Raw genomic sequence first — 57,671 nt, 5'->3', positions numbered from 1 at the left:
AGCGCACGCGCGGTCGCGGACCTGTTGAGCCACGCCGGTTTCCAGCAGGTCGAGATCGTCGAAGAGGGCGGTGCGCCCGCGGTGATCGCGCATCATCCCGCCCCGCCTGGGGCGCCGACGGTACTGCTGTACGCCCATCATGACGTTCAGCCGGAAGGCGATCCGGCGCAATGGGATTCGGACCCGTTCGAGCCGACCGAACGCGACGGCCGGCTCTACGGCCGGGGCAGTGCCGACGACAAGGCCGGCATCGCGACGCACCTGGCCGCGTTCCGTGCTCATGAGGGCAACCCGCCAGTGGGGGTGACGGTGTTCGTCGAGGGGGAGGAGGAGTCCGGTTCGCCGTCGCTGGGCCGGCTGCTGGCGGCACACAAGGACAAGCTGGCCGCCGACGTCATCGTGATCGCCGATTCGGACAACTGGACCCCGGAGATCCCGGCGCTGACGGTGTCGCTGCGCGGCCTGGCCGACTGTGTGGTCGAGGTCGCCACTCTGGACCACGGCCTGCACTCGGGGCTGTGGGGCGGGGTGGTGCCCGATGCCCTCAGTGTTCTGGTGCGCCTGCTGGCCAGCCTGCACGACGACGACGGCAACGTCGCGGTACAAGGTCTGTACGAGACGAGCGCCGCCGACGTGGACCGCGGCCCGCAATGGGTGCGCGAGGAATCCGGCTTGCTCGACGGGGTGCAGGAGATCGGTTCCGGCCCTGTGGCCCAACGGATGTGGGCCAAACCTGCGATCACCGTCATCGGCATCGACACCACACCGATCGCCAAAGCGTCGAACACGCTCATCCCGCGAGCCAGCGCCAAAGTCAGCATGAGGGTGGCGCCGGGCGGGGACGCGTCGGCTCACCTCGACGCGCTACGCGCACACCTGGAGAAGCACGCACCCTGGGGCGCGCACGTCACTGTCACTCCCGGCGACATCGGCCAGCCCTATGCGATTGACGCCAGCGGGCCGGTCTACGACGCCGCCCGTGCGGCGTTCCGGCAGGCGTGGGGCACCAACGTCGTCGATATGGGCATGGGCGGCTCGATCCCGTTCATCGCCGAGTTCGCCGCCGCCTTCCCGGATGCCACCATCCTGGTCACCGGCGTTGAGGACCCCGGTACTCAGGCGCACAGCGTCAACGAGAGCCTGCATCTCGGCGTGCTGGAGCGTGCCGCCACCACCGAGGCGCTCTTCCTGGGAATGCTCTGGGAACCGCATGCCGAGTAGCCGACTACGAGGCGGCAGACGCCAATCCCCAATATTGTCAAACTGGTCAATTGCGGGCGGCCTTCGAGGCCTGTGGCGGGGGAGTTCACATGCGGAAAGCCAATCTGGTTGCAGCACTGCCACTCTGCGCCCTCATGGCCGGAGCGGCGATCGGTGGAGCGCCCCTGGCTGCAGCCAGTTGCTCTTCGTTCTTCGGACTCGGTAACACTGCCCAGTGCAAGAGCGGCCCCACCAGCATCGCGATCGCTGTCGGTCCCAACGCGACTGCGACGGCAGGCGGCCTGTTCGGTGTCGCCTTCGCGGACGGCATCGTTCCCCTTGTCGGGACGACAGATACCGGTGTGGCGACGGCCACGAGCACTGGCGCCTTCACGTTCGCGTGGGCGTGGGGTGACAACGTGACGGCGCAGGCCGGGGATTTGTTCGGGATCGCCATGCAATTGGGCACCAATGGCACGACCACCACCAAAGGCCTCTTCAATGTCGCTCAGGCCATTACCAATCCGTTCGGTTCGACCACCGCAGACATCGGACTGACGCTGGCCGACGGCATCGGCAACGTGATCACCAATGGCGCCTTCGTGACGGGGCCGGGTGACAGCGTCGAAGCGGTGGGACTCGGAAATTACGCCTTCAACGGATGGGGCTCGGACAACGTCGTCAAAGCAGGTGGCACGCCGACCAGCCTCTGGAACTTCGCGTTGGACGTCTTCAACAGCGGCAATGTGACGGCAGGGCCGGGTCCCTTCGCGATCGCGATCGCGTTCGGGCAGCAGCCCGGCGATACCACCGTCCAGACCGGTCCCGGCATCAAGATCGGCTACCCCACGACGTCGACCGCGGGTTCCGCGGCAGCTCTACATCCGATCAAGAAGACCGTGACCAAACCGGTGGTCAGTGCGGCTGGTGGCACCAAGACCTCGGTCGGCTCGGCAGCGCCCAGGGTGCACAAGGCGCAGGCCTAGACCGAGAGGTCTCGGCGCAATTTGGCGACGTGGCCGGTGGCCTTGACGTTGTACTGTGCGACCTCGATCTTGCCCTTCTCGTCGACCACGAACGTCGACCGGATGACGCCCACCACGGTCTTGCCGTAGAGCTTCTTCTCGCCGTAGGCGCCCCACTCGGTGAGCACCTTTTTGTCCGGATCGGACAGCAGCGGGAACGTCAGTTCGTCGCGGTCGGTGAACTTGGCCAGCTTCTCGGGCTTGTCGGGGGAAATTCCGACGACGTCGATGCCGGCGCCGTTCAACTCGGCCAGGCTGTCCCGGAAATCGCAGGCCTGCTTGGTGCAGCCCGGGGTCATCGCGGCGGGGTAGAAGTAGACGATCACCTTGCGGCCTTTGAAATCGGACAGCTTCACGGTCTTGCCGTTGGCGTCAGTCAGGCTGAACGCCGGCGCCTGGTCACCGACCTCGAGGCGTGCTGTGTCGCTCACTTACTGATCCCTTCATCCACCGGAGCATCGGGGTTGGCCCGGGTTGCTCTAGGGTAGTTCGGCAGGGCGGCAGTTTGGAGGACTGAAGTGGCGGACCGGGATCCCGAGGTCATCAAGGCGGAGATCGACCAGGCGCGTGACCGGCTGGCGGTGACGGTTGACTCGCTCGCCGTGCGGGCCAACCCGCAACGGATCGCCGATGACGTCAAAGCCGCGCTGCTGAGCTTTGTGAAGAGACCCCCGGTCGCTGCGGCGCTGGCTGGCGTCAGCGTGGTGACGGTCGTGTTGGTGATCCGCCGCATCCGCAACGGCTAGGCCCGCCCAGCCCTTTATTCCCGACGCACGGGCTCACGCCCGTGGCATATTCCACAGCGCAAATTTACATAGTTACCGAATGTTTTGGTTATCCCACCTCCGTAGCCGAAGAGATGCGGACCGTGATGACCACAGACGTGACGATGACCGATGCCCCGGTCGTGGAGAACACCCAAGAAGCAGCCGCCGAGACCGCCCGCCGGCGTCGGCGGATGGATCATGACCACCCCAGATACAAGTGGGTGGCGCTGTCCAACACCACGCTCGGCGCGCTGCTGGCGTCGATCAACTCCTCGATCGTCCTGATCTCGCTGCCCGCGATTTTCCGCGGCATCGGGCTCAACCCGCTGGCGCCGGGCAACGTGAGCTATCTGTTGTGGATGCTCATGGGCTATCTGGTGGCCACCGCCGTTCTGGTGGTGCCGTTGGGCCGGCTCGGCGACATCTTCGGCCGGGTGCGTATCTACACGCTCGGATTCGTCGTGTTCACCGTCGCGGCGATTGCCTTGTCGTTCGACCCGTTTGACCTCAGTGCTGGTGCGATTTGGTTGATCAGCTGGCGGGTGGTGCAAGGCGTCGGCGGTGCGATGTTGATGGCCTGCTCGGCGGCAATCTTGACCGATGCGTTCCCCAGTCGGCAGCGGGGCATGGCCCTGGGTGTCAACCAGGTCGCCGCGATCGCCGGGCAGTTTCTCGGCCTGCTGATCGGCGGCCTGCTGTCGCAGTGGGATTGGCGTGCGGTCTTCTGGGTCGGCGTCCCGCTCGGGCTGGCCGGAACGATCTGGAGCTTCCGGTCTCTGGTGGAGGTCGGGGTGCGTACCCCGGCGCGTCTGGACTGGGCAGGCACCGTGCTGTTCGCGCTCGGGTTCACCGTGGTGCTGGCCGCGATCACCTACGGAATCCAGCCCTACGGTGGGCATCCCACCGGCTGGACCAACCCCTGGGTACTCGGCGCCATCGGGCTGGGCGTGCTGATGCTGGCCGTGTTGTGCGTCATCGAGCTTCGGGTCCGAGCCCCCATGCTCGACATCCGGCTCTTCAAATCCAAGCCCTTCGCGCTCGGCAACCTCGCGGGCCTGATGGCCTCCATGGGGCGTGGTGGTTTGCAGTTCATGCTGATCATCTGGCTGCAGGGCATCTGGTTGCCGTTGCACGGCTACAGCTTCGAATCGACGCCGCTGTGGTCGGGTATCTACCTGCTGCCGATGACGCTCGGCTTCCTGCTGGCGGGCCCACTGTCCGGGACACTGTCGGACCGGTTCGGCTCGCGGCCGTTCGCCATCGGTGGCATGTTGCTGATGGCGGTGACTTTCCTTGCGCTGATGGTCATTCCAGTGGACTTCAGCTTCTGGGTCTTTGCAGTGCTGATCTTCCTCAACGGATTAGGCGGCGGGATTTTCACCTCGCCGAACACCGCGGCCATCATGTCGAGCGTTCCCGCGGCCGAGCGCGGCGCCGCGTCGGGCATTCGGGCCACGTTCACCAACGCCGGAATGTCGCTGTCCATCGGCATCTTCTTCTCGCTGATGATCGCCGGGCTGGCCAAGACAATGCCGGCCACTATGAGTACCGGGCTGCAGCAGCAGGGCGTGTCGATTGCCGATGCGCACCGGATCGCTGAGCTGCCCCCGGTGGGCAGCCTGTTCGCCGCGTTCCTGGGGTACAACCCGATCGCCGAACTCATGGGCGACACGGTGAACCAGCCTGGCGTGAATTCTGCGGTGCTCACGGGCAAGGAATTCTTCCCGCATTTGATTTCGGGACCGTTCCACGCCGGCTTGTCGGTGGTGTTCATTGCCGCCGCGGTGATGATGGTGATCGGAGCGGCTGCGTCCTGGGTCAATCCGGGCCGCGTCGCCGAGCAGGATTAGCGGCGGCGAAACCAGTCGCCCAGTGAGCGCCGGAACCCCGGCGGGTTTGCGGTCAGGCCGATGCGGCTGCAGCTGTGAATCTGCATCGGGGTCACCGATGCGGAGGGTTTCGGAGCTACCTCGCCTTTGGGGTGGGGAACGAGGTCTTCCGGCACCATGCGGCTAAGTCCTCACTTCATCACTGAACATCTTGCCCGGGGGCTGCTGCTGGTCATTGCAGCTAACCGTGACTATAACACCGTCTGTCACATTAGTGCAGCACAATGAGCTGAATCCGCTGTCTGAGGTACCGTCCGGTTATCTAATGACGAGCAAATCTGCTGGTCAGTCAGCTGTCTTAACGAGTTGCCCAGGGTTATTCACAGCGATGCATCTCACAGAGTCCGGGCTGCTGCGTTTCCACGAACCCGGGCAACGTCGCGTCCCGATCAAGGCGGCACCAGGGGAGCCGTTCCCAGCCTCGCACCGTGGACGTAGGCGCGGGCCGGTCAGAGCTGGCGGCTAGACGAATACCACGCCGGGGTTGAGGATGTCGGCCGGGTCGAAACTCGCCTTGATTCGCCGCATCAACGCCAGTTTGGCGGGGTCTTCGAGCTCGCAAAAGTAGTCGGCCTTGGCTCGCCCGACACCATGCTCCCCGGAGATCGCCCCGCCCAACGACATGCCCATGGCGAAGATCTCGGTCAGTATCTTCCTGCGGGTCTGTGGATCCTTGCAGAACAGGACGCCGTGCACGTTGCCGTCGCCGGCATGCCCGCACCCGCTCATGCTGATGCCCTCGGCGAGTGCGATGTCACGGGCGCGGCGCAGGAACTCTGGCATCGACGCCCGGGGGACAACGACGTCGATGATGTCGTCCGCACCGATGGCCTTGGCTGTCCAGAACACATTCTCCCGCGCCACGATAAGTCTGCGGGCTGAATTTCCTTGCAGCACATACGCATCTAGTGCACCCCATTCGCTGAGCAGTGTGCCCAGTGTCGCGGCGTCCTCATCGAGGCGATCGGCGTGGTTGTTCTCCAGCGCGACCACGAGGTAGGCGTCGCACGATTCCCGAATCGCCTCGGGGATACCCAGTTCGAGGTTCTCGGCGTTGACGATCGCCGCCATCACGACGGTGTCGATGTACTCGACGATCGTCGGGTTCAGTCCGCTCGAGATGAGCTTGGGCACAGCGGCCATCACCTGGTCGAAATCGCCGAACGGAGCCAGCACGGTGGCGCCGTGCGCCAATCGCGGAACCAGCTTGACGGTGACTTCGGTGACCAGAGCCAGGGTGCCCTCAGAGCCGATGATCAGCTGGGTGAGGTCGTAACCGGTGGAAATCTTTGACATCTTGCCGCCGGAGCGGATGATCTCACCCGTGGGTAGCACGGCTTGCAGGCCGAGCACGTTGTGCCGGGTGACGCCGTATTTCACTGCGCGCATACCGCCGGCATTGGTCCCGACGTTGCCGCCGACGCTCGAGGACAGCTCGCCGGGATACACGGTGTAACTCAGCCCCGCCTTCGCGGTCTGGGCATCCAGTTCGGTCAGCGTCACGCCCGGTTGCACCACCGCGACGTGGTTGTCGGCGTCGACCTGCAGCACAGCGTTCATCCGCTCGAAGGAGATCAGCAGACCGTCGGCGACCGGTTGCGCTGCTCCGGACAGTCCGCATCCCGATCCGCGAGCGGTTACCGGCACACGGTGTTCGGTCGCAGCCTTCAGGAGCGCGGAGACCTCCTCGGCGGTGGCCGGTTTGGCGAGGTAGGCGGGCCGCTGCGGCGGGATGGTCAGCGCCTCGTCGTGGCTGTAGTCCTCGGAGATGTCGTCACCGGTCAGCAGGTGAGTGCGGCCCACAATGTGGGCGAAGAGTGCCGCGAGATCGGCCATGTGGTCAGACTGTAGTCGTCTCGGGGTGCAGCGAACCTTGGGCTGGGCGGATGCGGACGGCGAGTCGTCGGTTGTCTTCTTCTTGTCGGACGTCTGAGCGGTCGCGGGCGCCGAGGGCTTTACCCTCGGCGCGGCCTGCGCGCCGCCCTCCCGATTCGTTTGCACGGCAGCGACTTTCGCCGCGGACGCCGTGGCTGCCGCTACTGGAGATCCAGCTGCCGTTGCGATACCCAGCGCCGAACCGATGGCATGTGTGACGGCGGTGACCGCCGAAACCGCGATCTGGTACAGGGCTTTCGGCACGATCGCGACCAAGCTGACGAACTGCCGGATGACGATCCCCGCCGCACCGAGGAAGTCGATCTTGTTGGCATAAGGCGTGACGTCGAACGGTTGCAGGGTCCCGCTGGCGAGTTCCTGAATCAGCTCCCCGACTGTCGCGACCGCAAGCTTGGGGGTCCAGTTGGTTTTGAACAGGCCGAAGTTCTGATCGTCGTCGAAGCCGCCGGTGTAGGAGTCCCGCGTGGTGTAGATGAACATGGGTCCGGCGCCCTCGACGTCCTGCCAGGCGACCACGAAGTGCCGGTGGTGGCGGTGCAAACCAGGAGTGCGCTCAACGTTGCAGCTAAAGTCCGACGCTTCATCGCGAGCCCCCCGGCCGTCTGACGTGATAGTAAGGCACGCCCTATCGTCGCGAGGATTAGCTGGCTGCCCCAATGGCGAACTTGCACCGGGTTTCTCGCGTTCCGGCGCTTCGCTGATCGTATGATCAGTCGTCCTGGAGAGCTTCGAAACAGAAAAGAGCCCCGGCGATAACCGGGGCTCTTCTACTGTGCGCCGTCAGGGTTTCGAACCCCGGACCCGCTGATTAAGAGTCAGCTGCTCTACCAACTGAGCTAACGGCGCGTGAACCGCGTCAGCGACAATAACAAACACCACTGCCGAACATGAAATTGCGCTGGTGGCCGCCCCCGAGTCGCTGAACTGTGCGGTCGCCAGCGTCGCCGAGATTCCCTTAGACTATTGCCAATCATCAACAGCGTTTACACAGCTAGCGAAGTAGAGAGCGATATGAGTAAGGCCAGCTCGGCAAACCGTCCGCGGTCGCGGACCCGGCTGGCTGCCCTCGCGATCGTGCCGGCGCTGCTGATCGCGCTCAGCGCGTGCGGCAGCAGTGCCCCGGCGCCCACCCCGCCCAAGGTCATTGCCGACAAGGGGACGCCCTACGGAGACCTGCTGGTTCCGCAGCTGACGGCCTCGGTCAAGGACGGTGCCGTCGACGTTCGGCTCGACCGGCCGGTGACCGTCAGTGCCACCAGCGGGGTGCTGGGATCGGTGACGATGGTCAATGAGGCCGGCAGCAAGGTGGACGGCAAACTCAGCCCGGACGGCGTCACGTGGTCGACCAGCGAACCGCTGGGGTACAACAAGAGCTACACGCTGACCGCCCAGTCGCTGGGCCTGGGCGGTGTGACGGCCGAGAAGATCACCTTCGAAACGCAGTCGCCCGAGAACCTGACCATGCCCTACCTACTGCCCGGTGACGGTGCGGTTGTCGGAGTCGGGCAGCCCATCGCGGTGCGCTTCGACGAGAACATCCCCAACCGGCTCGCCGCCGAGCGTGCGATCAAGGTGACCACCAACCCGCCCGTCGAGGGCGCGTTCTACTGGCTCAACAGCCGTGAGGTGCGCTGGCGCCCGCAGAACTACTGGAAGCCGGGCACCGCCGTCGACGTCGCGGTCAACACCTACGGCGTCGATCTCGGAGACGGTCTTTTCGGTCAGCAGAATCTGACGTCGCGCTTCACCATCGGAGACGAGGTGATCGCGACTGCCGACGACGACACCAAGACTCTGACCGTGCGGCGCAACGGGGTGGTGGAGAGGACCATTCCGATCTCGATGGGCAAAAACAGCACGCCCACCAACAACGGGGTCTACATCGTCGGCGACCGGCTCTCCCACATGATCATGGATTCGTCGACGTACGGCGTTCCGTCCAACTCGCCCAACGGATATCGCACCGAGGTGGATTGGGCCACCCAGATGTCGTACAGCGGTATCTACGTCCATTCGGCGCCGTGGTCGGTCGGCGCGCAGGGCTACTCCAACACCAGTCACGGTTGTTTGAACGTCAGCCCGAGCAACGCGCGGTGGTTCTACGACAACACCAGGCGCGGCGACATCGTCGAAGTCCGCAACACCGTCGGCTCAACGCTTCCGGGAACGGAAGGCCTCGGCGACTGGAACATTCCGTGGCCGCAGTGGAAAGCGGGCAACGCCAGCGCCTAGAGTCGCAACTGTGTTGATCGCACTCGAAGAGCACTACGCCTGGAACCCGGTCAGCAGTGACAACGTCGTCGGCACCTGGCTCGAGACCCACAATGTCACCGCGCATCAGCGGCTCTACGACCGCGGTCCGCTGAGACTGGAGCAGATGGACGCCGCCGGAATCGATTTCCAGATCCTGTCGCTATTCGACCCCGGAGTTCAGGAGGACGACGACACCGCGCGGGCAGTCGACAATGCGCGTCGCGCCAACGATGACCTCGCCGAGACGGTGCGTGGTACCCCCGACCGGTTCGGCGGTTTCGCCACCCTGGCCACCCAGGATCCCGATGCCGCCGCCGCCGAGCTCGAGCGGGCAGTGCGCGAGCTCGGCCTTGTCGGTGCGTTGATCAACGGGCACACCCATGGCCGGTACCTCGATGATCCCGCCTATCTCGATCTGTTCGACTGCGCTCAGCGGTTGGGCGTTCCGGTCTATTTGCATCCGACCACGCCGCATCCGGACGTCATGGCGGCCTGGTTCGCTCCATACGTGAAAGATGGCCTGCACCTTGCCTCTTGGGGCTTCGCGGCGGAGACCGGCACGCACGTGCTGCGCTTGATCTACTCGGGTCTGTTCGACAAGTTCCCGCGGTTGCAGATGATCCTGGGCCACTTGGGTGAGATGCTGCCGTACGCGGCTTACCGCATCGACCGCTACTACGGGCTCGGCGGTGGTGAGGGCGGCGGCGGGTTGGCGCGGCTGCCATCGGAGTACCTTCGCGACAATTTCCACATCACGACGAGCGGTAACTTCAACCCGACGGCATTCGCGTGTGCTCTGGACGTGATGGGGCCCGACCGCTTGATGTTCTCGGTGGACTACCCGATGGACGACAACATCGCGGGTGCTGAGTTTCTGAGGGACCTTCAGGTGGAAGACGACGTCCGGCACAAGATCGCCGGCGAGAATGCACTGCGCCTCTTCGGGGACAAGATCCCGCGACGTTGAGTCGGGGCTAGGCCGAACGTCGCTTGACGTTGTGCAGACCGGTCATCGCGACGGCGCTGCGCGCCCTGACCTCGGCGGCCGTCGGGAGCCCCTCATGCTGCCAGCGCTCGCACTCGGCGCGGACGCCGCTCAGCTCTTCGCTCAACGATGAATGCACAGTTGCGAGCGTCACCCGGCTTTTGTCCTCCGCAGAGCCGCGGTAGGTCGACGCCATCACGCTGGCCAGTGCCTGCCGCACCCCGAGGACGATGAGCATCGCAGGGTGGGACTCCGGCAGGGGATCGGAGAACACCGCGCCCTCCCAAATGTCCCAGGCCTGCTCGCAGTAGGCCAGCGGGGTGTCGGCGTCGATTGCGTCGAGGGCGGAGATGAAGGCGTCGAGTCGATCGACCCAGATGCCCGGGGGAAGTGATCCGTCGATGTCTGCCAGTAGCCGAATTCTCATGTCCACACGTCCCTTCGCAATCGCGTCCCCCCGGGACGCCAGACCCTCTTGCTGCGGGAATCCGCGGCATACGGTTATGTACCCGTCGCTGCCGGCTTTGAATCAAAATGGTTGCTGAACCGGAAGTGACGTCAACTACAGCAACGAACCGGCCATATCGAAGCTCCGCACGAAAGACAGCACGCGGGGTGACAGGTGCGGCGGCATCCAGGGTTTGTGCTTGCCGCCCGGCGCGTAATGCAACGCGTCCAACCCCTTCTGACCGCCAAACCGCTCGATCAATTCTTTGACGGCTGCCACATCCTCGGCCACCGTCGGGTACAGGATCTTGTCCACCTGTGCCTGCAGCGAATTCACCTTGGGCTGAATGGCTTTGATCATGTCCAGCACGCTGCGGTCGCGGGTCATGGTCGCCAGTTCGTCGCCCCGGAGCCACGTCGTCTTGGTCTTCGCGAACCGCGCCATGTAGTCGCGATTCATGTGGACGTCGACATCGGGCTCGCCGTGCCGCCGGGCGGTGAACTGGTACCGCACCGCCGGATTGCCACCGCATTGCAGCGGCTCGTGCAGCTCGTCCAGCCAGCGATAGTCGAACGAGGACTCCTTCAGATGGCTGAACAGCGCTTCCACCGCCCTGGCCTGCGCGCTGTAGTGACCGAAGGTTCTCGTCGCGGCATTCACCGATTGTTCGCGGTAGTCGTGGAGCGCGGCGGTGACGGCGATCAGGGCCGACCGCATCTTGCTGGTGCGTTGTTCCATGACGGCCGCATCGAACGTGGATTCCCGGCTGGCTTGCAGATCCAGGACAATTTCGGTTACGACGTCGGAGAGGGCGTCGCTCTCATCGGTGATGTGCTGCAACAACTCTCGGTTCAGCATTCGCCGTAGCCGACCGTAGGCCTCCCGGTACCGTCTGTTCTCGTTATCGGTGAGAGCACACACTTTGTCGAAGACAATTCCGCTGTCCGAAATCGGCGCGGCGCCAGTCGCATTGGTAGCCTGCAGACTGGCCACAATAGTTGCACTGCGTGCCTTTATCTCCTCGGCGGCCGGCAAACCCTCCGACAACCACCACGCCGACTCGTGCCTGAGGCTGCCCAGACAAGTCTTGAGCGACGCGTGAACGGCCGTCAATCTGCTGCGTTCCGGGGCGTCGGGGGCGCGGTAGTACTCGAGCGTCGATGCCGTCAGTGCGTGCGACACCGCCTGAAGGCCGCCGAGGGCGACGAGCACGGCAGCGCTGGTTTCCGGTGGCGGATCTGCGACAACAGTGCTCTGCCAGATCTCCCACCCCGCCGCGCAGAAGTCGAACGCGTCGTCGGCGTCGATTGCATCGAGCGCCAGCAGGAAGGCGTCGAGCCGGTCGACCCAGACGGCTAGGCGTTGTCCATCCTCAGCGAACCCCCCGGGTCCGTCCCTAAGCCGTTCGGCGTCCATGTATCAGCCCTCCCCAGCTAAGCCATGCAAGCTATTACCGGACAGTAACTCAGCGCGGTTTAATTATCGTGCTTAGTTCGGTAACGATCGCAACAATAAATGGCCCTTTACCGGCGGAAATCGGCGTCCGAGGCCAAAAAAAGTCAGGGAACCGAATGGTTCCCTGACTTGTTCGGACTTGGTTACAGGATCTGACCGGCGGTTACACCGGAACCCAGACACCGCCGTTCCAGAATCCCCAGCCGTTGGCGTCGGCATTCCACGACACCTGCGCCCACGGGGCCCAGAACGGCGGCGGAGGCGGCGGCGGTGCCCACGGCGGGGGCCCTCCCCAGGGCGGCGGCGGACCATAGCCAGCCGGGGCGTTGGGGCCGTCCCAGTCATGGCATTCGTGCCAGCCGGGGTTGTTGCCCCAATGGTTATCCCAGTTGTCGCCCGGGCACCAGTGGTAGGCAGGAAGGGGAGCGGCAGGTGCCGCTTGCGCCGTCGCGGCCAGTCCGAGACCGCCCATGGCCAGGCTGCCGGCCGCCAGCACGCCGACACCGAGTCGAGACAACGAGCTTGTGCGCTTGTGTTTATTCACGGGCCCAGTAATTCCCCGAGGGGGTCTTAAACAAGCTCGGAAAATGCTGCCAAATTGGCGTGGTTTGGCTGGTGATGACTACCGCAAGAAAGCCGAAGGGCGGCTAAACGCCGATGACATAGAGCCCGTCGCCCGTGGTGACGTAGAGCTTTGCTCCGTCGGGACTGACCGCAATCCCGCTCGGTTCCCGGCCGACGGTGATGGTGTCGATGACCTTGTTGGTGGCGGTGCTGATCACCGACACCGTGGTACCCAGCGTATTACCCTCCCCCGCGTTCGCGACGTACACGACGCTGCCGTCGGGGCTCACCGCCACCGCTAGCGGGTTGTTGCCGACGGGGATTTTGGCGGTCACTTTGCCGGTGGTGGCATTGATGACGTCCAACGAACTTTTGAACGGGTCGGCCTCGTAGAGCTCTTTTCCGTTGGGGCTGACGGCCAGCCCTGCTCCTAAGTTGCCGGTGATACCGGTTTGGATGGTCTTGGAGACTTGGTTTGTCGCAGTGTTGATCACCGACACTGTCCCGCTATTGGTGACGTAGGCGAACTTGCCGTTCGTGCTCACCGCTACCTCGGACGCGAACCCGCCGACGGTGATGGTGGCGGTGACTTTGTTGGTGGCGGTGTTGATCACCGACACCGTGTCGTTGCCCCCGGTGCAGGGCAATGCACCGCTCGGGCACGAATTAACGACATAGAGTTTTTCCGCCGCCGGGGTGCCGGCCGGCCCGACCGCCAACCCCATTGGTTCGTAGCCGACTTGGGTTGAGCCGAAGACGGTGTTGTTGAACAAATTCACCTCCACCACCGTGCCCTGGCCCCCTTGCAGGGTCGTGCCGCCGGGCACGGTCACGTAGGCCCCTTCGCCGTCAGGGGTGATCGCGACCGTGTCCGGGGCGTAGTAGGAGCTGACGGGGACAGTGGCGGTGACCGAGTCGGTGGCGGTGTCGATCACCGACACCCCTGCGGTCGTGGTGAGGACCAGTTCGGCGCCGGTGTTGGGGCTGACCGCCACATCGTCTGTTCCGATGCCGAAAACCTTGATGGTGGACAGGACGGTCGGTGTGGACACCGAGAGTGGCACGTGGATGGTTTTGATGGTGCTCTGCACCCCGTTGTAGGCGACCATGGTGACGGTGGCCTCGCTCGCCCCGGTGGCGCTGAGTCTCGCGGCGGTGTTGGGGATGAAGGTGTAGACGCCGTCCTCGTTGACGGTGACGGTGCCCTGGTTGCTGGTGGCCTGGTAGGTCAGGGGTGCCCCGGCGGCGTCGGTGAACACCGGGTGGAAGGTCACTGCGCCGGTGGTCGGGTCGGCGGCGCCGATGGTGGGGGTGCCGGCGATCGGGATGCCGGCGGGGTTGAAGGTGTCCTCCAGCCAGCGCGCCGCCGAATAAAACACCAACTGCACCAGGTTGCCCGCAGCGGGGCTGGGGGTGGTCGTGTTCAAACCCCCCAACGTCAGTAGGGCATTGGTCACCTCGGTCAGCAGAGACGGTGGCGCCGACACATCGGCCGCCGGCGACACCGTCGACGTGGTCATCACCGTCGAGCGGACCGGGGCGCTCACCGTCGAGCGGACCGCCCCCGTCGCCGGTCCGCCCAGCACGGGTGCGGGGCTGGGATGCTCGGTCGTGATCACCGCCGTCTCGTGGTCGGTCGCGGTTACCGCGGCCGAGGACGGGGCAGACACGTTGACCGTCTTGTAATGTGTTGGGCCGCTGGTAATCACGGCCCTGGGCGCGTCTACCGAACCCGCGCTTCGAGAAGTCGCCAACTTGGGTCCGGGGGTGCTGGCGGTGCTCGACGGCGCCGGACGATCGGCATGGGCGATCCCCGACCCACCGGCTACTGCCGCACCCAGTCCCACACCCAGCGCCCCGATACCGAGCCAGGCACTCACCGGCAGAGCACGCCGCCGAGCACACCGGTGCCGACCCGTACCGACGTGAGCCGATGTTGCCTTGGCACAGTGGGTGATTCGACTAGTCGCGCCTCGATTGGTGCTCATCAGCACACCTCGATCCCAGGGCCTGGCGGTGGACTCTGCACCGACAACCACCGCGGGTCTGATCGGGACGCTACGCTCGCACATTCAAACGAGGGTTAGAACGACACAACATTTACGCTCTAGTCGGTCGCGATCGACGTGAGGGCGGCCTCAAGGGCATTGAAACCGGCGTCATCGGTCTCGGCCACCTTGGCGTAGTGCACCAGAAACGCACGAGATCGCTGCGCCGGTGAAGCCTGTCCTCGATGCTGTTGACACGACCAGTTTTGCTGCCTGGGTTGAATGCCGGCGGCTGAGCCCGGCGCCGCTGTTGCATGGCCCCGTAAACAACACCGCCTCACCCGCGTCTTCGCGGATGAGGCGGTGTTTTACCTCGGGGTGGCTGACGGGACTCGAACCCGCGACAGCCAGGATCACAACCTGGTAGTAAAAAATCACTATCTATGCAGCTGAAGTGGCATTTAGTGCCAGCTAACTTCGTAGACTTTGGTGGACATTACCCCTGATAACCTGGCATATTCTGGAATGCTAACGTCACGCTAACGTCATGCTTGCTAAGCTGCCTGGTATGGCTAAGAAGAGTCAACGCCGCGCATGGGGCACCCTGCGCCCCTTGCCTAGCGGAAATATCCGCGCCTCCTATACCGCCGATGACGGTTGCGTCTACCCCGCCACCCGCACTTTCAGCACGAAAATGGACGCCGAAGCATGGCTAGCGGACGAACGGAAGCTGCTGGATCGCGGGGAGTGGACGCCGCCCGCGGATCGCGCCAAAGGCAAGGTCTTGGCGGGGGTGACACTGGGCGAGTTTGCTGAGGGATGGCTAGCTCAGCGCGACCTGACGCCGAAGACGCGCGCGTTGTACCGGGACCTGCTCAAGAGCCGGATTCTGCCAACGCTAGGGGTTCAGCCAGTGCGTGTTCTCACACCTGCCCACGTGCGTGTTTGGTGGGTGGAATTAGGTAAAAAGACCCCTACCCCCACAAGGAACACACACGCCTACCAGCTTCTCAAGGCGATTTACAACACAGCCGTAGAGGACAAGCTGGTGACAGAGAATCCCTGCCAGATCAAGGCAGCGGGGAAGCCGCCGAAGCCGCGTGATGTGAAGCCGTTGACACCGGCAGAGTTGAACAAGGTGGCCGAGTCGGCACCGCAGCACTACAGGGTCGCGGTGCCCGTCGCAGCATGGTGTGGCTTGAGGTTCGGGGAATTGGTGGAGCTACGTCGGAAGGATGTTCACGACGACGGCAAGCGTGTCACCCTCAAGATCCGCAGGGCCGCGACGCGGGTCGAAAACAAAGTGGTGGTTGGACCGCCGAAGACTGACGCCGGTGTCCGTGATGTGACAGTGCCGCCGCACGTCGCGACACAGTTGCGGGAGCACATGACGAACCACACGGGCAAGGGGCCTGAGGCTTTCGTGTTCACCACGACGCGGGGCCAGCGGCTTTCCACTACCGCGTTCACCAAAGCGGTTAAGGCCGGGTTCGCTGCTGTCGGCAAGGGGGACATGAGAATCCACGATCTTCGCCACGTGGGAGCAACGTTGGCAGCCCAGGCCGGTGCGACCACCAAAGAACTCATGAGCCGCATTGGGCACACAACGCCCGCGATGGCGATGCGGTACCAGATTGCCGCCCAGGAGCGGGATGCTGCCATTGCCGACAAGCTGTCGGAGTTGGCGGGCGCGGGCTAGCCGTACAGCTGTTACACGGCAACGGTTTTCGGGTAGCCTAGGCAGCGGAATAGGGACTATCGCGGTCATTGAGTCGGTAGCCGTCCCCTTTCAGGGCGATCACTTCGGCGTGGTGTACCAGGGAGATTGATCACATTCCCTTCTGGTCCTCCTGGCTCGACTAGCGCCAGGAGGACCAGAGGTCAATTTTGGGTTGCCGCGCCGGTCAGATTTCGGATGCTGCCGAAAGGGCACCGCGGCAGAGTGCTAGCTGGAGGAACGCGCATCCTTGGACGTCTGGATCGCGTGAGCCAACTTGCTGGCTGAGAATCTCACACGCGGAAGGTCGCTGGTTCGATACCAGCCGGGACCACCATATAAAGGCCCAGCGCAGAGGGCATGCCTGAGGCCACTCGGCATCGCGAGCTGCCGCCTCGATTGAGAAGGCCGCGTTCACCCGTGCTGACCTCGTCGAGGTCATCGGTGCTCAACTTCCCGTCGACACCGCACGCTCGCCCCGCGAGCTGGTCGAGGAAGCCGTCGACGAAATCGCCGTGCGGCTGACTGCCCCGCGACAGGCTCATCAACGGGAAGGCCACGAGCGATTCACCCTCGACCTGATCCTGGCCGAAGAAGCCGCCGTGCTCGATCTCGTCGACGCCCAAGATCCCCGTTCAATACTGTGGGGCCTGCCTAGTGACATCGACGGCTTGTCGCCGGATCAACAACGCGCAGTGGGAAACATCGCCGTCTCACCGTGGTTGGTGCAACCGCTTAGCGCACCTGCCGGAGCCGGTAAGACCACCTCGATGCGCGCGTTGGCGGCGATGGCCCGTCGCCGCCGTGACAGCCGGGTCATCGTGTTGGCGCCGACGGGCAACGCGGTTGATGTCGCGGTCCGCGAAGGTGCCGGTGACACCGGCTCCACGATCGCCAAAGCTCTGCGCGATCTCGACAACCACACCCTAGCCCTGAGCAATGGCGATCTCGTGATCGTCGACGAGGCCGGCATGGTCGGCACCGACGATCTGCGCCGACTACTCACCGCCACCACTGCCGCTGGCGCCAAGACCGTTCTCGTCGGAGATGCCCACCAGCTCGCCCCGGTCAAGGCGCGCGGGGGCATGTTCGCCCAACCCTGCACCGACCTGCCCTGGACCCAAAAGCTCTCCGAAGTGTGGCGCATGCGCGACCCCGAGGAGCGCAGCGCATCGCTCGCGCTCCGCGACGGCGGACCAGCCCCGGTGCGCCGTGCGATCGAGTGGTATCGCAAGAACGACCGGCTTCATGCGGGCGATGAAATCGCCATGGCTAGTGACGCTTTGGCGGCATACCGACGCGACATCCAAGCGGGGAAAGATGGTCTGCTTGTCTGCGATACCAAGGAGATGGCCGACGCCCTGAATCAACGCATTCACACCGACACCATCGACCCGCAGACACCAACGCTCACCGTGGCCCGTGGCCCGTGGCCAGCGCGTCGCAGTCGGGGATCTGATTCTCAGCCGCCGCAACGACCCCACCATCGGCGTTCTTCACGCCACCGAAAGGACGACGTATGCCGACCCAGTGCGCAACGGAAACCGCTGGCGCGTCTACGCCATCGACCCTGACAACCAGCGCATGGCAGCTCGCCGCCTCACCGATGGTGCGCGCACAGTTTTCTCCGGCGACTACCTACGGGAGCACGTCGCCCACGGCTACGCGATCACCGTCCACTCCGCACAAGGAACCACCACGGACACCACCCACGCCGTCCTGGGCGAAAACACCAGCCGCGCCTTGTTCTACGTGGCGATGAGCCGTGGACGCCAGACCAACACCGCATATCTCACTCAGCAGCCCGGCCGCGACGGCTACGCCAGCCACGGCTCGCGCCCAGATGTCGATGGCGAGTCTCGTCACACGAGTCAACACGCCGCCCAACTCGTCCGCGGCGTCATCGCCAACGACAGAGATCAAACCCGCACCGCCCACGACGTCGCAGAGGAGGCGCCCGGCAACTCGGCGGCTCCTGGCCGAGTATCGTCGCTGCGATCTCGACGGCAGCGGCAAATCACTTATAGAAGCGCCACAGATCGGGAATGGCAACACACCCGTTTAGGAGCCGGGAACGAAGTCCACCGCGGGGAAAGCCAGAGCCGGCAAGCTGGACTCAGCGACGAAATCGGACTTTAGAACCTGCATTCGATCACGACCACGATCACGCAGGACACGCCCTCCTCAACACATGGCGGGGCGGCTTCCGTCCGCTGTCGCTCCCGGCCGACACCTTCTGGCCTTGGCGATATTTCGCTCCTCACCGTTGAACGATGCAACTCCAGACCGCGCCAATGCTGAACGATGCCATCGCCGGAACTCGCGTTCTACAGGATGGCTGGTCAAAGACCTGAGCATCGGTCAAATGCTGCTGCGGCGCCAATCGTCTTCGTCGAAGAATCGGGCAGCTTTGTCGCGAATCTGTTTAACCGCTTGGAGATCGGGCTGTGGTTGCGGTAGCCCATGATGTCGGCGGCCTCGCTCAGTCTGGTGAGTCCGCTTCGAAGAAGGACGACGACTTCGCGCCTCCGAGCGTCAAGCAGAAGCGATGGGCACTCAACTGGCAGTCATGAGCCCGTTGGCTGTCCCCGGTAGGCAGCAGCGTGATCAGGAACAGCATCAAGCTGTCGCGGCGAACATCAGTCTTGTGTCGCCGGAGATCGCGACTCTGCGGCGGGTATCGCGGTGCCATGCGTCGAGTTCCGTGGCAAGGGTGGACTCGTGAAGAGCGTGATAGCCAGCGCTAGAACCGCCGCCAGCAAGACGACGGTGACGATAGTGTGGGCCAGCAATTGGTTACCCATGCTGGATGGTTCCGACGGCGAGATTGTTTGCAGCTTAGAGAAATTGGTGGTGTGGCCCCCCAGATCGCCATGAGATCGAGACACGGGAAACCTCCCTGACCTGGCCTTTGCGCCGTGCGTCGTGCTGGTCGGCGCGCTAGCGGCATTGGCGATGGGTGATCGACCATCAGGCATGCGAAGGCCTCCATTTAATCGGTGAGGCTTTGCCGCGACTCCTCCATTGCCGGCGGCAGCTGCGTTCAGTCGTCTCGCGCATTTGGTCGCTCACTCTTCGATGATCGTCACGCTTTGTCGGGTGATGATCGGGGTGGGTGATTAGGTTGAGGATCGCGGTCAGGACCAGTGCGGTGGTCCATCGCGTGCCAAGTCCGAAGCCGCCGCAGTCGCTGGGTTGGCACAGTAGGCCGCACAGAGGTACGGCGAGCGGTCGGTTGGGCATGTGGGCGATCGAGAACGCGACGAATGCACTCACGCGCAACTGCAGCTGGTCAACAGCGGCCACCACGAGGGTTGCGGCGACCAGCACCGTCGACACTGGGGATGCGGCGAGCACCCGGTGTCGGGTGGATTCGGTGTGGTTTGTCACGAACTGCCTCCTTGACGGGATCGACAGGTCCGAGGCTAGGAACCCGATGGTTAACGTCGGCAGAGCCTGAGTTAAGGGGCCGGTTCTTCTTTTCGAGCGCCGCCTCGCCGACCGGACGAACTGCAGCTCGCGGGATCCTCGTCTTGTTGGGTCGGCGATGACGCTTGCGGCGAACTGGGCACGAAGAGGGTGAAGGTGGTGGGGGTCCGGCTGCGGAGATACAGTCGGCCGCCCTCGGATTCGGCGATGTTGCGCGCCAGGGGAAGCCCAATTCCGTGACCGCTGGCGGGGCCGCGGCAGAACGGGTCGGTCTGGTCGCTGCGGAGGGCTCCTTCATCGGATACGTCGATCGCGAGCGCGGCGCTGGCGTCGCGCGCATATACGGTGACCGTGCCGGTCCCGTGCCGGGTGGCGTTGTCGATGAGCACAGCGAGTATCTGGCGGACGGCCGCCGCTGATGCCGGTGAGCGGGGGAGGTCGGGGTCGGTGCGGATTCGAACGTCTCTCCCGCTCTCGGCGAGCAGGTGGCGCCAGGTCTCGGTGATCTCGCCGAGCAGCGTGTCGAGGTCCAGCGGCGCGCTGGCGTGGGTGGTGCCGCGTGCGAGCGCGATCAGATCGTCGATGGTGTGGTCGAGGCGTTCGGTGGTAGCGATCGCGTCGGTGATGGCTTGGCGGTGATCAGGGCTAGGCGAGTCCAAGGCCGCCTCCAAGCCAAGACGCAGCCCTGTCAGGGGGGTGCGCAGTTGATGGGAGGCGCTGGCGGTGATGGTGCGTTCCCGGTCGATGAGGTCGCCGATGCGGACGGCGGTCCGATTGAGCGCCGTGCTGACTGCGTCGATCTCGGGAATACCACTGGGCGGAGCGCGAACGCGAAAGTCGCTGTCTCCCAGAGTGCCAGCGGCGGCGAAGAGGTGTTCTAGCGGGCGGGCCACGCGCCGCGCCTGCCAGCGGGCCAGCTGCCAGGTCACCAGAAGGACGAGCGCTCCCAGGGCGATCATGAGTACCCAAGTGAGGTCGATCCTGCGATAGACCTCGGCAGCGGAGGTCGTCGCGCGGATCGCATACGCGGCGTGGGCTCCCTCGGCGACGGGTACCGCGGCAAGGAGCTGGTCGCGGTCCCTGTCGTAGTGGACGGTGTTGTCCGCCAGGGTCGCGGTGACGACGGGATCGGCGGTGTCCGGCCCCTGGCCGCCTCGGAGGCGACCGCCGGCGCCGTAGATCGCAAGCTGGGTGCCCAGGGGGCCCCTGGGAAGGTCACCGGCGAAGCGCCCGTGGAACAGGTCGGCGGCCACGTTGACCGCAGCGGCGTCGGCGACACGTTCGAGTTCGGCGGATTGCTGGGAGCGGTAGTAGTGCGCCGCGAAGAGCGCCAGGGGAACGGCGAACATACTGGTCGCCAGGGTCGCGGCCAGCATCGCGAGGGTTACAATTCGGTTCCGCATTCGTGGCCCTGTTCGCCGGGCTCAAATTTCTCGGGCGAGTTCATGGGCGTTGATCGGGGGAGTCGAGGCGGTAGCCGTAGCCGCGCAGGGTGGTGATTCGGGGTGCCGCAGCCGGGTCGGTGCGGTGGTCGGTAATCGCAGTGGCGAGTTTTCTGCGGAGTATCGCAATATGCACGTCGAGAGTTTTCGTGGAGCCGTACCAGTTGATGTCCCACACGTCGGCGATAAGGGTTTCGCGAGTGAGCGCGAAGTCGACGTCGACGGCCAGCCGTGCGAGCAGGTCGAATTCGCGTGCCCGCAGGCTAATGGGGTGTTCGGCAAGCGTGCACATCCGCGCTGCGGGTTCAACCACCAGGTCACCCATGACGTGGGATTCGGCTGGCGCGGCGGGAACGGGGCCGCGGCGCAGGTGGGCGCGGATGCGGGCGAGCAACTCGGCGTAGCGGAACGGTTTGGTCAGGTAGTCGTCGGCGCCGGCATCCAGACCGACCACGGCGTCGATCTCGGCGTCGCGGGCGGTGAGGATCACCAGGACACAGCCGGGCTGGGTGACTCGCAGCTGGCGGCACACCTCGACGCCGTCGAGGTCGGGAAGGCCGAGATCCAGCAGCCCCAGGTCGAAATCCTGTCGTTCGGCTTCACGCAACGCGGTCATTCCCGTGCGGCTCCACGTCACGTGGTGGCCGTTGGTGTGCAGGCCGTCGGCGAGCAACTTGCCGATCGTGTTGTCGTCCTCGACGAGCAGCAGCTGCGCCATCGTGGACCTCCTTTCGATTACTGGTCGCTGGCACCTCGCCGGCGGCGGTGGCGTCTCACAGGTCGTGCCGCTCAATCACCGCCGCCCTCGGAATTCACCGGTTCCATGCTCCTGCAGTGGATTTGATGTCAAATCGGAGCGCGCCCACCGTGTTAACCGAATAGCTGTGAGGGCCATCGAGCGGTAGTCGTAATTGCGTCCGCGCTCGGCGCGCTCGGGCAGGTTCATGGTGGCCGCGGCGACCATTCCGCCACCGGCGCTGATTAATCCCTGCAAGACCGCGTCGTCCAAGCGCAGTGCTGCACAACCACGCCACGTCGCCGCGTGGTCCGATGAGGGCGCCGCGCTCGCCGCCGGCCAGCAACGCGTACTCGCGCAGCACACGCGGGCGAGGTGGCACTCCGGCGTTGCCTCAGCGGCCGCCGCTGCGATCTCAGCGGCACGTCGGCCCTCGAGCGAGGTCTTGCTTGCGGAGGGCCTCGGTCCAAGAGTGTGGCTGGGTGATTCGGTCGTCACAGGCGTACCTTTCAGCAGCGCAGGAGATCTGGGTGCATTTCGTTTAGTGGCCGCTTCCGGCGACGCATCCACGCGGTACCCGCGCCACTCACCTTATCCACAATCGATGCTATTCGCATGTTATGCGTTACACAGGCCATGTGATGCGCATGAAATCTGATTGAGCGGGTAAACGGAGGCCACAGCATCCACGACCGGCAGTCCGCTTTGGGCCGGCTGTTTGGTCTTCGATCGGATATTGGAGTGTGCGCATGTCAGATACCGTCGCTGACGTCCTGCTGGCCCGCTTGCGGGATTGGGAAGTCGGGCAGGTCTTCGGGTATCCCGGGGACGGCATCAATGGGTTGCTCGCCGCGTGGCACCGAGCGGGGGACAAGCCGCAGTTCGTACAGGCCCGCCACGAGGAGATGGCCGCGTTCGAGGCGGTCGGATTCGCTAAGTTCTCCGGGCGGTGCGGGGTGTGTGTCGCGACGAGTGGGCCCGGGGCGGTACATCTGCTTAACGGGCTGTATGACGCCAAGCTCGATCACGTACCCGTGGTCGCGATCGTCGGGCAGACGGAACGGTCGGCGATGGGCGGCTCTTATCAACAGGAGATCGATCTTCTCAGCTTGTTCAAGGATGTCTGCAGTGAGTACGTGCAGATGTGTACCGTGCCGCAGCAACTGCCCAACCTGATCGACCGGGCAATTCGGATCGCGGTCAGCGAGGGCTGCCCGACGTGCATCATCGTCCCGTCCGATGTCTTCGAGCTGAAGTACGAGCCGCCCGGGCACGCGTTCAAGCACGTGCCCTCCAGCCTGGGACTCAGTCCGGCGCGGGTCGCCGCCGACGACGATGCGGTGCGGCAGACCGCTGATCTGCTCAACGCCGGGCAGAAGGTCGCGATACTGGTTGGTCAAGGGGCGCGCGACTGCGTTGCGGAACTGAGCCAGATCGCTGATCTGCTCGGCGCTGGCGCGGCCAAGGCCCTGCTGGGCAAAGACGTGCTGCCCGACGACCTGCCCTGGGTGACGGGCTCGATCGGGCTGTTGGGCACGACCGCGAGCTGGCACCTCATGATGGACTGCGACACCCTGTTAACCGTCGGCTCAAACTTCCCCTACACCCAATTCCTGCCCCCGCTCGGGCAGGCCCGCGCGGTGCAGATCGACCGATCGGGCAAGTGGATCGGTATGCGCTACCCGTACGAGCTCAATGTCGTCGGCGACGCCAAGGCGACACTGCAGGCATTGATTCCACTGTTGGTACGCAAACCTGACCGGTCCTGGCGCGAGACCATCGAACGGCATGTGTCCAAGTGGTGGAACACCGTGCAGCGGCAGGCGATGACCGACGCCGACCCGGTCAACCCGATGCGCATCTTCTACGAGCTGTCGCAGCGCCTGCCCGCCAACGCCATCGTCGCCGCCGACTCGGGATCGTCGGCCAACTGGTATGCCCGCCACCTGAAATTCACTGCCGGCGTTCGCGGTTCGCTGTCGGGCACGCTGGCCACCATGGGCCCCGCCGTGCCGTATGTGATCGGCGCCAAGTGGGCCCACCCCGACCGACCCGCCATCGCATTCGTCGGCGATGGGGCGATGCAGATGAATGGTATGGCCGAGCTGATCACCATCGCGAAATACTGGCGCCAATGGTCCGACGCCCGCCTCGTCGTCGCGGTCCTGCACAACGACGACCTCAACCAGGTCACCTGGGAGATGCGGGCCATGGAGAATTCTCCGAAGTTCGAGGCGTCACAGTCGCTGCCCGATGTCGACTACGCAGGGTTCGCCCGCAGCCTCGGCTTACACGGCGAAAACATCGACGACGCAAGGGAGTTGGGCACCGCCTGGGAACGCGCACTGTCAGCGCAGCGTCCCACCGTGCTGGACGTGCGCTGCGACCCCGACGTCCCGCCCATACCGCCGCACGCCACCTTCGCGCAAGCCAAATCGCTGGTCAACGCCGTGCTCGGTGGCGACCAGGACGCCCGCGGTTTCATCAAACAGGGCGTCAAACAGAAGGCGCAACAATACCTGCCGGGCGAGAAGACGAACCGGCGATGAAGATCCTGAACACTGCGCTGCATGATGTGCGCACCGGCCGCTTCGAACGCACCCTGTCTGCCCTGACCGCCGCGGGGGCGGCGGTGACCGCGGGCGAGATCTACTTGTCCCATGACGCCGCCAGTTTCGGCAACAAGATGATGTACTGGCCACTCGTCGTGGTGCCCACGGCAATCCCGGCCGGCGCCGCCGGCTTCTTCTCCCGGCGGGCGGCCCGGACCGTGCTGCCGGTGGCGAGTGCGGCGATTGTGATCAATGGACTGCAGGGCTGCTATTTACACATCCGCGGCATCAAGCAGCGCCCAGGTGGTTTCACGAAGTACAACATGGAGTCCGGCCCCCCGGCCTTCGCGCCGCTGCTGGCCTCGCTCGTCGGCGGGATGGGCCTTCTGGCCGCACTATTGCGCCGCGAGGATCTGCAATTGCCCGGTGACGGGGAGGACCACTGATGCCCTACCGCCCCCCGAGCAAGCACGCGATCACCCCGCAAGGGCAAGGTCGTTTTCCCGGCTTCGACGTCCTCGATCAGGCGCACATGTGGGACGACGTGACCGCAGGCGTCGTACTGGCACGGTTGCGGCTGCCAAACATGTTGTCGTTCTTCACCCCCCGCGAAGTAGGCATCGCCGCACCGATGCTTGATCTCTTACTCGGCCAGGACGTCGATCCGCGGGTGCCCGTGCTGGCGCTCATCGATGCGCGCCTGTCCACCGGTGAGACCGATGGATGGCACTACGACGACCTACCCGAAGACGGACAGGCCTGGCGCGACAGCCTGGCCCACCTCGATGAGGACGCGCAGGCTGGCCACGACGCCGGGTACGCCGAGCTGCCGGTCGGTGATCAGGCCCGCCTGCTCCAGGAGGTACAGGAGCTCGCGACCGGCAACGGGTACTGGGGCGAGATGGCGGTCAAACACGTGTGGAGCCTGTGGACGCGGTATGCCTGCACCGCGTTTTACTCCCATCCGTGGGCGTGGAACGAGATCGGGTTCGCCGGCCCGGCCTACCCACGCGGCTATCTCAATCCCGGCATCAATGCGCGCGAGAAATGGGAGGTTGCCGACCACCACGACATCGACCCGGTCCCGTTCGCGGAGCGCATCGAGCGGGCCCGTAAAGCCGATGCCGATCTGCCGGGGGACCCGTCCGGTGAGTGAGATCGGCGCCGTCCGGGCCCGTAACGAATCCGCTTGGCTCATCCCCAATAACGGTTCGCGGGTCAACCACCGGCTGCGCGCCGATATGCGCCGCTACGACCAGGGTGAGGAGGTCGACGTCGTCATCGTCGGCGCCGGTGCCGGTGGCGGCACGCTTGCCCAGCGGCTGGCGCGTGCCGGGTGGCGCACCGTGGTGCTCGACGCCGGCCCATTCTGGAACCCCGACACCGACTGGGTCAGCGACGAACGCGGGGCGCACGCGTTGTTCTGGACCGACCCACGCCAGATCGGCGGCACCGACCCGGTCCCGTTGGGCTCCAACAACTCCGGGCGCGGTGTCGGCGGATCGATGGTGCACTACGCGGGTTACGTACCCCGATTTCACCCATCGGACTTCCGTACCCGCAGCACCGACGGGGTCGGCGCCGACTGGCCGATCAGCTACCGCATGCTGCAGCCCTACTACGAGCAGATCGAAGCCGAGCTGCCGGTCGCCGGCCAGGACTGGCCGTGGGGTGATCCGCACACTTACCCGCACCGCCCGCACCCGATCGGCGGCAACGGGATGATCGCGCTCAAGGGCGCGGCCGAACTCGGCATACAGATGCGGGTCGGGCCGGTAGCCATCCCCAACGGCCGCTTCGGCAACCGACCACACTGCATCTACCGCGGCTTCTGCCTGCAGGGCTGCAAGGTCAACGCCAAGGCCAGCCCATTGGTCACCCACATTCCCGACGCGCTCGCGCACGGGGCCGAGATCCGCGCGGATTCGCACGTGTCCCGGGTGCTCGTCGATGACCGCACTGCACGCGCGACCGGCGTCGAGTACTACCACGCCGGCGTCGTGCGCCGCCAACGCGCCAAAGCCGTTGTAGTGGCCGGATATTCGATCGAAACGCCCCGGCTGCTGCTGCTCTCGGCCACCAAGCGCTACGAACGCGGACTGGGCAACGACCACGACCAGCTCGGCCGTTACCTGATGGTGCAGGGCGCACCCCAGGTCGCTGGACGATTCGACGACGAAATCCGGATGTACAAATCCCCGCCGCCCGAGGTCAGCTCCGAGCAGTTCTACGAGACAGACGCAGCCAAACCCTACAAACGCGGCTGGTCTATCCAGACCGTCAGCCCGCTGCCCATCACGTGGGCCGAACATGTCAGCGCGCAGGGTCATTGGGGCAAAACACTGCGCGAATACATGCGCGATTACGTGCACTGGGCCACTCTCGGCGCGCTGTGCGAGCTGCTGCCGCAACCCGACAATCGGGTCACGCTGGCCGACGAGACCGACCGCCACGGCTTACCGGTGGCCCACTTCGCCTATAGCCAGTGTGACAATGACCGGCAACTCATTGACGCCGCGACGGCGGTCATGCAGGACATCTTGCGTGCGGCCGGCGCGGAGGAAGTCATCACCATTGAGCGCTACGCGCATCTGGTCGGCGGGGCCCGGATGGCCGCGTGCGCCCAGGACGGGGTGGTCGACGCCGAGCATCGGGTGTTCGGGATCGACCGTCTCTACGTCATCGACGGCAGCACGCTGCCTACCCAGGGTTCAGCCAACCCGGCCCTCACCATCATGGCGCTGGCCGCGCGCGCCGCGGACATGATGGCCCGCCACGCCGCCGGACGCACCAGCCACGATGACGACCAGCAACGATGAGCGTCATATCGGCGAAGATCGAGCGGGTCGATGTCGACATCTACACTGTCGAAACCCCCGAACCCGAAGCTGACGGCACCCTGGCCTGGGACGCCACCACCGCCGTCGTCGTTCACATCCATACCGGCGGGACCACCGGCCTGGGATGGACCTACAGTTCACCAGCCGCGGCGGCGGTGATCATCGATCACCTCGCCGGAGTCGTTGGCGGCCGCAACCCCTTCGACGTTGCGGGCGCGTGGCAGGCGATGCAACGCAGCTGCCGCAACTTCGGCACCCGCGGGCTGATCATGCAGGCCCTCAGCGCCGTGGACATCGCCCTGTGGGACCTCAAGGCGCGGTTGTGCGACGAACCGCTGACGACGCTGCTGGGACAGGTCCGCCCCGCAGTGCCGATCTACGGCTCGGGTGGATTCACGACGCTGGACGACACCCAACTCGCGGAACAGGTCGCGACCTGGCGCGCCACCGGTTGCTCCGCGATGAAGATCAAAATCGGGCAGGACTGGGGCGCCGACATCGCCTGCGATGTGCGGCGGGTCCGTCAGCTGCGGGAGTGCGCCGGAGATGACGTCGCGCTGATGGTGGACGCCAACGGCGGCTACACGCCCGGGCAGGCATGTCGAGTCGGCGTCGCCCTCGACGATCTGGGCGTTGTCTGGTTCGAGGAGCCGGTCAGCAGCGACGACATCGAGGGCATGAACACCGTCCGGGGAAGCGTTCGATGCGACGTCGCCGCCGGGGAATACGTGTCCGACCTCTACGACGCACGCCGCATCGCGCCCGTCGTGGACTGCCTGCAACTCGACGCGACCCGCTGTGGCGGCTACACCGGCTGGCTCGCGGCGGCATCCGTCGCCGCCGCCCACAACCTGGAGGTCTCCGCGCATTGCGCACCGGCACTCCACGCCCCTGTGGCCGCCAGTATCACCAATCTGCGGCACCTCGAGTACTTCATCGACCACACCCGCCTCGAACCCGAACTATTCGACGGGCTGCCTCGGGCGGTGGACGGCGTGCTGATCCCGGAGACGGCCCGCCCCGGTCACGGGATGTCGATCGCCGCGACCGCTGCGCACTACCGCCGATGGCCATGACAGGCCCGTCCCCGGGCTGTCGGACATGACCACGGTGGAAGCTGACGGGATTGATCCTGGCCGAATTACACGGCTTGCCCACTCGGCGGCTGCCGAAAGACCCTCGGGCACTTAATGAGCACGACAAATGATGTGCACAAGGGAGGCGCCATGTCGTATCTGATCGGTCACTACGCAGAGCTGGGCTGGGTCGCGCTGAAGGCCCTGCTCCTATTCGCCGTCGCCGTGGTCGGGCTGCGCCTTTCACAACGTCGAATGCTCGCCGAGCTCAACGTGTTCGATCTTGTCGTGACCGTCGCAGTCGGCGCGATTGTCGGCCGCACCGCGACATCGTCGACGACGTCGTTGGCCACTGGAGCGGTCGCCCTGATCACACTGTTGGTTGCCCATCGCATCGTTACCGGACTACACCGCCGTGGCTGGCTCGGCGGGCTGCTGGACCGCCGTCCGCTGATCCTGATAGTAGATGGGCGTCTGCAGCCCGAAGGCCTGGGGTCGGCTGGTTTGACCCGTCGCGACGTCTACCGGATGCTGCGCCAGTCGGGGGAGGGAGACCTGGCGGCGCTGCAATATGTCCTCTACGAGGACGGCGGCCGCCTCACGATGGTGCGGACCGACCAGCAGTGTGGCGAAGCGGTACGCGCTGGTCTCGCCGAAGCTGGGATCGACACCGGCAGGTGATCTGGGCACCGCCCATCCCGTGTCAGCAGGTGGCGAGCCGTGCGCCCGAAGATCAATGGGGCGAGAGGTTGTCGCGTCATCCGGATACCGATCTTCCTCCGCGGCGGAGGGTCATTTGCGGAGCGCGCGTGCGACAGTGGCAGCGACGGCGGCCACGCCGGCTGCCGCGAGCGAGGCTGATCGCGCGTGCCGGGAAAACCACAGCTCCGGGGCGCGGTGTTGGGTTTGGTCGCCGAGCACCCCTTGCGGGCTGAAGTGCCCGCCCGTGTCGCCGGTGGAGGACTTCGCCTTGTTGTCCGTCTGATCGTTGGCTGACGGCTTGGGTGATCTGCTGTGCTCGGCGAACGCGCCGGTTGCCATCTCAGAACCCGCGGAAGCCATCCGGACGAGCTGCGGCAACGGTGTATCAAGTGAGTGCGCCGTTTGAGACCCCGGGCGGCGGATCCAGTCCGGCCCTTCCAACACGTCCGGGATAAGCCAGTACAACACAGCCAAATTCGCGGCGGCTAGCACCCCGTGCAGCACTATGTCGCGCGGTTCCAACCCCAATGGCCCGGGCGCGTGATGCGCAGCGGCCACCGCTCCGACGATCACCAAACCCGCGAATACCACTGCGCCGACGGCGGTGATGGTGATCGCGGCACGGCGCCGCAGGCTGCTCAGCATCGCTAGCACTCCAAAGCTGAGCAGTATCGCGCTGTGCCAGTGCGTCATCGCCAACACCGACACCAGGGCGCTCCCCACGGGTGTGGCGTCGGGATGCATTGCGTCGGAGGCGAACCCGGCGATGCCGAGGGCGATCAGCAGCACGCCCTCGGCCAGCAAGAACCATCGACCCATTCGGAAGTGGCTCGGGTTGCGGCTGACCTGACGTAGTCCCGAGGTTAGGCGTCCGAAGGAGCTCTGCGTGACCGGTGACATCACTCGAACGTTCCGGCGCAACGGATATCAACGTTGGAGGCGGTGCTAGACATTATCGATCATCCCGAATCGGTCATGTAGGTGTGCACGCCGGCCGCAGATCACCGCCGACGTTTGCTCTGTGCTGTCGGATTACCCGCTGCGTAGCCGATCACGCGCTGATAGCGAAACTCTCAGTGTCATCTAATGTGGTGCGACGCCGCCGGGCCGAGGCCCTGACCGGGGTGTCGCAACGCCCAGAGATGAACCGGCCCGGGGAATCCGGGACCGCGCGCCGAGTCGCCAAGGCGCGGTCGACTCCGACGCCGCGCCGAATCCGGACACGATGACATAGGGCAGCTTCCCGGATAGTCCGGCAATCTTCGGGATGATCATAGGCCGTTGGCGCCGTTTTGCTTTCGGCCGTGCAGCGCCGCTAGCCGGGCGTTGTAGGCGGCCAATGCGGCGTCGTCGTCATCGACATCGACCGACGGGTCGAAGTCATCGCCGAGGGTCGTTTGCCTGCGGATCTGGTCCAGCCACGGACCGAAGCTGCTACCCGAACCGTCCCGGCTCGCGATCCAACGACCCCCGATGACGACCATCAGGATCATCATCAGGCCGTCTCCGGCGAACCACATGATGGCCCCGGCGGCGGATTGGTCCACCAGAGCCGACGGTCCCCAGCTCCTGGATGCGGCGTAGGCGGGTGCGAGTGCGGTGTCGGTCATCATCAACTCGACACCGACCAAAGTGTCCGGACCCATGCAGAGCACCACGACGATGAAGCACAGGAACGGGGCCAACGGCGGGTCGGTGGTCAGTTCGCTTCCCGCCAAAGGGAGCAGCAATAGGTAGCCGGCGACCAGATAGAGGACGAGTTCGCTGGTGTGGATCCACATGTGCTGGCTCATGGCTTGCTGAAACCCGGTGAGGTGGGTCAGCACCAGCACCGCCGCGTACAACGGAACGGTCAGGCGCGGGTTGATCAGCCAACGGAATGCCCAACCGGACCGAAGACTGTCGATCCTGACCTGGGTATCGGGGCCACCGGCGTTGTGCAGCAGTCGAATTGGCTGCGCCCACACCAAGAGAGCGGGCACTACGCTAATGAGCAGCAGGTGCACGATCATGTGCACCCAGAACAGATGATGGCTGTAGGTCGACAGTGGGCTGTTGACGACGAGCACCAGGACTGCCGCCGCAGCCACCGCGGACACGGTTCGCCTCGATGGCCATGGCTGTGCGGTGCGACGGAGCCGGATCAACAGGACGAGATAGCCGATGACGGCCACAGCGATAAGCACGTCGGCCACCGGCGAAGCAGTCCACCCAGTCGACAGCGGCCGGGCGTCCATTGTCATCGCGCCTCCTTCTCACCAGAGTCAGCAACGGGGCGGAGTCGCGTGAGCACTGCCTCGTAGGTAATCCACCCGACGAGTCTGGAGTGATCTCGACTGAGCACGGGTAGCCCGGTGTCCCCGCGGCCCCGGAGCTTGGCCAGGATCTTGCTGGCGTCTGTGTCGGTTGCGACGGCGGTGGGAAGCCCGATCAGCGTCTTGATAGTCGGCGGGGGATTGGGATCGTCGAGGGCTTCGGCAACGTCTTGGGCCGACACGCACCCTGTGTAGTGGCCGTCGGCGCCGACCACCGCCAGCATCCCGAGCGGCGCCGTCGCCAGTGCGGCCGTGGCGTCGTCCAGTGACGCGTGTTCGGGCAACGGATCCGGCGCTGCGACCGCGATCTCGCCGGCGGTGAAGTCTGTGTGCGCTGCTGCGGCGGTGTCGAAGTTGACCCCGCGCCGCCACAGCTTCGCCGTGTAAATTGTGCTCTTGGACAACAGGTGTCCGGTTCCTGCGGCCATCACGACCGCGGCCATCAGCGGCAAAATGATCGAATATTCACCAGTGAGCTCGAACAGAATGATCACCGCGGTGATGGGGGCGCCGGTGGCGCCACCCAACGCTGCGCCCATGCCGATCAACCCGTAAGCCCCGGCGGACTCGGTCACGCCAGGAAAAAGGCCGTGGACGATCGTGCCGAAAGCGGTGCCGGCCATGGCGCCGATGAACAACGTCGGTGCGAACACCCCGCCCGATCCACCGATGCCGATGGTCAGGCTGGTCGCGATCATCTTGCCGACCATCAGCACCAATAGCATGCCGATCGCATACCGGCCCTCGACGGCATTCTCCAGGACCGGGTAGCCGACGCCGTACATCTGCGGCAGCGCGATCAGCAGGGCACCAATTACCAGGCCGCCTGCCGCTGGGCGCGCCCATTCCGGTCCTCGCCATACCCAGTCGCAGGCATCTTCGATCAGATAGAGGATTTTTGAAAACGCGACCCCGACGACTCCGGCCGCGACCCCGAGCGCGACATAGAACACGTATTCGACCGGGGTGTGGACCGTGAAGCCGGGCAGTGACAGGAATGGGTGGTCGCCGAGCATCGCTCGCCCGACGACATCGGCGGTGACACTGGCTAGGACCACAGCGCCGAAGGACTCCGCGGTGAAATCTCGCAGGATTAGCTCCATCGCGAAGAACGGTCCGGCCAGTGGTGCGTTGAAGGTCGCCGAGATACCGGCAGCCGCACCACACGCGACGAGCAGCCGCATCCGCGGTGTGTCGAGGCGTAGCAATTGCGCGACCGTCGAACCGGTGGCCGAGCCAATCTGCACGATCGGCCCTTCCCGTCCGACCGAGCCGCCACCGCCGATGCACAGCGCCGATGCCACCGCCTTGACCAGGCTCACCTGTGGGGCAATACGGCCGCCCCGATGACTGACCGCGTACATCACCTCTGGCACGCCGTGACCCCGGGCCTCGGGAGCGAACCAGTGCACCAGTGGCCCGTACACTGCGCCGGCGATCACCGGCGTCAGCAGCAGAAACCAGAAACCGAGCTGTGGCCAATGCGTACTGGGGACGCGCCCGAGGCCGGAGTAGTCGTCGTAGCCGGTGAACACGCGAGTGAACGCCGTGATCAGCCAACGAAACCCCACCGCACCGAGCCCGGTCACCGCGCCGACTGTCACCGCCAACGGCAACAGTGCCGCTGGCGCTTCGCGCAACCACCGCCCCAGGGCCGCCCGCTGCGCACCCGGGATACGGAGCGCTTCCGGGGAGCCGATGCGACCAGGCATCATTGCAGTATGCAATAGTTGCAGTGGGCTTCGGTCAGCGGGGCGCCGTTCGCGAAGGGGAAACGATGCCTGGCCAGAACGATCCGGTGGGCAACGAATCGGTAGACGCGATCACCGACGCCCTGCTGACGGCGTCTCGACTGCTGGTCGCGATCTCGGCCCAGTCCATCGCCAATGTCGATGACACGCTGACGATTCCGCAATTCCGCACCCTGGTGATCCTGTCCACCCGCGGTCGGCTCAACCAGGCAACCCTGGCCGCGCTGCTCGATGTCGCCCCGTCCACGACGGGCCGGATGGCGGACCGTCTGGTGGCCGCCGGGCTGGTCGATCGCCAGCCCCATCCCGACTCGCGGCGCGAACTCGTTCTCGGACTGACCGAACGGGGACTGGATGTCGTTGCCGCGGTCACCGGCCATCGCCGCCAACGAATCGCCGAGGTTGTGCACAACATGGCGCCCCGCGAACGTCAAGGGCTGGTCCGAGCGCTGACGGCGTTCACCACCGCCGGAAAGGAACCCGCAGCCCTACAGACCGATGGATTCCTTGCCTGAACAGGGGATTCGATCCCGCGAATCACGTAATAGAAAGAGAAGAGCCGATGGCTGGTGTCCTGGCGTTCGATGTGAACGAGACCTTGCTGGATCTTCGGGCACTGGACCCGCTGTTCACCGACCTGTTCGGCGACGCAGGGCTGCGCCCGCAGTGGTTTGCCACCATGCTGCAGCTGTCCTTCGTCGGTGGATTGACCGGCCAGTACGTGGATTTCAGCACCGCCCAACGCGCCGCCTTGAGAATGGTTGCCGCCCGGTCAGGACGGGACATCACCACCGGTTCAATCGAGACTGTCCTCGACGCGATGCGCCGACTGCCGGCCCATCCTGACGTCAAGCCCGCCCTGACGCGTCTGCGTGACGCCGGCGAGCGACCGATCGCGTTGACCAACTCTGTGCTCGACGTGGCGCGGGCTCAATTGTCGAACGCGGGACTTACGGACCTATTCGAGGATATTTTCTCGGCGGACGAAGTACGTGCCCTCAAGCCCTTTGCCGCGCCGTATCTCATGGTCGCCGAGCGCTGCGGGGTCGACATCGACGAATTGTGGATGGTCGCTGCCCACGATTGGGACGTCTCCGGTGCGATGGGCGCCGGAGCGCAAGCCGCCTTCGTGGCGCGCGGCGGTGGCGTGCCCAGCCCGTTGGGCTCCCAACCCGCCGTGGTCGGCGCCGATCTGACCGAGGTGGTCGACGCGCTGCTCACCGACAGACAAAGTTCGGAATGAATTCTGTTGTTCTCGAACATGATTGGCGGCCTCGTGTCTCTTGCCACCCAGCAACGTTGATCGCGGCAATGCTGGCCGCGGCAGACGGGCGGTCAGGCACTGCTGCTGCGGACGACCGGGCGCAGCACCTTCGCTCCGGCGCGTTCGTCGGAGGAAGGTGAGGTTATCCACGCATCGTGACCGCGCGAGTGTTACGACCGCGGTCCGGCACCACCGCGTCGATATCGGGGACGTCGCGGGTGCCTTTGCGGCGCTTTGCACCACAGCAACGCGGCGTAGAACATGACGACGTACCCAAGGACGGACACCGCCAAGATTCCACCAGTGATGGACGGCGGCACGAAAATTGCACATGCCTGCATGGCCATACCGGTCACGAACATCGCCGCGGCTGCCATTCGTTGCCACTTCCTACGTGGGATCCACCCGTCGCGGGCGAGGGAAAGGGCCAACTGCGGGTCCTGCTCGGACATTTCGACGGCGATGAGCTCCAATGCCCGCCGCTCGTGGTGGGAAAGCGCCATCGTGGTACTCCTCAACCGGTTCCGTCGCACCCCGCGACCCTGCCTCGATCGCGGCATTCAATTGACCGCCAGCCCGCGCCGGCCGTCTCTTGGACCTTTGGTCGCAGCTCCGTGACTCGCGCAAGGTGAGGGCGCTGCCGCGCCACCTGCCAATACTAACACTATGCAATAGTTCGCTTTATGCAATAGTTGCGCTGTGCGACATATGGCGAAGCTGTTCGGCGCCTTCACTAATCGCTTGCGGCTCGAGTCCGCGTTTTGCTGCCCTGGCCAAGCTCTGACGGGGCCGCCGCGGACGACATTATTCGGCCGCGTCGCTGGCGCTGCCATGGTTGCGCTTGTGCTGACTGGCTGCGCGTCCACGCCCCCTGATCGCCGGGCAGACGTCGAACGGTTGACGCGACAGATCGCCGCCATGCCGGGAGTGCACGCGGCCCGGGAGGATTTTCATGACAGCCCCGCGCAGGGCATGGTTGATTTCCGCATCGACGTCGACGTGTCTGATCAACTAACTGGCGAGCAGGCCGCGGCGATGGTCGCCCGGTATCTGGTCGGCCTCGACAGCGGCACGTTCCGCGGATACCGCGCAGAGCTCGACCTACGACGGGGCTGGAATGTCTTCGCCGTAGACAGCGGCGATCGGCGCATCGCCAATATCGATCAGCTTGTCCAGCAGGCCAGGGACTGGGTGGCTCTGCGGCACGAGTTTCCCTCTAGCACTGTGACGTTGCGCGCGACAATTGTTCATCCCTCGGGTCCCTTGGCTGTCCAGGAGCAAGGGCGCTCCAATACAGCCAGCATCGAATTGCCCGACAACGCCGACTACGCGGCCGTCGCCGCAGTCGTATCCACGTTGTCCGCGAGGTTCGCCCACCTCGCCGCAATGGAATGGAAGGTCACGGCCGGCAAGCTTCACCCAGGCCAAATCACCACCACACGCAGGTTTCCGACGGCGGCAGAACTCGACGTCTGGAACAAACTCAATGCCGATCAGTCGATCGCCCACATCGATGCATTGCAGATCAACGGGCCAGTGACGCCGCCGGTGTGGTTCTCCGAGAAGACCATCGAATCGCGCGCCGTTGCATTGGCAATGCAGCTTGCGGAGCGCCACCTGCCCTTCGTGGCCACGCTACCGGCACCGGTCCTCTACAGCGCCAGCGACCAATTGTCCGGACACATCGGTGGCGGTGGCTACGCCAGGGGTCCGGTCTCCGTGACGGTCGGCGGCTGCACTCCCCGCGACCCCCGGGTGTACCTGCCGATTCCTGCCGAGCAAGCGCTCATCGATCGATACGCCAAGTGTCACAGATAGAACTTGCGCGGGTCAGAAAAAATGGGACGCCATGGGCCCACCACGGGTCGCGGTGTGCGCGGGGAAGGGTTGTTGAGTCATTCGGGTCGTGATGTGCAGACGCGCATCGATCGGGCCGCAAGAGCTGTAAATAACTTCGCGAGTGCGGGATTCGCTCCGGCGGTGTGTAGCCCGGGCGTTTGGCGTAGCTATGCTGAAGCCGGCGGCCAAAGCAAGGTGATCATCCTGGCGTCGTTGGACGGTTCCCCTGCCGCATCGGCGAAGGCTTCCAAGGCCGTCGCAACCACATCACGCTGATCGGCGGCCATCGAGCGCAGTACACGTTCGATCGCTGCGCGCCGATGTGCCGTCACCTTCTCCACCAGGCGCCGCCCCGCGGCAGTGACGGTCAAGGTGATATTGCGGCGATCGTCCTCAGCTTCACGACGATTCAGCAGACGAGCTGTGATCAACCGGTCACACGTTCGACTAGCGCTCGATGGGTTCACCCCTAAGGCTGCAGCCACCGACGCCAGGTTCAGCGGACCGCGGGTGGAGAGAATTACCAGCACGCGAAATTGCGGAACGGTGACCACATCATCGACCTCGGCGATGGATTCTGCGGCGACGCCGACCAGTGCTCGCGATGCCCGCAACACGGCATCCACCTGCATCGCCAGAGGCGCCCTCCCTGCAGTGCGCGCTCGGCGAGGCGATGTCACGCGTGAAGTGTCCTCTACCGCAGGTCTCGACTGCAACCATGCACGCCGAGAGCCCCCACGAACGAAGCCCGCGCCGTCACGGGCATCACAGCAGGGTCTCCCATTCGACGCTACCGAGGTAATCCTCACTGGAGGCGCCGGAGATGAGACGAGCAGACTGCTGGGCGAGGTTGACGCGAAGCGCCCAACGACTTCGGTCCAGTCACCCTCGTCGGTGTCCACCGCGGCAGTGCGACACTGCCTAGCGAGGGCCGCCCCGGCGTTCACCGGGCGAGCTTCCATCTCATTTGGCAAGACGGCATCCCCGCCTCGGTCGGCGTGCGGACTCGATTGCGATCCGGGCCAACGGTATTCACGCCAGATGGGTGAATGATGCTGCGGCACAGCATCCTCCCGACAATAAGGGTCGGGATGGCCTCGTCGGTCCACTCGGACATGCGATCACGGATCTCGCCCTCACGTGCGTCAATAGGCTTGCGCTGAAGCGGACCTCAGCGTCCCGTCCCCGTTGAGCTCATCGGGTGCTTTTTCCTAGCAAGCGGTTTCGTGGCGCTGTCCAACAGCCAGCTGTCCGGTGTCTTGTTTGCTCGCGGACGGCGGCGAGGGGTCGAGGGACAGTTTTGCGCGCCGCCTGTGTGTTGGTATTGAGGAAGGTGCGGGACACGGCGACACCGTTGACGCCGGGTCCGGTTTCCCGATTCCGCCTGGCGTCGCAGCGGTTCAGGTGCTCGACGATCGGCACGACCGATTGCGGGAAGGGTCACCGGCACGAGGGCGTCGAATTTGGCCAACAAGAGAATCCTTCAGATCGGCGGCTGTTCGTCGAGGGGCTGGGACTGGTCGGTGCCGAGTCGGTCATAGAGCTGCCACCAGGCGGCTTCGTGGTCGGTCGTCGTCATTTGTTTTTGAGCGCGCATCGCATCCGCGTTGGCGAGCGCGGCGACCAGGGCTTTGATCTCGGCGTAGATCGGCGCGGAACGCCGATCGGGGTAACCGGCGATCAGCTCAACCGAAAGCGTGCGCACCTGCGGACGTAGGACTCCGACTTTACTGATCAGCGAAGCCTCTATTCCCAGATAGACCATCGTCGAGATGCCGAACGCCGCCCAAGGCCGTAGCGCACTGCTCAGACAGGCCTCCGACATCAGCCACAGGACTGCACCCCATGCTGGCCAGGCCCGCGACAGCCGCAGCAGGCGACGCTCAGTCCCCGTGATGCCCGGCGGAAAAACCACCAACCTGTACCGCGCGGTGCCACATTCACCGGGCTGGACGTCGATCGAGCCCCATGAGCGCTCACCGTCCAGTACCCAAGTGCACCACCGCACGGGTGCCCTGGTTAACCGGCTCGAAGGTCGCGTCCGGTCAGCAGCCGGTGCGATGGTCATATCTTGAGCGGTCTGCGGCGATCCGGCCCTCGGCTGCTCCTCGGGCACTGGCTCGCTACCGGACCGGCCGCGGGCGTCGTTCATGTGTCGAGGTCTACGCCGAAAGGTTGGCTTCACTGTTTGTCCACACGCGATCTATACGGAATTCTTGCCGTTCTTTACGGTTCACTCTGATGGGGTGAATCCAGCTATGACATTTGAGCGGCCGTGCAGGGCAGAGGGCCGACCGATCCGGCATCGACTGCAGCCGGGCCGCCGCGCCGGCTTACGAGCGGACGAATAAGGCGGTAAGTGTGTCGCGGAGTTCGGGATCGGCGAGTATGACGACCTCGTCGCCGGCGTGCAGTTCGGTGTCCGCGCGCACGGGCACCAGGCCGCTGGTGCGGACCACCATGCTTACCCAGATGTCGCCGGCGTGGTCGCCGAGGTCTTCGATGGTCCAGCCGTCGGCTGCCGATCCGGAGGCGACGGTGAGCCGGTGGACCCCGTGCGGTTCGTCGCGCAGACGCACGCCGATCGCCCAGGGCTCAGGAGCGACGGTGCGCATGGGCAGGCGCAGCAGTCGTGCGATGCCGGGTACGGAGCTGCCCTGTACCAGGACCGAGAAGGCGACGACGATGACCACGATGCCGTAGAGGCGTTCGGCGTCGGGGACGTGGGCGGCTCGCAGGAACTCGCCGAGCAGGATGGGCACCGCGCCTTTGAGGCCGGCGAGCAGGATGAAGACGCGTTCGTTGCGCTGCAGCCGGACCGGAATCAAGCAGGCGCCCACCGCTAATGGCCGGATGACCACGGTGAGGGCGATGGCGAGGGCGACCCCGGGGATCCATACATCGGGGTGGGCGAGCACGTGCAGGTCCACGGTTAATCCGAGGATGGCGAAGGCCACGATTTCGGCGAGCCCGGCCAGGGCGGCATGGAACCTTTTGACTTCAGGCTGGAAGGGGGCGCGGGCGTCGCCGATCACGATGCCGGCGACGAACACGGCGAGGAATCCTGATCCGTGCGCCAGGGTGGCGACGCCGTAGAGCATCAGGATGCAGGCCAGCGTACGCAGCGGGTAGAGGCCCTCGCTGGGCAGCGGCACACGGCGGATGAACAGGAGCAGGGCGCGCCCACCGATGACGCCGACGATTGCGCCGATCACCATCTGCAGCGCGAACTCGGTTCCCACGCTGGCGAAGCCGGCGACGCTGAGGCCACCCGCAGCGAGCAGGCTGATCATCAGGGAGATACCGACCGGATCGTTGGCGCCCGACTCGCCCTCCAGGATGGTGCCACTGCGCCCCGCGATCTGGCGCTTACCCAGCACGGAGAACACCACGGCCGGATCCGTGGGGGCGACAGCGGTGGCCACCAGCACCGCGAGGTACCAGCTGATCCCGCACGCGTAGTGCAGCGCCAGCGCACCGCCGGCGGCGGTGAGGAAGGTCCCGACGACGCCGATTGACAGGATCGGGACGATCGCCGAGCGGAAGCGCGACCGGCCGATGTGCATGCCGCCGTCGAACAACACCAACACCAGTGCGAGGGTGATCACCCGCTGCACGGTCTGTGTCGACGGTGCGTGCAGCGCGGGTTGCGCGTTCACGGCCACAGCGGCGCCGACCAGCACCAGCAAGGCCACCGGGATCTTCACCCGCTCGGTGAGGCGGTTCGCTAGGACCGCAACCAATCCGACGGCACTGGCGAACAGAATGAACAGCGCGTAATGGGCAGTGTCGTTCACGATGAGGGCCACCGATCATCCAGCACGCCAAGCCTTTCCACCGGTTGGCAACGACACGCCGACCAGACTTCCCGGCACACCCACGACGGAGTCTAATCTCTCGTGCGGACTTTCGAACACGAGGCTCATTGACCGCGTGCAGCCCTTCGCGGCAGACTTACGCGCTGGCGGTGGGCGTCGTCGCGCAATCAGTGCGAGATCTGACCGCACACAGGTTTTCTCTTCGTGGATTCCGGCCGGGCTACTTGGCCGCCGGTGGGTCGGCGAGTGATGACACCGCAGTGAGCGGAACTGGTAGGCCTGGCGGCGCGCCCGGTATCGGGATGGCTGGCACAGTGGGGGTTCTCAGCTGGCCTGCGAGCCACGGCAGCGCAGCGTTGAACGCCTGGGCAGCGAAGGGCCAGTCGTGGTGACCGGGCAGCGTTAGCACCGAGCAGGCGATGCCCTGTGCAGAGCCCATCCTGCACAACGTTTGGGCGGCCTGGTCTTGGCCTTCGGGGTTCGCGAGATCGGGACTGCCGCCACCGCGCGGCTCGTCTTTGGCGGCGACGGCGAACAGTCCCGATATGGCGTTGTAGTGGCCGTGACGGGTGATCACCGTGGTCGGGTCGAATGCGGCCCAGGCGTCGGAGTTACCGCCGAACAATCGCTCGATGGTCTGCGCTTTGGTGCCGGAGTTCGGGCTCAGGTCCCCGGCGATGTCGATGAAGGTGCTGAACAGTTCCGGACGGCGTACGGCCAGTTCGACGGCGCACGTGCCACCCATCGACCAGCCAACGACACCCCAGTGGCGCCGGTCAGCGCTGACACCGAAGTTGGAGATCATATAGGGCACAACATCTTTGGTGAGGTGGAAGGAGGCGTTCCCGCGGATTCCGTTGACGCATTCCGTGTCGTTGTCGAACGCCCCGGTGGCGTCGACGAAAACGAACACCGGCGCGTTGCCGCCGTGCGCGGCCGCGAAGTCGTCGATCGCGTGCACCGCACTTCCGGCACGCAGCCAGTCGGCCGGGGTGTTGAACTGCGCGCCGATCATCATCACCACCGGCAGCCGCGGTGGCGGGTTGGCGGCGAACCACGCCGGCGGCAGGTAGACCAGCTCGTCGCGATGCGGGAAACGCGATGCCGCGGCACTGATTGTTACGGGTACGACCACGCCGCGGCTTGGGCGGGTGCCGGCGAGCTGCATCGCGGTGACAGTCATCCGGTCGGTCTGATCGGGAAGAGGGCTCACCGTTAACTGGCTCCACGCGGAGTGCACAGTCGGGAAGTAGCCAACCCACTGGTTGACCACCAATGCCGAACACAGGGCGCAGGCCGGCACGCAGGCCAGCCCCAGGGCGCGTCGCCACCACCGAGCGCCGCGCCATCCGACCGCGGCGGTGACGAGTGCGAGGCCGGTCAGCCCGACCCACCACCACAGCCGACACGGCGCGGGGTCGCCCGCCACGCCGATCGAACCGAGATAGACGTTGACCGCAACCGCGAGTGCGCCGCCAAGGGCCGCTGCCGCCGGCAGCCACCACGTGCGCCATCGCCGCGACCGCCATCCCACTGCCATCACGACAGCGGTGAGGGTGATGAGTTGGACGAGCGCGGGTAGCCAGCCAGACGTCAGTGACTGCTGCCCGATGAGGTGCTGCACCTCGATCAGGCCTCTCGCGTTGCGGCCCAATACCCGGGCGACAAACGCTGGGCCTGTTGTGCCGTCGGTCGCCCGAGATGTTCCGCACGGCGAGCTGTCGACGCCACTGCCACTCCTTCACAGATGGGAATCGCACTAATTTACGTGCGGAGTGCAGGGCATGCAAAACGCACACGCCTATCCGGACCGCGCGGATATCAGCGTTCGGCACGGTATTCTCCGGCCAGACACGAAAGGACCGCATGGCTGTATCGAAGAAGCGCAGGGGTGGGCTCGCCGCTTCCAGCGCCGTCGCCGATGACTTCCTGATTCAACTCGAGCAGGCCACGCGAGGGCTGCTTGCGTTGAACGTTTCAGTGCTCGAGCGCATGGAAAAGCGGATCGGACTGGCGCCATTGCGCGCATTGCAATCCCTGGAGCGCCTAGGTCCCAGCATGGTGACCGAACTCGGCGACGACCTTGAGCTGCTGTCGTCGACGGCGAGCCGACTCAGCGACCGCCTCGCTGACGCCGGCTACATCACCCGCAGCGTGTCGCCGGCCAATCGGCGCGCGACCTTGCTGGAACTCACCGATGCCGGTCGCGCCGTACTCGACGACCTCGAGACCTTGCGGGTGCAGGCCTTCGGTGAGGTTGCTGCGCTCATGAGTGATGTCGACCGAGCGGCGCTGGTCCAGGGCACCCGGGCGTTCACTGACGCCCATCGGGAGCTGTCCGACCGCGCGCGGCAGGACCGCATGGGTCCGGTTCCAACCCGCGCTGAGGATGCACGCGGATCTGCTTAACCGACAGCTGCGGGTAAATCAAAGGTCGGCAGCTCTTTGAATCTGGGTGACCACCATCAGAGCGATCAAGGTCGGTCGGCCTCGAGAGTAGTTCGACCGCACGGAAATTCCTGACCACCACCGAGGCGCAGTGCCGAAGCGAAAGCACCGCATGCACTCTCGATCACCTGCACATTGGAGCGATGCCCGTACGCCTCTCGGACTTGTCCTCCCGGGTTTTCACCTCCGCACCGCGGCGAAATCGATTGGTACAGCGCGGTCTTTGGGGTGCGGATCGGACCTGAGGTTCCCCGAGGTGCAGGGCCGACGGACGCCGTTCGCTCGTCTGACGAATGCCTACGGAAATTGGATGCTGTCGGTCTGCGCGACGGACAACCCTGTCCCCACCCAGTTCTTTCGAGTCACCGGCTTCGTCGACCCACCCGCTCGACTTGTCAGCCCGTCATTTGTGTTCTGAACCGCGCGTGTCCATCTGGGGCCCAACAGAGTGCTGCATCCTCGGACCAATCTGCTGCCATAGGTCTAGACAGAAGTTTGAGCCCGCGACAGACTTCCTTTCAGCGAGCACCGGCTTGAGGAGGTGACGTCGTGAACTGTCTCGAGATGGCCACCGCCGAGCGATCAGACCTGGCCGATTTTCTGGCGACTCTCACGCCAGGGCAGTGGGAGGCGCCGTCGCTCTGCGCCGACTGGCGCGTCCGGGACGTGGTCGCTCATGTGATGAGCTTCGACAGCGTCAGTCTGCTGGGCATGTTTCGCCGAGCCATCCGTGGTCGGCTCGTACACATCAACCAGGTGAGGGTTGACGAACTCGCATCGCTCACTCCCGAACAGCTCCTCGACCAGCTACGGTCTCAGCTGCGGCCGCAGGGCCTGGCCACCACCTTCGGGGGCCGGCTCGCCCTGCTCGACGTCACGATCCATCATCAGGACATCCGCCGCCCACTTGGGCTACTACGCCAGATCCCGGCTGAGCGCTTGCGATGGGTCCTGGCCGACAGCGTGCGCAGTCCAGAGCTCCCCGGGTGGCGCCTCGCCCGCGGTGTACGCCTGATGCCGACCGATCTGGACTGGAGCCACGGGTCGGGACCGGAGGTGACCGGACCAGCGGAAGCCGTGCTGATGGCGATCACCGGTCGGGCGAGTGTCATCGGCGAGCTGGCCGGCCCAGGACAGCTGGTGGTGGCCAGGCGGCTCGCCCGCTGACTGGCCCTCAGACGGCTACCAGCAGACGGGAACAGAGGTCGCCTGAAACCTAAGACGAGCACGACGCGGGATCCATGCCGGCGGATGTGTGACGGGAGCCTCGGCCGAGCGGTCAATCATATTGTGTAGTAAGGCAATTCGAAGTGGTCGACGAGGGTGTGTGCGAGCAAAAGATCCGCCACCGGGCGGATCTTCAGTGCCCGCATTGCCGCATTGCGAGTCCTAATGCCGAGTCGGGTCCGTGGTGTGAAGAATGAGATGAACTTGCGCGCACCGACCTGTTTGTCCTCGATGAGGTCCCGTATGCGCGCCTCGTAGGCATCGAAGGCTCCGCGATAGTCGTTGTTCGCGCGGGCGAGTTCGCCTGCCAGGACGTAGGACTCGGTGATCGCCAGACCGGTGCCCTCGCCGGCGAGCAGTGACACACAGGCAGCCGCATCCCCGGTCAGCAATATGCGTCCGCGTGACCAGCGATCCATTTTTATCTGGCTGACCACATCGAAATACAGATCATCGACATCGTCGAGCGCTGCGAGTATCTGCGGGCATTCCCAGCCCGCGTCGGCGAACTCGCGTCGCAACCGCGCCTTGGCGGCGGTGACGTCGCCGACGTCGGATATCCGCTCGGATCGGAACACGAATAAGAACAAGGTGCGGTTGCCGCGCAGAGAGAATCGACCCACCTGACGGCCGGGCAGATTGTGGGTCACATAGATCAATTCATCGCGCGGCGCATAGCCGTCGACGACGAACGCCGCGACCACGCAACCGAGGTAGTGCTCGAAGCGCGACTCGGGCCCGAACGTCAAATCGCGCACGGCGGAGTGCAATCCGTCGGCGCCGATCACGAGATCAAACTCACGTTCCGGCGTCGTGTCGAATTCCACCTGCACGCCGTGGGGGTGTTCCTCGATGGCGGTGATGCTGGTTCCGAAAATCGTCTCGACGTCGTCCTTGATGGTCCCGTAGATGGCCGCAGCCAGGTCACCGCGCGTGAGGCTGGTGTACTTTCCGTCCGTGGCGCGCCGGATGGCGTCAACGTCGACGCTGGCCCCGATGCGACCCTCGTGGTCGACCAAGCGCAACTCCCGCATCGGGTAGCCGGCATCGCGGATGGCCGTCTCGATGCCCATCCGCTCTGCGACGCGGTAGCCGAGTCCCCAGAAATCGATCACGTATCCGCCGGTCCGGAACTGCGGTGCCCGTTCGATCAGGGTGGGCGTGTGACCGGTCCGATGCAGCCAATGCGCGAGGGCCACGCCGGCCACCCCGGCACCGCTGATCGCGATCTTCATCCCGCCGAAATCCCCCTTACCGGGCCCCAGGCGGCGGACTTGCCGGAAGGCGCGTGGCGCGTGCGTCGTGGGCTCTGGCTTCTAGCCACCGCCCGCCGGGGAGCACGGGAAGCAGGGTTGTGGCGAGCGCGTCGCGGCGACGTTCGTGGGCCGGCGGCGGAGTGGTCCCGGTGGTGAGGTCACGCAGGCCGAACAGCGCCCACAGCGCCGCGACGACTCCGTCGGTGATGCCGGCCCGGGCACGACGAGAGTCGACGGCGGCCAACCCGAACGCCGTGACGGCATGAACTCCGTCGACCCAGGTTCCGGCGGCAAGGACTTCCGGGCTGGGCCTCAGTCCCGACAACGTCGCCTGGGCGAGATGCCGTGCGCCCAGGATGCGCGCGACGACGACCGCTCTACTGTCGACCTCGACGCCGTGCACCCGCGTCAGCACCGTTGCGGGGGCAGCCAACAGCGCTGCGCCCCAGAGACCACGGACAATCTCGACCGACCGCAGGCGCGGGCTCATCGGCGGCCTCGTCGAATAAGAGCCGCGGCGATGGCGACGGCTCCGGCCGCTCCGGTGAGCACGGTCTGGCGGGCGTGCTGGGAAAACCACAGCTGCGGGGAGACGCTCAGCGAACGGTCGTCGAAGACACCGTGCGCGCCGTGGTCCCCGCCCTGGTCGTCATCGCGGGGTTCCCACAGATTGTTGGGGCGGTCGGGGCTGACCCACTCGCCGGTCTGTTGCGAGGCGTAACCGGTCTTGGCCAGGTAGCGGTCGAGCAGCGCCGGCGCGACACGCTGGCCGAGGACGGTCGCGGCTGTGCTAGCGCCGACCCAGAATTGCTTGCGCCGCGGGTGATCTGCGGCGAACAGCACGGCCCGCGCGGCGATCTCGGGCTGGTAGATCGGTGGCACAGGCTGCGGGTGGCGCGGTAGTCGCGAGAGCACCCAGGAGAACTGCGGTGTGTTGACCGCCGGCATCTGCGTCACGGTGATGTGGACATTGCTGTCCTCGTGCATCAGTTCGGTGCGCACCGACTCGGTGAAACCATTAATGGCGTGCTTGGCGCCGCAGTAAGCCGACTGCAACGGAATCGCGCGATCACCCAGGGCGGAACCCACTTGCACGATCGTGCCGGTGTTCCGGGGGCGCATGCGCGACAGCGCGACCATGGTGCCGTGCACGTAGCCGAGGTAGCTGACCTCGGTCACGCGGCGGTACTCCTCGGCGGTGATCTGATGAAACGGCGCGAACACCGACGTGAACGCGACGTTGACCCAGATGTCGATCGGACCGAACGTGCGCTCGACGACGGTAGCCGCGGCGTCGACCTCGGCGTAGTCGGCGACGTCGGTGGGAATGGCTAGCGCCTGACCGCCGGCGTTCTCGACGTCCTTGACCGCGCCGTCCAGTCCGCTCGGACCGCGGGCCAGCAATGCGACGCGGTCGCCGCGCGCCCCGAACATCCGGGCGCTAGCCCGGCCGATCCCGGCGCTGGCTCCCGTGATCACGACGGTGTGCGCTGATGTCATCATCTGCTCCTTCTGCTGTGTGCCCCGCGACCGGCCGCGTGACTAGACAGCGGGGTGTGGTTGTGGGGGAGGGTGATCGGTGCTCGCCCCTACCATCGGTGGGGTGGCGGCGAAGGTAACACCATCCATCCCCACTGTGGCCCTGCCGGGCCGGTCTGTCCTGGGGCATATCGACAACCCTACCCTCGATCATGCATTTCGCACGATATGCATGCTGCAGTCTGTGCTATATGAGAATACTGCCGTGCGGATGTAGTCTTGGAGGGGTCGGGAAGCGGGTCAGTGACAGCTTGAGTTTGGCAGCGGAACGCAGTCGAAGGATGGAGACGGGACGAGGTGGTGTGTTCGAACAGGTACGGCGCCAGGACAGCCGATTGTCGCCGGCACCTCGCGGGGGTCGCCTCGGTGTGCCTGGCGGCGGGTGCTCTTCTGTTCGCGGGCTGCTCGAGTGCGTCGTCGGGCGCATCGACGGCGGCGTCGATGGGCGGCGACCCGGCCGCGTCCCCGCACGACGGTGACGGACGGGCAGGAGAAATGCACGCGTTGTCGGCGCGCGGTCTTGTCAGCGCGTTGAAGACCGCCGGTTTCGCGGTCCCGAATCCTCTCGACACGACGGTGCAGGACTGTTCTGCGGACGGGTGCCAGCAGTCCATCGTCACCGACACGCTGCGGGTCGAATCATTTGCCACTACCGCACAAGCCCAGCAGTACGCGGCAGACCGAGGCTTCTATCAGGTGGAGACCGTTGTCGTGTCCTTCGCTCCGCCGCTGCCGGAAACCGAACGAGCCCGCTACCGGACGGAGATCCAGAAGCTGGTGGCCTGAGTCGGTGCCGTGGCCGCGCGACCGACGGCAACCCCGGGCTCTCGAGTCTTTTCGTCAAGACTCAAGGCTCACAACTACGTTCGGGCAGCGAACCGAATGAAGGGCATTCGACGTCCGACCTCTCCGAAGTCGGCCTCCGAACCGTCAACCGAGAAACCCAGTACACGGGGCAGGAGCAGCTTGGCCGCGACGCGGTGTCGTGCGGAGTAGCGGGCGAAGACTTCGGCGCCCTCTTCCTCGGTGAGCGGTAGGGCGACCATGGGCATTGTTTTCCGCCCGACCTGGATGCTGACCTCCGGAGTCTGTAGCACATTGCGATACCAGGCGGCGGCAGCTCCCCACCCCGACGCGACGACGTAGCTGCCGTCGGCCCGATCATGCTCGACGACCTCCAAGACGGCTTGGCGCCGCTTGCCGGAGACTCGGCCAGTGTGATTGAGCAGCATGATCCGCGTGCCGAACAGCCTGCCGAGGCCGAGTCGATAGATATAAATCGGCAGCCGGTACGCGAAGCGGCTCAACGCCGTCGGTGGCTGCGGCTTCTTGACGATTTTCATCAAGAGTTTCCTCTCTCGTGCGAACTTCATCTGTGGTTGCCCTTGGGCGCAGTCGGGCCGTCAGCTTTCCCGGGATCGGTCGGTGTGGGGCGGGGGGCAGGCCAGCCGAAGCGAACACTCCAGCATCAGCGCGTGCACGAACGCCTGCGGCAGGTTGCCGCGGAGCTGACGTTCGACGATGTCGTACTCCTCACAGAACAAGCCCGGCGGCCCACAGGCGGACCGGTTGCGTTCGAAGTAGCGGACAGCCGCCGTCTGGTCGCCCTGTTGATGGGTGGCGAGCGCCATCAAGAAGCCGCAGAGCGTGAAGGCGCCTTCGGCCTCATGCAGCGGCCGGTCGTTCTGGCGGAACCGGTAAACGTAGTGGTCACGTGCGAGCTCGTCGCGCACTGCTTCCACGGTGGCGATGCTGCGGGGATCATTAGGCGACACGGCACCACGAACTGCCGGCAGTAGCAGGGCCGCGTCGACCCGCACGTCGGTAGGTGCGCGTTGCCATCGTCCGCCGGGATGTACGCAGTCGGCGGTGTCGGCGGCGATGACGTCGGCCAGCGCGCTCCAGTCGGCGGCATCGCGGCGGGACGCGTGCGCGGCGATTGCGCGCAGACCGGCGACGCAGGTCAGCCGGGAGTGGGCCCAGCGGCGGTTGTCCAATTCCCAGATGCCGGCGTCGGGCTGACGCCAGCACCGGCGGATTGCAGCGACGGCGGCCACGATCGCGCGGTAGGCCTCGGTGTCGAGGCGGTCGTGGCCCGCGGCGGCCGAAAACAGCAGCAGTGCCTCGCCGAAGATGTCGAGCTGGAATTGAGAATTGGCGTGATTACCGACGATGTCGGTGCCGCCGGGGTAGCCCGGCAGGTGCAGGGAACGCTCGTCGGGTACGGCCGCGCCCGTGGTGGTGTAGGCGGGCTTGAGGTGCGGTCCGTCGGCCAGCAGGCGGTCGGAGACGAACCGCACCGCCGTATCGAGCAGGGGGTGCGGTCCGTCTGCCGCGACTGCCTGCCCGGCGTAGCACTGGTCGCGTATCCAGACATAGCGGTAGTCGTAATTGCGCCCGCGATCGGCGCGCTCGGGCAGGCTCATGGTGGCCGCGGCGACCATTCCGCCGCCAGCGCTGGTTAATCCTCGCAGGACGGCATAGGAGTGTCGGGCATCGTGTGGGGCGATGCTGGCGCCGAGAGTGGGAATTGTGTTGGCCCAGGCGGTTTCGGTGGCGTCCCACATCTGTTGAGGTGGTGTCGGGGTGTCGTGCAAAGCGCCGTCCGATAGCTCAAACACAAGGTCGTGGTGGGCCCCTTCGGGGAGCTCGAGGGTGGTGCGCAGCGACGGGATGCCGTCCGCCGATCGTTGCGGGATCGCCTCGGCAGCCCCGCGAAACCGCATCCGCATACCGCCGACCTCGGCGTGCCAGTGACCCGCCTGGTCGCGGTGAAGGTGTTTCATGCCGTGGCGGCCGAACGCCGCGGCCGGTTCCAGCTGGACGCTGACGCGGGCGGGGCCCCGTATTGCCAATACCTGCCGCAGGAGCACGAGGCGGTGCCGATCACCGGGGAAGGCCAGTGCTTCGCGGCATTCCACGATCCCCGAGGTGGTCACCCAGCGGGACCGCCAGATCAACCCGTGCTCGTAGTAGCCACCCCAGGTGAACCGCCCGGCGGGTGTGATGGCGTAGTTGCCCCGTCCGCCGATCAGCGAGCAGAAGACCGCGTCGTCGTCCCAGCGCGGTGCGCATAACCACGCCACGTCGCCGCCTGGTCCGATGAGGGCGCCGCGCTCGCCGTCGGCCAGCAACGCATACTCGCGCAGCACATGTGGTGCGAGGTGGCACTCCGGCGTTGCCCCAGCGGCCGCCGCTGCGATCTCAGCGGCACGTCGGCCCTGGCTCGAGGTCTCGCGGACGGAGGGCCTCGGTTTAGGTGTGCAGCTGGGTGATTCGGTTGCCACGGGCGTACCTTTCAGCAGCGCAGGGGATCTGGGTGCATTTCGTTCGGTGGCCGCTTCCGGCGACGCATCCACGCGGGACCTTCGAGTGCGTCGGGGATCAGCCAAATCAGCAGGGCTAGGTTGTATGCCAGCAGCACCGCGTGCAGCACGCTGTCCCGTGGATCAAACCCGAATAGTCCCGGGGTGGCACGGGCGGACGCGACCGTGCCGATCGCGAATAGCAGCAGGAAGGCCACCGTCGAAGTGGCCGTGACTACGACGGCTGCCCGCCGGTGCAGGCTGGCCGGTACCGCCGCCACGCCCAACCCGGTCAGCACTGCGCAGTGGGCGGGGGTCACGGCCAAGCCCAGCAGTGCCGCGCCAGTGGGGCCAGCGGACGGACTTATGGCCACCGACTCCAGCCCGGCAGTACCCAATCCGACCAATAAAATCCCCTCAGCCAGCAGGAACCATCGCCCAACGCGGAAGTGGCTCGGGTTCAGCCTGATTCGCCGCAGCTGCGGTGTGATAGCGGGCGCGGCACTCTTCGTGGATGCGGACATCACTCGCCTCCGTGGGTGCTGTGGGCGGTCATAGGATCCGTCTGGGGCTGCGCGGATGCCGTGCCCGGGTAGGCCGGGCACACCGCCATCGGCCCCAGCGGCGCAAGCCGGAGGCCGTCACGTGCTCGTCGGTCGTCAAACCGTGGCCCCCTCCTTGTGTGGACCGAAATGGACGGCAGCACGCCACGCACCGCCGAGCGGAGTGGGGGCGGTCCGTGCCACCAGCTCCCACATTAACCACATTGCATGCTGTTCGCATGATCTGCCTGACACAGGCAATGTGGTGTGCATGAAAATGTGGTTACGCGGGTAGGTGGACGTGGCATCCAAGACCCGGCCGCCCCGCGGTTGGCCGGTTGTAGGCCTTCTATCCCGAATTGCAGTGTGCGCAGTGTCAGACGCCGTCGCCGTGAATCTGGACCCGGTTTCGTCGGGATTTCTATAGGGCCAAAATAGGGCCAAACTTTCAGACCAGGTGCTCCAGAGGGTCCTGATAGCGCGAAAGCAATTCTTCGGGAACTGGCTTCGCCCCGGAAGCCCCTTTTTGAAAAACGTGGCTCACTAGAGATTGAGTCGTCCCGGTCGCGGGAGCTTCAATTTGACAGCGATTTCGGACCCACCCCGCCTCGCAAACGAAACAGCAGTTCAGGGATGGTATTGCCTGGGATGTCCCAGCCCTCGGCGTCCCACCCTCCCCCTTCTAGGGGGAGGGGAGTGGGACACACGGGAAATGGCGTCAAACCCGGGCAAACGCTAGAGAGCTGTCCCAACTGGTGGGGACACCTTTTGGGCACGTTGCAGGCGCTTACGTGCGGCATCGAACGTAATTCCCTCAACCTCGGCAAGACGTCTGGCTTCCTCGCTCTGCGACGGTCCGGCATCTGGGCGCCGGACTTCCACAATGCAGGAATCGGCCACCTGCGACAGCTGGAGATGGTGACGGTCCACTAGGGGGCCTTCCTTGCGTTTCTTACGATCTAGAAGGAACCCAGCGCCATCTTTCGATGTGGCGTAGATGGTATCGGCAGCACCCTCAAGTGCAGACGAACCTCGTAGCGTGTGCCCATCCTTGCCGGTGTGGTGTACGGCCAGCACGGTACCGGTAGCCCGTCGAATTCGATCGAGCGAGTTCACGGCAATGCCCATATCGCGTGCTGAATTTTCGTCGGCACCGACAATGCAGCGGGCCAGGGTATCTACGATGACGAATTCGTATTCCCCGTGGATGCGGTTGATTAGGTCGTCTACCTCCGCATAGTCCATGAGATTCACCGGCAATGGATAGACGTGAAACTGGTCATCGGAAATGGGGTAGCTCCACGCCTGCTCCCATGCCGCGAGCCGTTTGTCGAAGCCCTGAGCGCCCTCGGCGGCGACGTACAAGACCTTGGCCTGCTTGGTCTTGCGCCCCTGCCACGGCCGCCCCGTCGCCACGCAGGCAGCCAAATCGATGGCCACAAATGTCTTCCCCACGCCCCACGGTCCATACAGAACGGCAACGGTTCCTTGGTCGAGCGCGTTACTTATGAGAGGTTCTGGTGGCTTTGAAGAGGCTAATGCCGACCGGGTCACAATTTGGTCTGCGCGGTCTGGCGCTTCAATGAGTCTGGGGATAAAGAAGTCGTTATTTTTTGTCATGGTTCTTTTCTCTTAAATTTGCTTCCAACGCCTCAGCGGCGCAGATGACGTTTATTCCACGGTCAAGTTGCGGCGACCAAGCCGCTCAACTTCCGGAGGCCTACGCCGCGCCACCAATCGGGCTTGCGAGCTTCAGAATCGATGCACGGTCAACCCGAATGAGCTTCGGCCCAACGCGGTAGGCGGTCAGGTAGCCCTGGGAGATCCAGCGCCTGATGGTCTTCTCATTGACGCCTAGATAGGCGGCGGTCGCCTTGATGTCGGGCTGAGCGGGAAGGGTCATAGCTTTCTCCTGGAACGACAAAAAACCGGGCGACCCAACGGGGTCACACGGCGTGATCGGATAAACGGCAAAAGCCACCCACGACAATGGTTACGGATGGCCTTGCTAACTTCGGCGCTCGTGGCTCCGCCGGATGGGTTCGGCGCTCGTGGAACCGCCGGATGTTGTCCTCGGCGCTCATGGAACCGCCGCATGGACTCGGCGCTCATGGAACCGCCGCATGGACTCGGCGCTCATGGACCCGCCGAATGTGTTCGCCGTTGACCCTACATGGCCGCGGCCGCTCGTGTCTCGGTCAGACGACCAGAAATTTTTGGCGGAGCCAACATCAACGTCACGCTAACGTCACGCCACCCTTGCCCATGAAAAAAGTCAGGCCCCGAAATCGGGGCCTGACCTGCAGGGTGGCTGACGGGACTCGAACCCGCGACAGCCAGGATCACAACCTGGTGCTCTACCAACTGAACTACAGCCACCATCGCTGCGACCGTCCGAAGGCGGCAGCAGCGTCGTCGATACTAGCCGTTATCGACCGCTTCAGCCGAATCCGAGCCTCCGGGCCGGTCGATCTCGGCAACCGCGTTGGCGATATCGCTGGTAGAGGGGCCCGGCTGGGGCACGAACGCGGTGTGCCGGTAGTACTTCAGCTCGCGGATCGATTCCCGGATGTCGGCCAGTGCCCGGTGCGCGAGCCCCTTTTCCGGCTGGCCGTAGTAGATCCGCGGATACCAGCGCCGGCACAGCTCCTTGATCGAACTGACGTCGATCATCCGGTAATGCAGGTAGGAGTCCAGTGTCGGCATGTCCCGCGCGATGAAGCCGCGGTCGGTGGCGATGGAGTTCCCGGCGAGCGGCGCGGTCTTGGCCTGCTTCACCTGGCTGCGGATGTAGTCGAGGACCAGTTGCTCGGCGGCGGCCACGTCGATGGTCGAGGCGCGGACCTCTTCGGTGAGCCCGGACCGGTGGTGCATCTGGGCGACTACCTCGACCATGCCGTCCAGCGCCCCGTCGTCGGCGTGGATCACGACGTCGATGCCCTCCCCGAGGACGTTGAGCTCGGCGTCGGTCACCAGAGCGGCGATCTCGATGAGCTTGTCGGTCCGCAGGTCCAGGCCGGTCATCTCACAATCGATCCATACCAATTCATCACGCACAGCGCTCAACATTAAGCCCCCGGTGCCAAGTAGTGTCGTAGCGGCCATCACCTGAGCAACCACGGAGGTCGGCCCATGACCAGCGAAGCGACAGCCACACCTGCGCAGCAGATCGCCGCCGGCTACGCGACGACGGGCCAGTCGCTCGATCTCGGGTCGGTGGTCGTCGACGGGGTGGTCGACCCCGGCGCACAGGTCCGCATCCCGCTGGCCATGATGAATCGCCACGGCCTCGTCGCCGGCGCCACCGGCACCGGCAAGACCAAAACGCTGCAGGTGATCGCCGAGCAGCTGTCCGCCGCCGGGGTGCCGGTGATGATGGCCGACGTCAAGGGCGACCTGTCCGGCCTCGCCCGGCCGGGGGAGGCCAGCGAACGGACCCTGCAGCGGGCCAAGGACACCGGCGACGACGACTGGACCGGGCAGGCATTCCCGGTTGAGTTCCTGTCGCTGGGCACCGGTGGTCTCGGCGTCCCGGTGCGTGCCACGATCTCGGCCTTCGGGCCGATTCTTCTGTCAAAGGTGTTGGGGCTCAACCCCACTCAGGAATCCACTCTCGGGCTGATCTTTCACTGGGCCGATCAGCAGGGCCTTCCGCTGTTGGATCTGAAGGACCTGCGCTCGGTGATCACCTATTTGACCAGTGACGAGGGCAAGGAAGTCCTGAAGACAATCGGCGGGGTGTCGCCGCAGACCGCGGGGGTCATCCTGCGGGCGCTGGTCAACCTTGAAGCCGACGGTGGCGAGACGTTCTTCGGGGAACCCGAGATCGACCCGGCCGATCTGCTGCGTGTCGACGCGCAGGGTCGCGGCGTGATCACCCTGCTCGAGCTCGGTGACCAGGCCACACGGCCGGTGATGTTCTCGACGTTCCTGATGTGGGTGCTGGCCGACCTGTTCACCTACTTGCCCGAGGTCGGCGACGTCGACAAACCCAAGCTGGTGTTTTTCTTCGACGAGGCCCACCTGCTGTTCGCCGACGCCTCCAAGGCATTCCTGCAGCAGGTCGAGCAGACGGTGAAGCTGATCCGGTCCAAGGGCGTCGGCGTCTTCTTCTGCACCCAACTGCCCACCGACGTCCCCAACAACGTGCTGTCCCAGCTGGGCGCCCGCGTCCAGCACGCCTTGCGCGCGTTCACGCCCGACGATCAGAAGGCGCTGTCCAAGACGGTGCGCACCTATCCCAAGACCGAGTTCTATGACCTGGAAACGGATTTGACGTCTCTGGGCATCGGCGAGGCCGTCGTCACGGTGCTGTCTGAACGCGGTGCGCCGACCCCGGTGGCGTGGACTCGTTTGCGCCCGCCCCAGTCGCTGATGGACACCATCGGGCCCGATGCCATCAAGGCTGCCGCGCAAGCCAGCCCGCTCTTCGCCAAGTACGGGCAGACGGTCGACCGCGAGTCCGCCTACGAGAAGCTGGCGACGAAGTTGGCACCGCCCCCGGAGGAGCCCGTCGACCTGCCGCCGCTGTTACCGACGGGCATCGACTTGCCGCCGATGCCCAAGCCCCAGAAGGCGGAGCCCGGTGTGCTCGATCAGGTGATGAACAGCCCGGCGTTCAAGAGTGCGATGCGCTCGGCGGGCACGGTGATCGGCCGCGAGATCAGCCGCAGCATCTTCGGCACGGGCCGCCGCAGGCGGTAATCAGTCGCCCCCCAGCTTCTTGTAGACGGCGCCGACGATCGGCGTCACGATGGCGCGCGGGGCATACCCCGACGCGACCGACATCGCCTTGGACGTGATGCCGGGCACGATCCGCATCCTGTTGCGCGCCAAGCCATCCAGCGAGATCCTTGCCGTGTATTCGGTGTTGATCCACAGGAAGTCGGGGATCAAGCGCTCCACCAGTGACTGCTGCGCCGGGTCGGGCAGCTCGGTGCGTACCGGGCCGGGAGCCAGCACCGTCACGTGAACACCGGTGTCCTTCAGCTCGCCGCGCAGTGACTCGCTGAACGTGTTGGCGAAGGCCTTGGTCGCGGCGTAGGTGGCGTTGTTCGGGATCGGCGAGTTTCCGGCGGCCGACCCGGAGATCAGAATGCCGCCGGCCCGACGGGCCAGCATCCCCGGCAGCACCGCCAGCACCAGATCGTGCACACCGAGCACGTTGAGCTGAACCTGCGCCCGCTCGGCGGCCGGATCGAGCTTCGACACCGGCCCGAATGTCGCGGTGCCCGCGTTCGCGCACAAGATCGAGATGTCGCGGCCGGCAAGCTCGTCGGCGAGCGCGGCCCGCGCGTCAGGATCGGCGAGATCGACCGGACGCACCTCGACGATGACGCCGTAGCGCTCGGTGAGTCGTGCGGCCAGAGTGTGCAGCACGTCGGCCCGGCGCGCGGTGATGATCAGGTGGTGGCCACGGGCGGCGAGTTCGGTGGCCAGCGCCTCACCGATGCCCTGGGAGGCACCGGTGACGACGGCTCGGCTGTCCGGTGCAGGTGCGGGTACTGGCATGCGGCCATCGTAGGGGGAGCCGATATCGTTGCCCGCATGACCAGCCCCCCGCCGGTTGCCCAGACCGCCGGCCGGTCGAAAGTTATTTCCTGGGCGCTGTGGGACGGCGGTTCCACCGGCATGAACGCCATCGTCTCCACGTTCGTTTTCTCGGTCTACCTGACCAGCACGGTCGGCCAGGGCCTGTCCAGCGGTACCTCGCCGGCCAGCTGGCTGGGCCGAGCGCTGGCGATCGCTGGCCTCACCGTTGCGGTTCTTGCCCCGCTGACCGGCGTGCTGGTCCAGGCGCCGCACCGCCGCCGCGCCGCGCTGACGATCTTGACCGGCTTGGCGGTGGCCTCCACGGCCGCAATGAGCCTGATCCGGGCTGACCCGGCGTACTTCGCGATGGGTTTGGTGCTACTGGCATTCACCGCCGCGTGCGGCGATCTGGCCAGCGTCCCCTACAACGCGATGCTGCGGCAGCTCACCACACCGCAGAATTCCGGGCGCATCTCAGGAACTGGGGCGGCCGCCGGCTACTTCGGCAGCGTCGCGCTGCTGATCCTCATCTATGCCGCGTTCATCGCCGGTAGCGGCCCGAACCGCGGCCTGCTGGGCGTCTCGGTCGCCGACGGTCTGAACGTGCGCGCGGCGATGGTCATGGCGGCGGTGTGGTTCGTCGTACTCGCTCTGCCGCTGGTGATCACCGCGCACAGCTTCGTTCCCGCGGTCGAGCCGGAATCCCAGCCCGTCGGCCTGCTCGGCGGCTACCGACGGCTTTGGAACGACCTGCGAGCCGAATGGAAGCGCGATCGCAACCTGGTCTACTACCTGATCGTCAGCGCGATCTTCCGCGACGGTATCGCCGGGGTGTTCGCCTTCGGTGCGGTGCTCGGCGTCAGTGTCTACGGGATTTCGCAGGCCAATGTGCTGATCTTCGGCGTGATCGCCAGCACCATGGCGGCCCTCGGCGCGGTCCTCGCGGGGCCCGTTGATGACCGGATCGGCGGCAAGCCGGTGATCGTCGCGTCGCTGGCGCTGATGATCGTCGTCGCCGTGACCCTGCTGTCGTTGTCCGGGCCGGTCGTGTTCTGGGTATGCGGGCTGTTGTTGGCGCTCTGCGTCGGCCCCGTCACGACGTCTGCACGCACGGTGCTGCTGCACATGGTCAGCGACGGCAAGGAAGCCGTCGCGTTCGGGCTCTATACGACTACCGGACGGGCGGCGTCATTCCTCGCGCCGTGGCTGTTCTTCGTTTTCGTCGACGCTTTCCACGCCGACCGCGCCGGTCTGGGTGGGTTGTGCGTCGTGCTGGCTGTCGGCTTGGCGGGCATGCTCTTGGTGAAAGTGCCCAACGACCGTTAGCCGGCCCCGGTACAGATGGTCAGTCCGCGGCCGGTGCGCTCGCGCACCTGTGTCCCGTTTACCGTGACGTCGCAGGTCACGTCCTGGCCGACGTTGACGACCGCGACGCTGGCCGATGCCCGCGCCGGCGAGGGCAGACTGACTTCCTTGCTCCACGGCAACATCACGTTGAACTCGGTCTGCATGACGCCGCCGGTGTCGACGTAGGTGATGTTGATCGCCCTTCCGTCACCGCTGACGTTGTATACGACGGTGTCGGTGCCAGTCGGGCTGGTGGCCCCGCCCGGCACTGTCGGGGAGGTCGGGGAGGTCGGCGCACCGCTCGTCGTCGGCAGGGGGGACGTTGTGGTGGTCGGGATCGAGGTGGTGGCCCGGGGCGCAGACGTCGTCTCCGACAGCGGCGGCAGCGGCGCTACCACCGTGGTCTCCCTGGTCGAGCTGGTCACGATTACCAACGCGATCACTAACCCGACGACCAGAAGCACCGCGACACCGGCGGCGATCCACAACCACTTCGGCGATTTGGGTGGGCCGGGCGGAGGTGG

General features: G+C 65.4%; 52 protein-coding genes and 2 tRNA genes (1 of these 54 running past the window's edge). 23 read left to right on the top strand and 31 right to left on the bottom strand.

What is annotated here, in order from left to right:
* Positions 1-1,221 carry the 3' portion of a dipeptidase gene (locus tag CG716_RS18455; RefSeq protein WP_094482204.1) on the top strand. 120 nt of this gene lie to the left of the window's left edge, so only the last 1,221 of its 1,341 coding nucleotides appear in the window; the start codon falls outside the window, past its left edge; its stop codon occupies positions 1,219-1,221.
* A gap of 89 nt (positions 1,222-1,310) precedes the next feature.
* Complete coding sequence (locus CG716_RS18450) at positions 1,311-2,186, top strand: hypothetical protein (protein WP_094482202.1); 876 nt, start codon at positions 1,311-1,313, stop codon at positions 2,184-2,186.
* Here the strand turns inward: CG716_RS18450 and bcp are convergent.
* Positions 2,183-2,656 carry a thioredoxin-dependent thiol peroxidase gene (gene bcp / locus CG716_RS18445; protein WP_094482200.1) on the bottom strand — a complete coding sequence of 158 codons (474 nt, stop codon included), beginning with the start codon at positions 2,654-2,656 and terminating at the stop codon, positions 2,183-2,185. The two genes, CG716_RS18450 and bcp, sit on opposite strands and share 4 nt — an antisense overlap.
* Before the next feature lie 87 nt (positions 2,657-2,743).
* Here bcp and CG716_RS18440 point away from each other — a divergent pair, with 87 nt between their 5' ends.
* Positions 2,744-2,971, top strand: a complete 228-nt coding sequence (locus CG716_RS18440) for a DUF3618 domain-containing protein (protein ID WP_094482198.1) — start codon at positions 2,744-2,746, stop codon at positions 2,969-2,971.
* Between the two features lie 125 nt (positions 2,972-3,096).
* Complete coding sequence (locus tag CG716_RS18435) at positions 3,097-4,842, top strand: MFS transporter (RefSeq protein ID WP_094482342.1); 1,746 nt, start codon at positions 3,097-3,099, stop codon at positions 4,840-4,842.
* A 501-nt stretch (positions 4,843-5,343) separates the two neighbouring features.
* Here the strand turns inward: CG716_RS18435 and CG716_RS18430 are convergent.
* Positions 5,344-6,717, bottom strand: a complete 1,374-nt coding sequence (locus tag CG716_RS18430) for an FAD-binding oxidoreductase (RefSeq protein ID WP_094482340.1) — start codon at positions 6,715-6,717, stop codon at positions 5,344-5,346.
* Between the two features lie 833 nt (positions 6,718-7,550).
* Positions 7,551-7,623, bottom strand: a tRNA-Lys gene (locus CG716_RS18425).
* Between the two features lie 165 nt (positions 7,624-7,788).
* Between CG716_RS18425 and CG716_RS18420 the strand changes: the two genes are divergently transcribed.
* Positions 7,789-9,009: a L,D-transpeptidase gene (locus CG716_RS18420; protein ID WP_094482196.1), complete on the top strand. Its 1,221-nt coding sequence runs from the start codon at positions 7,789-7,791 to the stop codon at positions 9,007-9,009.
* Between the two features lie 10 nt (positions 9,010-9,019).
* Positions 9,020-9,997 carry an amidohydrolase family protein gene (locus CG716_RS18415; RefSeq protein WP_094482194.1) on the top strand — a complete coding sequence of 326 codons (978 nt, stop codon included), beginning with the start codon at positions 9,020-9,022 and terminating at the stop codon, positions 9,995-9,997.
* A 7-nt stretch (positions 9,998-10,004) separates the two neighbouring features.
* Here CG716_RS18415 and CG716_RS18410 read toward each other — a convergent pair whose 3' ends face one another.
* The 4 genes from CG716_RS18410 to CG716_RS18395 form a co-directional block, all read right to left on the bottom strand.
* Positions 10,005-10,442: a hypothetical protein gene (locus tag CG716_RS18410; RefSeq protein ID WP_133066973.1), complete on the bottom strand. Its 438-nt coding sequence runs from the start codon at positions 10,440-10,442 to the stop codon at positions 10,005-10,007.
* A gap of 135 nt (positions 10,443-10,577) precedes the next feature.
* Entirely contained in the window at positions 10,578-11,879 is a 1,302-nt protein-coding gene (locus CG716_RS18405) for a hypothetical protein (protein WP_094482190.1), read from the bottom strand.
* A 202-nt stretch (positions 11,880-12,081) separates the two neighbouring features.
* The gene (locus CG716_RS18400) at positions 12,082-12,462 is read right to left on the bottom strand and encodes an Mtp family mycobacterial-type pilin (RefSeq protein ID WP_410430997.1); all 381 of its coding nucleotides are present in this window, start codon (positions 12,460-12,462) and stop codon (positions 12,082-12,084) included.
* A gap of 103 nt (positions 12,463-12,565) precedes the next feature.
* On the bottom strand, positions 12,566-14,362 hold the full coding sequence (locus tag CG716_RS18395; RefSeq protein WP_165774206.1) for a YncE family protein: 1,797 nt from the start codon (positions 14,360-14,362) through the stop codon (positions 12,566-12,568).
* A gap of 676 nt (positions 14,363-15,038) precedes the next feature.
* On the opposite strand from CG716_RS18395, the gene CG716_RS18390 reads away from it, so the two are divergent.
* Positions 15,039-16,169: a tyrosine-type recombinase/integrase gene (locus CG716_RS18390; RefSeq protein ID WP_094482338.1), complete on the top strand. Its 1,131-nt coding sequence runs from the start codon at positions 15,039-15,041 to the stop codon at positions 16,167-16,169.
* A 311-nt stretch (positions 16,170-16,480) separates the two neighbouring features.
* Here the strand turns inward: CG716_RS18390 and CG716_RS30805 are convergent, their stop codons facing one another.
* Positions 16,481-16,813, bottom strand: a complete 333-nt coding sequence (locus CG716_RS30805) for a hypothetical protein (protein WP_234817906.1) — start codon at positions 16,811-16,813, stop codon at positions 16,481-16,483.
* Here CG716_RS30805 and CG716_RS30800 point away from each other — a divergent pair.
* The gene (locus CG716_RS30800) at positions 16,790-17,761 is read left to right on the top strand and encodes an AAA family ATPase (RefSeq protein WP_234817905.1); all 972 of its coding nucleotides are present in this window, start codon (positions 16,790-16,792) and stop codon (positions 17,759-17,761) included. The two genes, CG716_RS30805 and CG716_RS30800, sit on opposite strands and share 24 nt — an antisense overlap.
* Before the next feature lie 10 nt (positions 17,762-17,771).
* Complete coding sequence (locus CG716_RS30795) at positions 17,772-18,326, top strand: helicase C-terminal domain-containing protein (protein ID WP_234817904.1); 555 nt, start codon at positions 17,772-17,774, stop codon at positions 18,324-18,326.
* Positions 18,327-19,157: 831 nt separating this feature from the next.
* On the opposite strand, the gene CG716_RS30250 is transcribed toward CG716_RS30795, so the two are convergent.
* The 3 genes from CG716_RS30250 to CG716_RS18365 all read right to left on the bottom strand — a co-directional run bounded on the left by CG716_RS30250 (position 19,158) and on the right by CG716_RS18365 (position 21,776).
* Positions 19,158-19,577, bottom strand: coding sequence for a hypothetical protein (locus tag CG716_RS30250; protein ID WP_165774205.1), 420 nt, complete (start codon positions 19,575-19,577; stop codon positions 19,158-19,160).
* 71 nt (positions 19,578-19,648) lie between these two features.
* Entirely contained in the window at positions 19,649-21,019 is a 1,371-nt protein-coding gene (locus CG716_RS18370) for a sensor histidine kinase (protein ID WP_094482182.1), read from the bottom strand.
* A 40-nt stretch (positions 21,020-21,059) separates the two neighbouring features.
* Positions 21,060-21,776 carry a response regulator transcription factor gene (locus tag CG716_RS18365; RefSeq protein ID WP_094482180.1) on the bottom strand — a complete coding sequence of 239 codons (717 nt, stop codon included), beginning with the start codon at positions 21,774-21,776 and terminating at the stop codon, positions 21,060-21,062.
* Between the two features lie 767 nt (positions 21,777-22,543).
* On the opposite strand from CG716_RS18365, the gene CG716_RS18360 reads away from it, so the two are divergent.
* The 6 genes from CG716_RS18360 (at position 22,544) to CG716_RS18335 (ending at position 28,943) form a co-directional block, all read left to right on the top strand.
* On the top strand, positions 22,544-24,343 hold the full coding sequence (locus tag CG716_RS18360; RefSeq protein ID WP_094482178.1) for a thiamine pyrophosphate-requiring protein: 1,800 nt from the start codon (positions 22,544-22,546) through the stop codon (positions 24,341-24,343).
* Positions 24,340-24,792 carry a hypothetical protein gene (locus CG716_RS18355; protein ID WP_094482176.1) on the top strand — a complete coding sequence of 151 codons (453 nt, stop codon included), beginning with the start codon at positions 24,340-24,342 and terminating at the stop codon, positions 24,790-24,792. The genes CG716_RS18360 and CG716_RS18355 overlap by 4 nt, the downstream gene beginning before the upstream one ends.
* Complete coding sequence (locus CG716_RS18350) at positions 24,792-25,502, top strand: gluconate 2-dehydrogenase subunit 3 family protein (protein WP_094482174.1); 711 nt, start codon at positions 24,792-24,794, stop codon at positions 25,500-25,502. Before CG716_RS18355 ends, CG716_RS18350 begins: the two co-directional genes overlap by 1 nt.
* An 85-nt stretch (positions 25,503-25,587) precedes the next feature.
* On the top strand, positions 25,588-27,165 hold the full coding sequence (locus tag CG716_RS18345; RefSeq protein WP_420093204.1) for a GMC family oxidoreductase: 1,578 nt from the start codon (positions 25,588-25,590) through the stop codon (positions 27,163-27,165).
* On the top strand, positions 27,162-28,262 hold the full coding sequence (locus CG716_RS18340; RefSeq protein ID WP_094482170.1) for an enolase C-terminal domain-like protein: 1,101 nt from the start codon (positions 27,162-27,164) through the stop codon (positions 28,260-28,262). The genes CG716_RS18345 and CG716_RS18340 overlap by 4 nt, the downstream gene beginning before the upstream one ends.
* A 150-nt stretch (positions 28,263-28,412) precedes the next feature.
* Positions 28,413-28,943: a DUF421 domain-containing protein gene (locus CG716_RS18335; protein ID WP_094482168.1), complete on the top strand. Its 531-nt coding sequence runs from the start codon at positions 28,413-28,415 to the stop codon at positions 28,941-28,943.
* Positions 28,944-29,054: 111 nt separating this feature from the next.
* Here CG716_RS18335 and CG716_RS18330 read toward each other — a convergent pair whose 3' ends face one another.
* The 3 genes from CG716_RS18330 to CG716_RS18320 form a co-directional block, all read right to left on the bottom strand.
* Positions 29,055-29,783, bottom strand: a complete 729-nt coding sequence (locus tag CG716_RS18330) for a DUF4383 domain-containing protein (RefSeq protein WP_165774204.1) — start codon at positions 29,781-29,783, stop codon at positions 29,055-29,057.
* A gap of 452 nt (positions 29,784-30,235) precedes the next feature.
* Entirely contained in the window at positions 30,236-31,207 is a 972-nt protein-coding gene (locus tag CG716_RS18325) for a cytochrome c oxidase assembly protein (protein WP_234817903.1), read from the bottom strand.
* Entirely contained in the window at positions 31,204-32,991 is a 1,788-nt protein-coding gene (locus CG716_RS18320) for a chloride channel protein (RefSeq protein WP_094482334.1), read from the bottom strand. Before CG716_RS18320 ends, CG716_RS18325 begins: the two co-directional genes overlap by 4 nt.
* A gap of 65 nt (positions 32,992-33,056) precedes the next feature.
* Between CG716_RS18320 and CG716_RS18315 the strand changes: the two genes are divergently transcribed.
* Together CG716_RS18315 and CG716_RS18310 are read left to right on the top strand one after the other, a co-directional pair.
* Entirely contained in the window at positions 33,057-33,545 is a 489-nt protein-coding gene (locus CG716_RS18315) for a MarR family winged helix-turn-helix transcriptional regulator (protein ID WP_094482164.1), read from the top strand.
* 47 nt (positions 33,546-33,592) lie between these two features.
* Positions 33,593-34,273: a haloacid dehalogenase type II gene (locus tag CG716_RS18310; RefSeq protein WP_094482162.1), complete on the top strand. Its 681-nt coding sequence runs from the start codon at positions 33,593-33,595 to the stop codon at positions 34,271-34,273.
* Between the two features lie 191 nt (positions 34,274-34,464).
* Here CG716_RS18310 and CG716_RS18305 read toward each other — a convergent pair whose 3' ends face one another.
* Positions 34,465-34,797 (bottom strand): DUF3040 domain-containing protein, encoded by a 333-nt coding sequence (locus CG716_RS18305; protein WP_165774203.1) that lies wholly within the window; start codon positions 34,795-34,797, stop codon positions 34,465-34,467.
* A gap of 394 nt (positions 34,798-35,191) precedes the next feature.
* On the opposite strand from CG716_RS18305, the gene CG716_RS18300 reads away from it, so the two are divergent.
* Positions 35,192-36,112 (top strand): hypothetical protein, encoded by a 921-nt coding sequence (locus CG716_RS18300; protein WP_133066972.1) that lies wholly within the window; start codon positions 35,192-35,194, stop codon positions 36,110-36,112.
* Positions 36,113-36,300: 188 nt separating this feature from the next.
* Here the strand turns inward: CG716_RS18300 and CG716_RS18295 are convergent, their stop codons facing one another.
* The 4 genes from CG716_RS18295 to CG716_RS18280 form a co-directional block, all read right to left on the bottom strand.
* A complete protein-coding gene (locus CG716_RS18295) occupies positions 36,301-36,765 on the bottom strand; it encodes a MarR family winged helix-turn-helix transcriptional regulator (protein ID WP_207760719.1) in 465 nt (154 codons plus the stop codon).
* Positions 36,766-37,616: 851 nt separating this feature from the next.
* Positions 37,617-38,285, bottom strand: coding sequence for a DUF6611 family protein (locus CG716_RS29630; RefSeq protein WP_133066971.1), 669 nt, complete (start codon positions 38,283-38,285; stop codon positions 37,617-37,619).
* Between the two features lie 181 nt (positions 38,286-38,466).
* A complete protein-coding gene (locus tag CG716_RS18285) occupies positions 38,467-39,942 on the bottom strand; it encodes a potassium/proton antiporter (protein ID WP_234817902.1) in 1,476 nt (491 codons plus the stop codon).
* Positions 39,943-40,171: 229 nt separating this feature from the next.
* Positions 40,172-41,575 (bottom strand): alpha/beta hydrolase, encoded by a 1,404-nt coding sequence (locus CG716_RS18280; protein WP_234817901.1) that lies wholly within the window; start codon positions 41,573-41,575, stop codon positions 40,172-40,174.
* 242 nt (positions 41,576-41,817) lie between these two features.
* Here CG716_RS18280 and CG716_RS18275 point away from each other — a divergent pair, with 242 nt between their 5' ends.
* Positions 41,818-42,360: a MarR family winged helix-turn-helix transcriptional regulator gene (locus tag CG716_RS18275; protein ID WP_094482154.1), complete on the top strand. Its 543-nt coding sequence runs from the start codon at positions 41,818-41,820 to the stop codon at positions 42,358-42,360.
* A 588-nt stretch (positions 42,361-42,948) separates the two neighbouring features.
* Complete coding sequence (locus CG716_RS18270) at positions 42,949-43,566, top strand: maleylpyruvate isomerase family mycothiol-dependent enzyme (protein WP_094482152.1); 618 nt, start codon at positions 42,949-42,951, stop codon at positions 43,564-43,566.
* A 116-nt stretch (positions 43,567-43,682) separates the two neighbouring features.
* Here the strand turns inward: CG716_RS18270 and CG716_RS18265 are convergent, their stop codons facing one another.
* Genes CG716_RS18265 through CG716_RS18255 form a run of 3 tightly spaced genes read right to left on the bottom strand, consistent with a single transcriptional unit; the run spans position 43,683 to position 46,385 of the window.
* On the bottom strand, positions 43,683-44,861 hold the full coding sequence (locus tag CG716_RS18265) for an FAD-binding domain (RefSeq protein ID WP_094482150.1): 1,179 nt from the start codon (positions 44,859-44,861) through the stop codon (positions 43,683-43,685).
* Positions 44,862-44,877: 16 nt separating this feature from the next.
* Positions 44,878-45,372 carry a hypothetical protein gene (locus CG716_RS18260; protein ID WP_094482148.1) on the bottom strand — a complete coding sequence of 165 codons (495 nt, stop codon included), beginning with the start codon at positions 45,370-45,372 and terminating at the stop codon, positions 44,878-44,880.
* Complete coding sequence (locus CG716_RS18255) at positions 45,369-46,385, bottom strand: SDR family oxidoreductase (RefSeq protein WP_094482146.1); 1,017 nt, start codon at positions 46,383-46,385, stop codon at positions 45,369-45,371. Before CG716_RS18255 ends, CG716_RS18260 begins: the two co-directional genes overlap by 4 nt.
* Positions 46,386-46,721: 336 nt before the next feature.
* On the opposite strand from CG716_RS18255, the gene CG716_RS18250 reads away from it, so the two are divergent.
* Positions 46,722-47,207 carry a hypothetical protein gene (locus CG716_RS18250; protein WP_133066970.1) on the top strand — a complete coding sequence of 162 codons (486 nt, stop codon included), beginning with the start codon at positions 46,722-46,724 and terminating at the stop codon, positions 47,205-47,207.
* A gap of 74 nt (positions 47,208-47,281) precedes the next feature.
* Here the strand turns inward: CG716_RS18250 and CG716_RS18245 are convergent, their stop codons facing one another.
* From CG716_RS18245 to orn, 7 genes are all read right to left on the bottom strand, one after another.
* A complete protein-coding gene (locus CG716_RS18245; RefSeq protein ID WP_094482142.1) occupies positions 47,282-47,764 on the bottom strand; it encodes a nitroreductase family deazaflavin-dependent oxidoreductase in 483 nt (160 codons plus the stop codon).
* Positions 47,765-47,824: 60 nt separating this feature from the next.
* Positions 47,825-49,624 (bottom strand): glycoside hydrolase family 15 protein, encoded by a 1,800-nt coding sequence (locus tag CG716_RS18240; RefSeq protein WP_094482328.1) that lies wholly within the window; start codon positions 49,622-49,624, stop codon positions 47,825-47,827.
* Between the two features lie 95 nt (positions 49,625-49,719).
* Positions 49,720-50,250, bottom strand: a complete 531-nt coding sequence (locus tag CG716_RS18235) for a DUF4383 domain-containing protein (RefSeq protein WP_094482140.1) — start codon at positions 50,248-50,250, stop codon at positions 49,720-49,722.
* A gap of 753 nt (positions 50,251-51,003) precedes the next feature.
* Entirely contained in the window at positions 51,004-51,888 is an 885-nt protein-coding gene (locus tag CG716_RS18230; protein ID WP_094482138.1) for a helicase RepA family protein, read from the bottom strand.
* A 100-nt stretch (positions 51,889-51,988) separates the two neighbouring features.
* Positions 51,989-52,171, bottom strand: a complete 183-nt coding sequence (locus tag CG716_RS18225; protein ID WP_094482136.1) for a helix-turn-helix domain-containing protein — start codon at positions 52,169-52,171, stop codon at positions 51,989-51,991.
* A 403-nt stretch (positions 52,172-52,574) separates the two neighbouring features.
* Positions 52,575-52,647, bottom strand: a tRNA-His gene (locus CG716_RS18220).
* Positions 52,648-52,689: 42 nt separating this feature from the next.
* Entirely contained in the window at positions 52,690-53,325 is a 636-nt protein-coding gene (gene orn / locus CG716_RS18215; RefSeq protein ID WP_207760717.1) for an oligoribonuclease, read from the bottom strand.
* A 75-nt stretch (positions 53,326-53,400) separates the two neighbouring features.
* On the opposite strand from orn, the gene CG716_RS18210 reads away from it, so the two are divergent.
* Entirely contained in the window at positions 53,401-54,972 is a 1,572-nt protein-coding gene (locus CG716_RS18210) for a helicase HerA-like domain-containing protein (RefSeq protein ID WP_094482132.1), read from the top strand.
* On the opposite strand, the gene cmrA is transcribed toward CG716_RS18210, so the two are convergent.
* A complete protein-coding gene (gene cmrA / locus CG716_RS18205; protein WP_094482130.1) occupies positions 54,973-55,779 on the bottom strand; it encodes a mycolate reductase in 807 nt (268 codons plus the stop codon).
* A 36-nt stretch (positions 55,780-55,815) separates the two neighbouring features.
* On the opposite strand from cmrA, the gene CG716_RS18200 reads away from it, so the two are divergent.
* Positions 55,816-57,126, top strand: coding sequence for an MFS transporter (locus CG716_RS18200; RefSeq protein ID WP_094482128.1), 1,311 nt, complete (start codon positions 55,816-55,818; stop codon positions 57,124-57,126).
* Here the strand turns inward: CG716_RS18200 and CG716_RS18195 are convergent.
* Positions 57,123-57,671, bottom strand: a 549-nt coding sequence (locus CG716_RS18195; RefSeq protein ID WP_094482326.1) for an MmpS family transport accessory protein, incomplete at its 5' end; no start/stop codon positions are given. The genes CG716_RS18200 and CG716_RS18195 overlap by 4 nt on opposite strands.

Source organism: Mycolicibacterium sphagni, from assembly GCF_002250655.1.
GTDB lineage: Bacteria > Actinomycetota > Actinomycetes > Mycobacteriales > Mycobacteriaceae > Mycobacterium > Mycobacterium sphagni.
Note: the sequence above shows the minus strand (reverse complement) of the source record. Positions and strands in the feature narration are given on the sequence as shown.

What these genes read in the sequence shown, in the direction of transcription:
- CG716_RS18450 (WP_094482202.1), top strand. Translation starts at nt 1,311, where the DNA reads ATGCGGAAAGCCAATCTGGTTGCAGCACTGCCACTCTGCGCCCTCATG.
- CG716_RS18435 (WP_094482342.1), top strand. Translation starts at nt 3,097, where the DNA reads ATGACCACAGACGTGACGATGACCGATGCCCCGGTCGTGGAGAACACC.
- CG716_RS18430 (WP_094482340.1), bottom strand. Translation starts at nt 6,717, where the DNA reads ATGGCCGATCTCGCGGCACTCTTCGCCCACATTGTGGGCCGCACTCAC.
- CG716_RS18420 (WP_094482196.1), top strand. Translation starts at nt 7,789, where the DNA reads ATGAGTAAGGCCAGCTCGGCAAACCGTCCGCGGTCGCGGACCCGGCTG.
- CG716_RS18410 (WP_133066973.1), bottom strand. Translation starts at nt 10,442, where the DNA reads ATGAGAATTCGGCTACTGGCAGACATCGACGGATCACTTCCCCCGGGC.
- CG716_RS18405 (WP_094482190.1), bottom strand. Translation starts at nt 11,879, where the DNA reads ATGGACGCCGAACGGCTTAGGGACGGACCCGGGGGGTTCGCTGAGGAT.
- CG716_RS18390 (WP_094482338.1), top strand. Translation starts at nt 15,039, where the DNA reads ATGGCTAAGAAGAGTCAACGCCGCGCATGGGGCACCCTGCGCCCCTTG.
- CG716_RS30795 (WP_234817904.1), top strand. Translation starts at nt 17,772, where the DNA reads ATGGCAGCTCGCCGCCTCACCGATGGTGCGCGCACAGTTTTCTCCGGC.
- CG716_RS18370 (WP_094482182.1), bottom strand. Translation starts at nt 21,019, where the DNA reads ATGCGGAACCGAATTGTAACCCTCGCGATGCTGGCCGCGACCCTGGCG.
- CG716_RS18365 (WP_094482180.1), bottom strand. Translation starts at nt 21,776, where the DNA reads ATGGCGCAGCTGCTGCTCGTCGAGGACGACAACACGATCGGCAAGTTG.
- CG716_RS18360 (WP_094482178.1), top strand. Translation starts at nt 22,544, where the DNA reads ATGTCAGATACCGTCGCTGACGTCCTGCTGGCCCGCTTGCGGGATTGG.
- CG716_RS18355 (WP_094482176.1), top strand. Translation starts at nt 24,340, where the DNA reads ATGAAGATCCTGAACACTGCGCTGCATGATGTGCGCACCGGCCGCTTC.
- CG716_RS18350 (WP_094482174.1), top strand. Translation starts at nt 24,792, where the DNA reads ATGCCCTACCGCCCCCCGAGCAAGCACGCGATCACCCCGCAAGGGCAA.
- CG716_RS18345 (WP_420093204.1), top strand. Translation starts at nt 25,588, where the DNA reads ATGCGCCGCTACGACCAGGGTGAGGAGGTCGACGTCGTCATCGTCGGC.
- CG716_RS18340 (WP_094482170.1), top strand. Translation starts at nt 27,162, where the DNA reads ATGAGCGTCATATCGGCGAAGATCGAGCGGGTCGATGTCGACATCTAC.
- CG716_RS18335 (WP_094482168.1), top strand. Translation starts at nt 28,413, where the DNA reads ATGTCGTATCTGATCGGTCACTACGCAGAGCTGGGCTGGGTCGCGCTG.
- CG716_RS18330 (WP_165774204.1), bottom strand. Translation starts at nt 29,783, where the DNA reads ATGGGTCGATGGTTCTTGCTGGCCGAGGGCGTGCTGCTGATCGCCCTC.
- CG716_RS18325 (WP_234817903.1), bottom strand. Translation starts at nt 31,207, where the DNA reads ATGACAATGGACGCCCGGCCGCTGTCGACTGGGTGGACTGCTTCGCCG.
- CG716_RS18320 (WP_094482334.1), bottom strand. Translation starts at nt 32,991, where the DNA reads ATGCCTGGTCGCATCGGCTCCCCGGAAGCGCTCCGTATCCCGGGTGCG.
- CG716_RS18315 (WP_094482164.1), top strand. Translation starts at nt 33,057, where the DNA reads ATGCCTGGCCAGAACGATCCGGTGGGCAACGAATCGGTAGACGCGATC.
- CG716_RS18310 (WP_094482162.1), top strand. Translation starts at nt 33,593, where the DNA reads ATGGCTGGTGTCCTGGCGTTCGATGTGAACGAGACCTTGCTGGATCTT.
- CG716_RS18305 (WP_165774203.1), bottom strand. Translation starts at nt 34,797, where the DNA reads ATGGCGCTTTCCCACCACGAGCGGCGGGCATTGGAGCTCATCGCCGTC.
- CG716_RS18295 (WP_207760719.1), bottom strand. Translation starts at nt 36,765, where the DNA reads ATGCAGGTGGATGCCGTGTTGCGGGCATCGCGAGCACTGGTCGGCGTC.
- CG716_RS29630 (WP_133066971.1), bottom strand. Translation starts at nt 38,285, where the DNA reads ATGAACGACGCCCGCGGCCGGTCCGGTAGCGAGCCAGTGCCCGAGGAG.
- CG716_RS18275 (WP_094482154.1), top strand. Translation starts at nt 41,818, where the DNA reads ATGGCTGTATCGAAGAAGCGCAGGGGTGGGCTCGCCGCTTCCAGCGCC.
- CG716_RS18265 (WP_094482150.1), bottom strand. Translation starts at nt 44,861, where the DNA reads ATGAAGATCGCGATCAGCGGTGCCGGGGTGGCCGGCGTGGCCCTCGCG.
- CG716_RS18260 (WP_094482148.1), bottom strand. Translation starts at nt 45,372, where the DNA reads ATGAGCCCGCGCCTGCGGTCGGTCGAGATTGTCCGTGGTCTCTGGGGC.
- CG716_RS18255 (WP_094482146.1), bottom strand. Translation starts at nt 46,385, where the DNA reads ATGATGACATCAGCGCACACCGTCGTGATCACGGGAGCCAGCGCCGGG.
- CG716_RS18245 (WP_094482142.1), bottom strand. Translation starts at nt 47,764, where the DNA reads ATGAAAATCGTCAAGAAGCCGCAGCCACCGACGGCGTTGAGCCGCTTC.
- CG716_RS18235 (WP_094482140.1), bottom strand. Translation starts at nt 50,250, where the DNA reads ATGTCCGCATCCACGAAGAGTGCCGCGCCCGCTATCACACCGCAGCTG.
- CG716_RS18230 (WP_094482138.1), bottom strand. Translation starts at nt 51,888, where the DNA reads ATGACAAAAAATAACGACTTCTTTATCCCCAGACTCATTGAAGCGCCA.
- CG716_RS18225 (WP_094482136.1), bottom strand. Translation starts at nt 52,171, where the DNA reads ATGACCCTTCCCGCTCAGCCCGACATCAAGGCGACCGCCGCCTATCTA.
- CG716_RS18210 (WP_094482132.1), top strand. Translation starts at nt 53,401, where the DNA reads ATGACCAGCGAAGCGACAGCCACACCTGCGCAGCAGATCGCCGCCGGC.
- cmrA (WP_094482130.1), bottom strand. Translation starts at nt 55,779, where the DNA reads ATGCCAGTACCCGCACCTGCACCGGACAGCCGAGCCGTCGTCACCGGT.
- CG716_RS18200 (WP_094482128.1), top strand. Translation starts at nt 55,816, where the DNA reads ATGACCAGCCCCCCGCCGGTTGCCCAGACCGCCGGCCGGTCGAAAGTT.